This is a genomic window from Nocardia sp. NPDC006630 (genome assembly GCF_040611495.1).
Lineage (GTDB): Bacteria > Actinomycetota > Actinomycetes > Mycobacteriales > Mycobacteriaceae > Nocardia.
Genome location: NZ_JBEXOK010000015.1, coordinates 114,439 through 158,134, shown reverse-complemented (window position 1 = coordinate 158,134; position 43,696 = coordinate 114,439). Strand labels below are relative to the sequence as shown.

Annotated in this window: 43 protein-coding genes (1 of these 43 cut by a window edge); 17 read left to right on the top strand and 26 right to left on the bottom strand. The window is 66.8% G+C overall.

The annotated features are described in order from the left end of the window. Positions 1 to 297: 297 nt before the first annotated feature. Both ABZX86_RS36115 and ABZX86_RS36110 read right to left on the bottom strand, forming a co-directional pair. On the bottom strand, positions 298 to 1,329 hold the full coding sequence (locus ABZX86_RS36115) for a medium chain dehydrogenase/reductase family protein (RefSeq protein WP_355130258.1): 1,032 nt from the start codon (positions 1,327 to 1,329) through the stop codon (positions 298 to 300). A gap of 80 nt (positions 1,330 to 1,409) precedes the next feature. After that, positions 1,410 to 1,973, bottom strand: a complete 564-nt coding sequence (locus ABZX86_RS36110) for a TetR/AcrR family transcriptional regulator (RefSeq protein WP_355130256.1) — start codon at positions 1,971 to 1,973, stop codon at positions 1,410 to 1,412. A 71-nt stretch (positions 1,974 to 2,044) separates the two neighbouring features. Here ABZX86_RS36110 and ABZX86_RS36105 point away from each other — a divergent pair, with 71 nt between their 5' ends. Next, entirely contained in the window at positions 2,045 to 2,251 is a 207-nt protein-coding gene (locus ABZX86_RS36105; RefSeq protein ID WP_327143385.1) for a hypothetical protein, read from the top strand. 80 nt (positions 2,252 to 2,331) lie between these two features. Here ABZX86_RS36105 and ABZX86_RS36100 read toward each other — a convergent pair whose 3' ends face one another. The 6 genes from ABZX86_RS36100 to ABZX86_RS36075 are packed head-to-tail and all read right to left on the bottom strand — an operon-like array spanning position 2,332 to position 9,288. Continuing rightward, the gene (locus ABZX86_RS36100; protein WP_355130254.1) at positions 2,332 to 3,504 is read right to left on the bottom strand and encodes a lipid-transfer protein; all 1,173 of its coding nucleotides are present in this window, start codon (positions 3,502 to 3,504) and stop codon (positions 2,332 to 2,334) included. Then, positions 3,501 to 3,911 carry a MaoC family dehydratase gene (locus tag ABZX86_RS36095; protein WP_355130252.1) on the bottom strand — a complete coding sequence of 137 codons (411 nt, stop codon included), beginning with the start codon at positions 3,909 to 3,911 and terminating at the stop codon, positions 3,501 to 3,503. The genes ABZX86_RS36100 and ABZX86_RS36095 overlap by 4 nt, the downstream gene beginning before the upstream one ends. Then, positions 3,908 to 4,858, bottom strand: coding sequence for an OB-fold domain-containing protein (locus tag ABZX86_RS36090; RefSeq protein WP_355130250.1), 951 nt, complete (start codon positions 4,856 to 4,858; stop codon positions 3,908 to 3,910). Before ABZX86_RS36090 ends, ABZX86_RS36095 begins: the two co-directional genes overlap by 4 nt. Positions 4,859 to 4,874: 16 nt before the next feature. Further along, positions 4,875 to 6,044 carry an acyl-CoA dehydrogenase family protein gene (locus ABZX86_RS36085; RefSeq protein ID WP_355130248.1) on the bottom strand — a complete coding sequence of 390 codons (1,170 nt, stop codon included), beginning with the start codon at positions 6,042 to 6,044 and terminating at the stop codon, positions 4,875 to 4,877. Next, a complete protein-coding gene (locus ABZX86_RS36080; RefSeq protein ID WP_355130246.1) occupies positions 6,029 to 7,096 on the bottom strand; it encodes an acyl-CoA dehydrogenase family protein in 1,068 nt (355 codons plus the stop codon). The genes ABZX86_RS36085 and ABZX86_RS36080 overlap by 16 nt, the downstream gene beginning before the upstream one ends. A 26-nt stretch (positions 7,097 to 7,122) precedes the next feature. Beyond that, positions 7,123 to 9,288 (bottom strand): acyl-CoA dehydrogenase, encoded by a 2,166-nt coding sequence (locus tag ABZX86_RS36075; protein WP_355130244.1) that lies wholly within the window; start codon positions 9,286 to 9,288, stop codon positions 7,123 to 7,125. Positions 9,289 to 9,448: 160 nt separating this feature from the next. Between ABZX86_RS36075 and kstR the strand changes: the two genes are divergently transcribed. From kstR to ABZX86_RS36050, 5 genes are all read left to right on the top strand, one after another. Further along, the gene (gene kstR / locus ABZX86_RS36070) at positions 9,449 to 10,102 is read left to right on the top strand and encodes a cholesterol catabolism transcriptional regulator KstR (RefSeq protein WP_297607791.1); all 654 of its coding nucleotides are present in this window, start codon (positions 9,449 to 9,451) and stop codon (positions 10,100 to 10,102) included. 269 nt (positions 10,103 to 10,371) lie between these two features. Then, on the top strand, positions 10,372 to 12,963 hold the full coding sequence (gene otsB, locus ABZX86_RS36065; protein ID WP_355130242.1) for a trehalose-phosphatase: 2,592 nt from the start codon (positions 10,372 to 10,374) through the stop codon (positions 12,961 to 12,963). 272 nt (positions 12,964 to 13,235) lie between these two features. Then, the gene (locus ABZX86_RS36060; protein WP_355130240.1) at positions 13,236 to 14,174 is read left to right on the top strand and encodes a zinc ABC transporter substrate-binding protein; all 939 of its coding nucleotides are present in this window, start codon (positions 13,236 to 13,238) and stop codon (positions 14,172 to 14,174) included. 365 nt (positions 14,175 to 14,539) lie between these two features. Then, on the top strand, positions 14,540 to 15,406 hold the full coding sequence (locus tag ABZX86_RS36055) for an ATP-binding cassette domain-containing protein (RefSeq protein ID WP_355130284.1): 867 nt from the start codon (positions 14,540 to 14,542) through the stop codon (positions 15,404 to 15,406). Continuing rightward, positions 15,403 to 16,281 carry a metal ABC transporter permease gene (locus ABZX86_RS36050; RefSeq protein ID WP_355130238.1) on the top strand — a complete coding sequence of 293 codons (879 nt, stop codon included), beginning with the start codon at positions 15,403 to 15,405 and terminating at the stop codon, positions 16,279 to 16,281. Before ABZX86_RS36055 ends, ABZX86_RS36050 begins: the two co-directional genes overlap by 4 nt. Positions 16,282 to 16,381: 100 nt before the next feature. Here the strand turns inward: ABZX86_RS36050 and ABZX86_RS36045 are convergent, their stop codons facing one another. Next, on the bottom strand, positions 16,382 to 17,245 hold the full coding sequence (locus ABZX86_RS36045) for an A/G-specific adenine glycosylase (protein WP_355130236.1): 864 nt from the start codon (positions 17,243 to 17,245) through the stop codon (positions 16,382 to 16,384). 119 nt (positions 17,246 to 17,364) lie between these two features. Here ABZX86_RS36045 and ABZX86_RS36040 point away from each other — a divergent pair, with 119 nt between their 5' ends. Both ABZX86_RS36040 and ABZX86_RS36035 read left to right on the top strand, forming a co-directional pair. Then, entirely contained in the window at positions 17,365 to 17,988 is a 624-nt protein-coding gene (locus ABZX86_RS36040) for a carbonic anhydrase (RefSeq protein WP_327143374.1), read from the top strand. A gap of 195 nt (positions 17,989 to 18,183) precedes the next feature. Further along, entirely contained in the window at positions 18,184 to 18,864 is a 681-nt protein-coding gene (locus ABZX86_RS36035) for a hypothetical protein (protein WP_355130234.1), read from the top strand. 204 nt (positions 18,865 to 19,068) lie between these two features. On the opposite strand, the gene radA is transcribed toward ABZX86_RS36035, so the two are convergent. Together radA and ABZX86_RS36025 are read right to left on the bottom strand one after the other, a co-directional pair. Further along, positions 19,069 to 20,469, bottom strand: a complete 1,401-nt coding sequence (gene radA / locus ABZX86_RS36030; protein WP_355130232.1) for a DNA repair protein RadA — start codon at positions 20,467 to 20,469, stop codon at positions 19,069 to 19,071. A gap of 329 nt (positions 20,470 to 20,798) precedes the next feature. After that, positions 20,799 to 21,422, bottom strand: coding sequence for a hypothetical protein (locus ABZX86_RS36025; protein WP_355130230.1), 624 nt, complete (start codon positions 21,420 to 21,422; stop codon positions 20,799 to 20,801). 304 nt (positions 21,423 to 21,726) lie between these two features. Between ABZX86_RS36025 and ABZX86_RS36020 the strand changes: the two genes are divergently transcribed. From ABZX86_RS36020 to ABZX86_RS35995, 6 genes are all read left to right on the top strand, one after another. Then, on the top strand, positions 21,727 to 22,215 hold the full coding sequence (locus ABZX86_RS36020; protein ID WP_297607767.1) for a CarD family transcriptional regulator: 489 nt from the start codon (positions 21,727 to 21,729) through the stop codon (positions 22,213 to 22,215). 11 nt (positions 22,216 to 22,226) lie between these two features. Further along, positions 22,227 to 22,958, top strand: a complete 732-nt coding sequence (gene ispD / locus ABZX86_RS36015; protein WP_355130282.1) for a 2-C-methyl-D-erythritol 4-phosphate cytidylyltransferase — start codon at positions 22,227 to 22,229, stop codon at positions 22,956 to 22,958. Positions 22,959 to 22,972: 14 nt separating this feature from the next. Then, a complete protein-coding gene (gene ispF / locus ABZX86_RS36010; RefSeq protein WP_355130280.1) occupies positions 22,973 to 23,440 on the top strand; it encodes a 2-C-methyl-D-erythritol 2,4-cyclodiphosphate synthase in 468 nt (155 codons plus the stop codon). 84 nt (positions 23,441 to 23,524) lie between these two features. Continuing rightward, positions 23,525 to 24,925: a cysteine--tRNA ligase gene (gene cysS, locus ABZX86_RS36005; protein WP_355130228.1), complete on the top strand. Its 1,401-nt coding sequence runs from the start codon at positions 23,525 to 23,527 to the stop codon at positions 24,923 to 24,925. Between the two features lie 241 nt (positions 24,926 to 25,166). Further along, the gene (rlmB, locus tag ABZX86_RS36000; protein WP_355130226.1) at positions 25,167 to 26,150 is read left to right on the top strand and encodes a 23S rRNA (guanosine(2251)-2'-O)-methyltransferase RlmB; all 984 of its coding nucleotides are present in this window, start codon (positions 25,167 to 25,169) and stop codon (positions 26,148 to 26,150) included. A 154-nt stretch (positions 26,151 to 26,304) separates the two neighbouring features. Continuing rightward, the gene (locus tag ABZX86_RS35995) at positions 26,305 to 26,583 is read left to right on the top strand and encodes a DUF4190 domain-containing protein (protein WP_355130224.1); all 279 of its coding nucleotides are present in this window, start codon (positions 26,305 to 26,307) and stop codon (positions 26,581 to 26,583) included. Between the two features lie 33 nt (positions 26,584 to 26,616). On the opposite strand, the gene ABZX86_RS35990 is transcribed toward ABZX86_RS35995, so the two are convergent. The 3 genes from ABZX86_RS35990 to ABZX86_RS35980 all read right to left on the bottom strand — a co-directional run bounded on the left by ABZX86_RS35990 (position 26,617) and on the right by ABZX86_RS35980 (position 29,487). Next, a complete protein-coding gene (locus tag ABZX86_RS35990) occupies positions 26,617 to 27,429 on the bottom strand; it encodes an enoyl-CoA hydratase/isomerase family protein (RefSeq protein WP_355130222.1) in 813 nt (270 codons plus the stop codon). 63 nt (positions 27,430 to 27,492) lie between these two features. Then, on the bottom strand, positions 27,493 to 28,665 hold the full coding sequence (locus ABZX86_RS35985; protein ID WP_355130220.1) for an acyl-CoA dehydrogenase family protein: 1,173 nt from the start codon (positions 28,663 to 28,665) through the stop codon (positions 27,493 to 27,495). Between the two features lie 78 nt (positions 28,666 to 28,743). Beyond that, positions 28,744 to 29,487, bottom strand: a complete 744-nt coding sequence (locus ABZX86_RS35980) for an alpha/beta hydrolase (protein WP_355130218.1) — start codon at positions 29,485 to 29,487, stop codon at positions 28,744 to 28,746. A gap of 42 nt (positions 29,488 to 29,529) precedes the next feature. On the opposite strand from ABZX86_RS35980, the gene ABZX86_RS35975 reads away from it, so the two are divergent. Further along, the gene (locus ABZX86_RS35975) at positions 29,530 to 29,841 is read left to right on the top strand and encodes an antibiotic biosynthesis monooxygenase (protein WP_355130217.1); all 312 of its coding nucleotides are present in this window, start codon (positions 29,530 to 29,532) and stop codon (positions 29,839 to 29,841) included. 98 nt (positions 29,842 to 29,939) lie between these two features. Here ABZX86_RS35975 and ABZX86_RS35970 read toward each other — a convergent pair whose 3' ends face one another. The 4 genes from ABZX86_RS35970 to ABZX86_RS35955 all read right to left on the bottom strand — a co-directional run bounded on the left by ABZX86_RS35970 (position 29,940) and on the right by ABZX86_RS35955 (position 32,693). Next, a complete protein-coding gene (locus ABZX86_RS35970; protein WP_327143364.1) occupies positions 29,940 to 30,383 on the bottom strand; it encodes an OsmC family peroxiredoxin in 444 nt (147 codons plus the stop codon). A 96-nt stretch (positions 30,384 to 30,479) separates the two neighbouring features. Then, positions 30,480 to 30,926 (bottom strand): SRPBCC domain-containing protein, encoded by a 447-nt coding sequence (locus ABZX86_RS35965; protein ID WP_355130215.1) that lies wholly within the window; start codon positions 30,924 to 30,926, stop codon positions 30,480 to 30,482. Positions 30,927 to 30,951: 25 nt separating this feature from the next. Beyond that, the gene (locus tag ABZX86_RS35960) at positions 30,952 to 31,800 is read right to left on the bottom strand and encodes an ABC transporter permease subunit (RefSeq protein WP_355130213.1); all 849 of its coding nucleotides are present in this window, start codon (positions 31,798 to 31,800) and stop codon (positions 30,952 to 30,954) included. Continuing rightward, positions 31,797 to 32,693, bottom strand: coding sequence for an ABC transporter ATP-binding protein (locus tag ABZX86_RS35955; protein ID WP_355130211.1), 897 nt, complete (start codon positions 32,691 to 32,693; stop codon positions 31,797 to 31,799). The genes ABZX86_RS35960 and ABZX86_RS35955 overlap by 4 nt, the downstream gene beginning before the upstream one ends. A gap of 125 nt (positions 32,694 to 32,818) precedes the next feature. Here ABZX86_RS35955 and ABZX86_RS35950 point away from each other — a divergent pair, with 125 nt between their 5' ends. Next, positions 32,819 to 34,036: a histidine kinase gene (locus tag ABZX86_RS35950; RefSeq protein ID WP_355130209.1), complete on the top strand. Its 1,218-nt coding sequence runs from the start codon at positions 32,819 to 32,821 to the stop codon at positions 34,034 to 34,036. 33 nt (positions 34,037 to 34,069) lie between these two features. Continuing rightward, positions 34,070 to 34,729, top strand: coding sequence for a response regulator transcription factor (locus ABZX86_RS35945; RefSeq protein ID WP_355130207.1), 660 nt, complete (start codon positions 34,070 to 34,072; stop codon positions 34,727 to 34,729). A gap of 39 nt (positions 34,730 to 34,768) precedes the next feature. On the opposite strand, the gene ABZX86_RS35940 is transcribed toward ABZX86_RS35945, so the two are convergent. The 8 genes from ABZX86_RS35940 to lysS all read right to left on the bottom strand — a co-directional run. Further along, a complete protein-coding gene (locus tag ABZX86_RS35940; protein ID WP_355130205.1) occupies positions 34,769 to 35,395 on the bottom strand; it encodes a vWA domain-containing protein in 627 nt (208 codons plus the stop codon). Between the two features lie 111 nt (positions 35,396 to 35,506). Then, entirely contained in the window at positions 35,507 to 36,301 is a 795-nt protein-coding gene (locus ABZX86_RS35935; protein WP_355130203.1) for a phytanoyl-CoA dioxygenase family protein, read from the bottom strand. 171 nt (positions 36,302 to 36,472) lie between these two features. After that, positions 36,473 to 39,025, bottom strand: coding sequence for an ATP-dependent Clp protease ATP-binding subunit (locus ABZX86_RS35930; RefSeq protein WP_355130201.1), 2,553 nt, complete (start codon positions 39,023 to 39,025; stop codon positions 36,473 to 36,475). A 249-nt stretch (positions 39,026 to 39,274) separates the two neighbouring features. Beyond that, complete coding sequence (locus tag ABZX86_RS35925; RefSeq protein WP_355130199.1) at positions 39,275 to 40,231, bottom strand: lipase; 957 nt, start codon at positions 40,229 to 40,231, stop codon at positions 39,275 to 39,277. Between the two features lie 170 nt (positions 40,232 to 40,401). Further along, a complete protein-coding gene (locus ABZX86_RS35920; protein ID WP_355130198.1) occupies positions 40,402 to 41,112 on the bottom strand; it encodes an anthrone oxygenase family protein in 711 nt (236 codons plus the stop codon). A 191-nt stretch (positions 41,113 to 41,303) separates the two neighbouring features. Further along, positions 41,304 to 41,927 (bottom strand): FHA domain-containing protein, encoded by a 624-nt coding sequence (locus ABZX86_RS35915; RefSeq protein WP_297607717.1) that lies wholly within the window; start codon positions 41,925 to 41,927, stop codon positions 41,304 to 41,306. Between the two features lie 196 nt (positions 41,928 to 42,123). After that, positions 42,124 to 42,489, bottom strand: coding sequence for an Lsr2 family protein (locus tag ABZX86_RS35910; RefSeq protein WP_327143353.1), 366 nt, complete (start codon positions 42,487 to 42,489; stop codon positions 42,124 to 42,126). A gap of 118 nt (positions 42,490 to 42,607) precedes the next feature. Next, positions 42,608 to 43,696: the 3' portion of a lysine--tRNA ligase gene (lysS, locus tag ABZX86_RS35905; protein ID WP_355130278.1), read on the bottom strand. The gene runs 378 nt beyond the window's last position; only the last 1,089 of its 1,467 coding nucleotides appear in the window; its start codon lies beyond the right edge, outside the window — the gene reads right to left on this strand; the stop codon is at positions 42,608 to 42,610.

The following is a 43,696-nucleotide window of genomic DNA, read 5'->3' as shown; positions in this document are numbered from 1 at the left end:
TCGAGTGTCTCCGACATCAGTCGGTCCTTCCTGCCGAACCCTCAAGTTCAGCCGATCGAACCGAGATCAAGATCCGCCGTTATCCCGACACTCCCGACCTGCCCGGGGCGCGAATTCAGTCTGCGATCCAGGAGCCGTGGATGCCGCCGGGGACTCGGCGAGGCAGTTCGACGGCAGCGAGGGGTGGGGCGGTGATGTCGTGGGCATCGGGGACGGGCTCTAGTGCGCGGACCGGTAAGGCTTGGCGAGCATGGTTCTTCCCCGCGGCTGAAATCGATTGAACGAGAGCGGGAATGACTACTGCTCGTCGGGGACGAGGACGACTTTGCCGGTGACGGTGCGGGATTCGGCGAGGGTCAGGGCTTGGGCGGCTTGGGAGAGGGGGAAGCGGGCGGCGATTTGGGGGTGCAGGATGCCCTGGGTGGCGAGGGCGAAGACGGCGGTGAGGTCTTCGGTCAGGCGGGTGCGGAAGGTGGTGCGGCGGCGGAGGCCGGACCAGATGTTGTAGAAGTGGGCGTGGCGGTTGTTGGGGAGGGCATTCCACAGCAGCAGGCGGGCGAAGAGCTGGAGCACCGGTAGGCGGGAGTTGCCGGATTCGTCCTTGGTGGAGGCGCTGCCGTAGGCGACCAGGGTGCCGCCGGGGGCCAGCAGGCGGAAGGAATCGACAATGCCGGGGCCGCCGACGTGATCGAATACCGCATCCACTCCGGCCGGGGCGAGCGCCCGGACCTGTGCGGGAACATCGCCGCGGTAGTCGACCGGCTCGGCGCCCAGCGCTGTCACGGCCTCTGCATTGCGCGCCGAGGCCGTGCCGATCACCCGGACCCCGGCCGCTCGCGCCAGCTGCACCAGCGTCGATCCGACGCCGCCGTTCGCGCCGTGCACCAGAATGGTCTGCCCCGCACGGACTTTCGCGTAGCGGTGCAGCATCTGCCAGGCGGTGATGCCATTGACCACGAAGGTCTCCGCCTCGTCGGCGGCCAGGCCGGCGGGCACCTCGACCAGGTCCGCGGTCTCGAGCACCACATGGCTGGCCCAGCCGCCGACCTTGGTCAGCGCGGCGACCCGGCGGCCCACGAGCGCGGCATCGGCGTCCGAACCGACCTCGAGGACCGTGCCCACCAGGTCGTAGCCCGGCACGAACGGGTACGCGGGCTGGTCGTAGTACTTCCCCCGCCGCATCTGCTGCTCCGCGAACGAGACCCCGCTGGCCTCGACGCGAACGAGCGCCTGCCCGGCCCGCAGCGGCGGCAGCTCACGGCGAGTGGTGAGCAGCTCCTCCGGCTCGACGATCCCTGGAAGCACGATTTCTACTGCGGTGATCGACATTGTTCTTCCTCTTCCTTCGGTGAGTGACTGGTCAGTCACCCGCTGGTCAAATAAAAAGCCCCGGTCAGGGGCTCAGAAAATCAGCCCGGATGCCGAATACCGATATTGAGAATTTCAGCCCACGCACCCTCGCGCCCATCGAGCCCGAGCGTGGTGATCAGATGGCACAGCTGCCCGTAGGCGATGAACCGCTGCACCGCTACATCCGGCGCACCCGAACGCGACTTGGCATAGTCCGTCACCCGGGCCAGCCCGCGCCGCAGCGCCTCGGCAATCTCCGCGATATCGGTCGCGGACTGCGCGTGCACCTGCAGCATGAGCAGGCTCTTGTCCGAGATGAGTTCGGCGTAGGCGCCGCCCATTTCGTAAAGAATGGCTTCCGGATCACCGCCTGCCGCCCGGGCCGCCCCGGTGGCCATCGACTGCTCCACCAATTCGAAGCACCGATCGAGCGCGGCGACGAACAACTCCACCTTGCTCGGAAACAGCTTGAACACATAGGCCGTCGAAATCCCGGCGGCCGTGGCCACGGTATTGATCGGCGTGCCGTGATAGCCGGTCCGCGCGAACTCCACGATGGCCGCATCGAGAACTGCTTCCCGCCGTACATCTGAGGTGGAGAGGGTGACTCCGCGCTTTGCCATGTGAGTGACCGTACACTCACCCTTTCGCGCGGCGCAACCCCTCCGCGCGAGAATCGCCGTAGCCTGGGGATATGACCGGACCGGAGCACACAGAAGAGAAATCCACGCCGCCGGAACCGCAGGGCAGGTTCCTCGGCGTTCCCTACGATTGGCGGCGGCCGACGGTGGAGAAGGTCAAGGCGCGGTGGTGGAATCCCGATGAGCCGAAGTTCCTGACACCCAAGTCCTACGGCTGGGGCTACGACTTCAATCTATATCGGCTGTTCCACCGCAAATAGATACGGCAATGCCTGAGCTGGATACGACAATGCCTGAGCGAAGCGGGTTCGCTCAGGCATTGTCGTCATAGCGCGATGAGTCAGCTGCCGGTGAGGACCAGTCCCGAAGTGGGAACGCCGGTTCCGGCGGTGACGACGATATTGCGCAGGCCATCAACCTGATTCACCGACGTGCCGCGAATCTGCCGCACACCCTCGGCAATGCCGTTCATACCGTGGATGTAGGCCTCGCCGAGCTGCCCGCCGTGCGTATTCAGCGGCAGGCGGCCACCCAGCTCGAGCGCGCCGTCCTTGATGAAGTCCTTGGCCTCACCACGACCGCAGAAACCCAGTTCCTCCAGCTGCATGAGCACGAACGGGGTGAAGTGGTCGTAGAGGATCGCGGCCTGCATATCCTCCGGCCGCAAACCGCTCTGCGCCCAGAGCTGATCGCCGACCAGCCCCATCTCCGGCAGACCCGTCATGGCATCGCGGTAGTAGCTGGTCATGACGTACTGGTCCGCACCGGAACCCTGTGCCGCACCGGCGATTACGGCCGGCTTGTTCGGCAGATCCCGGGCCCGCTCGGCGCTGGTGACCACAATGGCCACGCCGCCGTCGGTCTCCTGGCAGCAGTCCAGCAGGTGCAGCGGTTCGGCGATCCAGCGGGAGGCCTGGTGCTCCTCCAGCGTGATCGGCTTACCGTAGAAGTGCGCGTTCGGATTAACGGCGGCATGCTTGCGATCGGTGACCGCCACGGTGCCGAAATCCGCACTGGTAGCGCCGTATACGTGCATATAGCGCCGCGCGACCATGGCCACCTGAGCCGCGGGGGTGCCGAGGCCGTGGGTGTAGGAGAAGGCATTGTCCACACCGGAGGACGTGGCATTGCCCGCCAGCTGCGTGGAGAACTGACCGAAGCGATGCCCGGACCGCTCGTTGAAAGCCCGGTATGCGACAACAACATCCGCCACACCAGTGGCGACCGCCATGGCGGCCTGCTGCACGGTGGCAGCCGCCGCGCCGCCGCCGAACGGGATATTGCTGAAGAACTTCAGGCTCGGAATACCGGCGGCCCGGGCCACGGCGGCCTGGGTGTTGGTGTCCATGGTGAAGGTCGTCAGCCCGTCCACATCGGCGGGGGTGAGTCCGGCGTCGGCGAGCGCGGCGGTGACCGCCTCGGCGGCCAGGCGCAGCTCACTGCGACCGGAATCCTTGGAGAAGTCGGTGGCGCCGATGCCCACAATGGCGGCGCGGCCACTCAAACCGGTCACGCGCGTGCCTCCTGAAGCGAGAGAACGGCTTTCGCCGTGATGTGGTTGCCGAGGCTGTCGGCGCCGACCACATCGATGGAGATGTCGGGACCCGCGATGGCGGACACCGTGCCGGAGAGGGTGAGGGTGTCACCGGCATACAGCGGCACCCCGAGACGCAGCGAAATCGACTTCACCCGCGCGCCCGGTCCCGCCCAATCGGTGACGAAGCGCTGCACCAGACCGGTGTCGGTGAGGATATTGACGAAGATGGTCTTCGAGCCGCGCTCCACCGCCTTGGCCGGATCGTGGTGCACGTCCTGGAAGTCGCGGGTGGCCAGCGCCGAACTCACCACGAAGGTGGTGTCGGCGTGAATCACCAACTCCGGCAGGACAGTTCCGACCTGCACGTCCAAGGTGTCGGTCATAGCACTGCCTTCCAGTAGGGCACGGTGTTGTCGTCGTCGACGGCCTCGAAGCCGACCTCGACCGGTGTGCCGATGACAACGTCGGCCGGATCGATGCCGCGCAGCTCACCGAGCATGCGCACACCCTCCTCCAGCTCGACCAGCGCCACCACGAACGGCAGCGCCCGGCCGGGCACCTTCGGGGCATGGTGCACAACAAAACTGAAGACCGTGCCGCGCCCGGAGGCCACCACGTAATCGGTCTGCTTCGCCTTGTCCTGCCACAGCGCCGGAACCGGCGGATGCTGCAGCGTGCCGTCGGGCCGCTGCTGGATGCGCAGCTCGCCGAGCTTCGTTCCGTCCCAGAAGAATTCGGTGTCATGCGAGACCACCGGCCGCACCCGCTTGGCGAGTTCGGCGGCCGGATCCGGCTTGGGAGCCGCGCCGGTGCCCGGCACGAACTTCAGCAGGCGGAACAGCATTTCGGTGACGAGTTCGTCGCCGACGTACCAATTCGTGCGGTAGGTGATGAACCAGCCGTCGCCCAGGCCCGTACGCTTCGGCCCCGCAATGGATTCCAGCGCACTGCGCACATTGACGTGCTCGCCTACCTCCAGGTACCGGTGGTAGGTCTGATCGCAGTTGGTGGCCACCACCGAGGTGTACCCGGCGGCGTCCAGCAGCTCATTGGTGACGGTCATCGGGTCGTCGTCGGGGCGAGCCCCGGTGAGCCCCAGCATGGTCCACACCTGCGCCATGGCGGGCGGTGCGACAATGCCGGGATGCCCGGCGGCCAGCGCCGCGGCCTCGTCGACGTAGATGGGGTTGGTGTCCCCGATCCCCTCGACCCAGTTGTTGATCATGGCCTGGTTGACCGGATCGCGGGCCAGGCGCGGGGACGACTCCCCCGCTTCCTTGATCTTCTCGGCGGCCGCGCGGATCTCGTCGGCCGTGAAGCTTTGCGTCACTGTCGAATTCCTTCTTCTAGCGCGGGACGCGGGGTAGCCGCAGACCCATTTGGGCGATGAGCTCGCGCATGACCTCGTTGACGCCGCCGCCGAAGGTGACCACCAGGTTCTGCTTGGTGCGCCGGTCCAGCCAGACCAGCAGTTCGGCGGTGGCCGGATCCGCGGGATCGCCGTAGCGGCCCACGATCTCCTCGGCCAGGCGGCCGGCCTCCTGCAGCGCCTCGGTGGAGTACACCTTGGTGGCCGAGGCATCGGCGATCACATCGGCCGGATCGGCGTCCGGGCGCTCCATATTGGAGGCCACCTGCCAGTTCAGCAGCTCGTTGAGCCGCACCATGGCATGCAGGCGGCCCAGCGAACGCCGCACCTCGGACTCGCCCAGCGCACCCTGCTTCTGCGCCCATTCGCGCGTCCGCTCGTAGAGCTGCTCGATCTTGCCGGACGGGCCCAGGCCGACCCGCTCGTGATTGAGCTGGGTCGTAATGAGCTTCCAGCCACCGTTTTCCACGCCGACGATCATGTTCGCGGGAACGCGCACATTGTCGAAGTAGGTGGCATTGGTGTGGTGCGCGCCGTCGGCGGTGATGATCGGCGTCCAGGAGTAACCCGGATCGGTGGTGTCCATGATCAGGATGGTGATGCCGCGGTGCCGCGACTCCACCGTCCCGGTGCGGACGGCCAGCCAGATGAAGTCGGCCTCGTGCGCGCCGGTGGTGAAGATCTTCTGCCCGTTGACGATCCAGTCGCCATTGGCATCCTTCACCGCACTGGTGCGCAGGGCCGCCAGATCGGTGCCCGCATCCGGCTCGGAGTAGCCGATGGCGAAATGCACGTCGCCGGTGAGGATTCCGGGCAGGAACTTCTGCTTCTGCTCCTCGGAGCCGAACGTCTGCAGCGCCGGGCCGACGGTCAGCAGCGTCACCAGCGGCACGGGCACATCGGCACGCACCGCCTCGTTGTAGAAGATCTGCTGTTCCAGCGGCCCGAAACCCTGCCCGCCGTACTCCTTCGGCCAGCCGACGCCCAGCTTGCCGTCGGCGCCCATCCGCTTCACCACGGTGCGGTAGGCGTCGCCGTGCCGGTTCACCAGCATCTCGGCCTCCTCCGCGGGAGTGACGAGAGTGGAGAAGTACGAACGCAATTCGTCCCGCAGTTGCCGCTGCTCGGCGGTCAGTTCGATGAACATCTGGCTCCCAAACGGTCCAGCCGGAACGATTCGCCGCCCAGCCAGCGCGCGATGTCCTTGGCCTGTGAGTAGTAGCGGTGCAGCGGATGGGTGATATCGACACCCAGGCCGCCGTGCAGGTGATGACACGTCTGCATGGCCGCGGGTAGTTCCGAGGCCACCGTGTAAGCCAGCACGTCCAGATCGTCGTCGGTGCGCTCGCGGTGCTCAGCGCTGTCGGTCTCTTGCGCCAGCGCCCAATTGGCGGAGGCGGCGGCCGCGTGCAGGGTGCGCGAGACCACGTAGACATCGGCGATCTGCTGGGCGACGGCCTGGAATTCGGCCAGTGCCCGGCCGAACTGCTGACGCGTGCGCAGATGCTCTGCGGTCAGGGTGATGACACCCTTCAGCAGACCATCGGCGACCGCGCCGATACCGGCCAGCGCGTACCGGTGCAGTTCGGCGATCCCGCCGGGCAGCAGCTGCTCGGCCGGGATCTGCACCTCGTCGAGACGGAGCGAAAACTCCGGCACGCCATCGGAACTCGGGCTGGCGGTGCGGGTGATGCCCGGAGCATCACTGTCGACCAGCGCGATGCCGGCATTGGTGGGCACCAGAATCCAGCGCGCGGTGTCGGCATACGGCACCGCCACCTTCTGGCCGGTGATACGCACCGTCGCGCCGTCGGGTACGGCCACGGTCTCCGGCTTCACCACGAACGGCGAACCGGTCTCGTGCAGTGCCGCGGTGAGCACGGCGCCATTGGCCACGGCGGGAAACACCTTCTCCGCCACGGCTTCCGGAACACCGATCGCCAGCAGCGGCAGTACGCCGAAGGCGAGCGTACTCAGCGCCGGCAGCTGCACCGCATCGGTGGCGAGCTCGGTCAGCATGGCCGAAACCTCGAGCAGACCCATATCGTCACCACCGAAGCGTTCCGGTAGCGGCACAGCGAGCAGTCCACTGCCGGCGAAGATCGGCCACAGCGCGATATCACGAGCGCTTTCACGCTCTAGCAAACTTACAACAACCTCGGCGACAGCATCCTGGCTCTCGTCCCGTGTGAAGTCCAATTCAATACTCCCGGTAGAGGTGTGGGCTAGCCGTGCGACTCGCGCGGTAGTCCGAGAATTCGTTCACCGGCGACGGTCAACAGAATCTGCTCAGTACCGCCTGCAATGGATAAACAGCGTGTGAGCAGGAATTCTTTCACCACATCGGTTTCCACCGCGCCCGCCGCGCCTGCCACTTCCACGGCAAATTCGGCGACCGCCTGCCGGTGTCTGACACCGACCAGTTTGCGAACGCTACTTTGCGGACCGGGGTCTCCACCGGACAGCAGTTTCTGTGCAGCGCGGGCATCCAGCAACGTCCCAGCGACGGATTCGGAGACAAGTCCTCCGAGTCGGTCCGCCACCAATTCGGCGCCCGGACCCGAGGTCGGCGCGGCGGCGATCAAGGCCTCCAGCTCGTCCCCGATGCCCTTGCCGCCCATGGCGACCCGCTCCGCCGAGAGCGTGGAGCGGGCGATCTTCCACCCGTTCTCCAGCGCACCCACCAGGCAGTCGTCCGGGACGAAGACATCGTCCAGGAAGACCTCGTTGAAGCGCGCCTCACCGGTGATCTCCACCAGCGGCCGGATATCGATACCGGCGCTCTTCATATCGACCAGGAAGTAGCTGATGCCCTTGTGCTTCGGCGCGGCCGGATCGGTCCGCGCCAGGCAGATGCCCCAGGTGGCCTTGTCCGCCAGCGAGGTCCAGACCTTCTGACCGCGCAGCTTCCAGCCGCCCTCGACCCGCTCGGCCACCGTGCGCAGCGACGCCAGATCGGAACCGGCCTCCGGCTCCGAGAAGAGCTGGCACCAGAGCACCTCACCGGTCAGCGTCGGCAGCGCGTAGCGCTCGATCTGCTCGGGCGAACCCCATTGCAGCAGAGTCGGAATCGCCCAGTTGGCAATCGCGAGCTCGGGCAGCGTAATGCCGGCCTTGCGGACCTGGTCATCGAGGAAGGTGCGCTGGATCGGACCGGCGCCCCGCCCGTACGGCGCGGGCCAGTGCGAGGCCAGCAATCCGGACTCGGCCAGCGCATTACGCTGCTCCGCCTCCGGAAGCGCCGCGATCGTGGTGAGATCGGCGGCCAGCACGGCGGCTTCGGCGGCGTCCAAACCGACAGCGTCCCAATTGGGTTCGCCGCCCTCGCCACCGGAGGCGGCTGCCAGATCCAGGCCCACGGTGCGGCGCACACCCGCATGCGTCAGCTCGGTGACCCGGGCCCGCCAGCGTGCCGAACCGCCCAGCAGCTGCCGCAGCGCGGTAGCCCGGCGCAGATACAGATGCGCATCGTGTTCCCAGGTGAAACCGATGCCACCGAGCACCTGAATGCAATCCTTGGCGTTCTCCACCGCGGCATCCAGCGAGATGGCCAGTGCCACTGCGGCGGAGAGCGGAAGTTCGGCCGTCTCGGCATCCACCGCGGCGGCCGCATCGGCGGCCACGGCGCGAATTTGTTCGGCCCGGCACAGCATCCACGCGCAAATATGTTTCACCGCTTGGAATTCGCCGATCTTGCGCCCGAATTGTTCACGCACCTTGGCGTATTCGGTGGCGGTCTCCAAACACCAGCCGGCAATGCCGGCGGCCTCGGCGGCAATCAGCGTCGCCGCGATATCGAGCACCGGCAGCGCCGGTTCGAAGACATGCTCCGGCGCGACAGCAACCTCCGAGCACGACACCCGGGCCAGCGGCAGCGTCTTGTCGATGGCGTCCAGCGGCTCCACCCGCAGGCCCGCCGCATCGGCGTCGACGAGGCACCACAGCAGGCGCTCTCCGGCGCGAACCGGTACCAGAACAGCGGTGCCCGGTGCGGCGCCGAGAACCGAGTCCCACTCACCGGTCAGAATTGCCCCGGATTCGCCGATCGATATCTCGATTTCGCCCTCAAGCGCAATCCCGCACGGCGTATTCTCGTCGAGCATCTCACCGGCAACGAGGCCGGCAAGCGCCGTCGAGAGCACGGGTCCGCCCACGAGATCATGCGCCGCCTGCTCCACCAGAACGGCCAGATCTCCGACGGAACAACCCGCTCCGCCGGCTTCTTCCGGGACCGCGACCCGGAATATTCCGAGATCAGCGAGGCGCGACCAGTATTCGCGCCAGAAATCCGGCCCTCCGGTACGCATTGTTGCAATTGGGCGTACTGCCGCTGCCCATCCGCGCATCGACTCCTGGACGGCTTTATGCTCGTCAGTGGTGGCTATGGTCACACTCCATACCGCCTTTCTGGGGTGACTTCCACTCCTAGAACATGTTCTAATGTTCGAGCCGGGCGTAAGTCAAGCGCCGCCCGAACGCGGTACGAACTCGTAGCCGGTCGACGCCGGTGAGATGAACCGAACGATTCGTGCAGGAAAGGACTCTCAACCGATGGCCAGTCCCTCCCGATCGCAGTCCGACGATGGGGTTGCCGGCGCGCGCACCACCGCGCCCGTCACCACCCTCAGCGAGGAGGACCTGAGTTCGGCAGCGCAGCGCGACCGGCGCAAACGCATCCTCGACGCCACCCTCGCGCTCGCCTCCAAGGGCGGGTACGACGCGGTGCAGATGCGTGCGGTCGCCGAGCGTGCCGACGTCGCCGTCGGCACCCTGTACCGGTATTTCCCGTCCAAGGTGCACCTGCTCGTCTCGGCCCTCGCGCGCGAATTCGAGCAGCTCGAAGGCCGTCGCAAACCGTTGCCCGGCAATGATCCCCGCGAGCGCATGCACCTGATGCTGACCCAGATCACCCGGGCCATGCAGCGCGACCCGCTGCTCACCGAGGCCATGACGCGAGCGTTCATGTTCGCCGACGCCTCCGCGGCCGCCGAGGTCGATCGCGTCGGCAAGGTGATGGACCGCTTCTTCGCCCGCGCCCTCTCCGATGAGGTGCCCGATGAGCGCCAGCTCGCCATCGCCCGCGTCATCAGCGATGTGTGGCTGTCCAATCTGGTGGCCTGGCTCACCCGCCGCGCGTCCGCGACCGATGTGACCGAGCGCCTGGAGCTCACCGTCGATCTGCTCATCGGCGGCGAGAAGTCCTGAGCGCCGAGGCGAACGCAATCTAGGCATTCGCACGAATGACACCGGGGCCGCCCCGTCCGAAAGGACTGGGCGGCCCTTTTTCGTGATTGTGGAACGTCACTGGTCAAGCCCCCGAAACGTGCACTGCGCGAGCGGAAATCGGACATTATGTGAACCGCAGGGAAGTGTCTTGTAAACGCTATGTATCACCGTCAGAACGAGCAGGCAATGAACACCCAGTAGAGTCACGCACGCCCTGAAAAATCTCCTCCGATCACTAGGTTGGATGCGTGAGCGCACAGGATTTGCCACTGGAACTTCGCCGTGCGTTGGCGGCTGTCGCCCGAGTGCCACGGCTGCTGGTCGCTTCGGACTACGACGGGACGATCGCGCCCATCGTCGACGACCCCGCGAAGGCCTATCCCCATAGGGAGTCGGTGAATGCGCTGCGCGCACTCGCCGGACTCACCGGTACCACCGCCGCAGTGATCTCCGGGCGTGCCCTGCGTGATCTCGCGGCACTGTCCCGTTTACCCGTCGAGGTGCAGCTGATCGGCAGCCACGGTTCCGAATTCGACGTCGGCTTCGTGCATGCCATCGACAATGACGCCAAACAGCTACTGCAGGAAGTGCAGTCGACGCTGACCCAGATCGCGCAGGACAATCCCGGCGCGACCGTCGAGATCAAACCGGCCAGCGTTGCCCTGCACGTCCGCAATGCCAGCCCCGAAATCGGCCGTCGCGCAGTGGTTCAGGTGCGTCAGGGTCCGGCCAGCTGGGTCGGCGTGCAGACCACCGAGGGCAAGGAAGTCATCGAGCTCGCGGTCGTCGAAACCGACAAGGGTGCTGCGCTGGACATCGTCCGGCATCAGCAGGGCGCCTCGGCCGCCGTCTTCATCGGCGACGACGTCACCGATGAGAAGGCGTTCACCCGTCTCTCCGGACCCGATGTCGGCATCAAGGTCGGCCCCGGCGAGAGTCTCGCCAAATTCCGGGTGGACAGCACCGAGGACGTGTCCAAGGCGCTGGCCTTCATCCTGGAGGAACGCCGCACCTGGCTGGCGGGCGCCTCGGCACCCCGCATCGAGCGGCTGACGATGCTGGCCAGCCCGCGATCCAAGGCTCTGGTCACCCCCGACGGCACCATCACCTGGCTGTGCCACCCGGAACCGGATTCGGCGGCGGTGTTCGCGCACCTGCTCGGCGGGCCGGGCGCCGGACACTTCGCCATTCATCCGGAGCGCGCCGGACTGCCGCTGTCCCAGCGCTACAAAGACGGCACCATGACCGTCGAAACCCGGTGGGCCAGTTTGCAGGTCGTCGATTATCTGCCGCATGACGTGGTGCCCGAGCGCACCGATCTCACCCGCGTCATCACCGGCGACACCAAGGCCGTCATCACCTTCGCACCGCGACCGGAATTCGGGCAGGTGCCGGTGCGCATCGTGCGCGATCCCGCCGGACTGCGGGTGCAGGGCACCAATGATCCACTCGTGCTGCGCTCCCCGGGCGTGGACTGGGAGATCATCGACGAGGGCAATCACCACACCGCCCGCGCCACCGTGGACCCGCGCCAGGGGCCGGTCGTGCTGGAAATGCGCTGCGGCACCTCCGATCTCGCACCGTGCATGACCTCCGAGATCGACCGGCGCCGGGAAGCCGAACGGTATTGGTCGGATTGGGCTGCCACACTGGAGCTTCCGCCGCTCAAGCCCGATCTCATGAAGCGGTCCGCGCTCACCCTGCGCGGGTTGGTGCACGCGCCTTCCGGTTCCATCCTGGCCGCCGCCACCACCTCGCTGCCGGAAGACATTGGTGGCGTGCGCAACTGGGACTACCGCTACTGCTGGCTGCGCGACGCCTCGCTCACCGCCGCCGCACTGGTCTCGCTGGGCTCCGTCGGCGAGGCCGAGGAGCTGCTGGACTGGGTGCACCGGGTGCTCGAGACGCTGCCCGGACCCGAGCGTTTGCACCCGCTGTACACGCTCTACGGCGAGACGCTGCCGCCCGAGGCCGTCATCGACCAGCTGCCCGGCTATGCCGGGTCACGGCCGGTGCGCGTCGGCAACGCGGCGAACATGCAGGTCCAGCTCGACGTGTTCGGGCCGATCGTGGACCTCATCTCGCAGCTCGCCCACGCGCGTGAGCACAAGGGCATCAGCGACCCGAAAAAGGCGCTGCCGGACGCGGATTGGGATCTGGTGCACGCCATGGTCTCGGCCGTACAGCGGCGCTGGCGCGAACCCGACCACGGCATCTGGGAGATCCGCGGCAACCCGCGGCACCACGTGTACTCGAAGGTCATGGGCTGGCTCACCGCCGACCGGGCGATCACCCTCGCCCGCCAGTTCGGCCGGACCGCCGACCCCGAATGGGAGAAGCTGCGCGACACCATCGCCGATGAGGTGAAGGCCGAGGGCTGGAACGAAGAGGTCCAGTCCTACACCGCCGCCTACGAGGGCACCGACCTCGACGCGGCCACCCTGCACATCGGGCTGAGCGGTCTGATCGACCCCTCCGACCCGCGCTTCGCCGCCACCGTCGTGGCCACCGAGGCGGAACTGCGCAGCGGCTCCACGGTGTACCGCTACCACCACGACGACGGTCTGCCCGGCGGGGAAGGCGGCTTCCACCTCTGCGCCGCCTGGCTCGTGGAGGCCTACCTGCTCATCGGAAAGCGCGAGGACGCCGAGGCGCTCTTCGCCCAACTCGTCGATGTGGCGGGCCCGACCGGCCTGCTCTCCGAGGAGTACGACCCGGTCGCCGAACGCTCCCTCGGCAACCATCCCCAGGCCTACAGCCACCTCGGCCTGCTGCGCTGCGCCCAACTCCTCTCGCAGCCGGTGCTCCCCCGCCTCTCCGGAACTTCAGCGCACGGCTAGGAGCCCCGAAAGTCCCATTCGCGCGCCGGCGGTCGGGTGCGTCCTCAGGTTCTGGACGTACCCGACGAGTTACCCGGCCCTCACGAAATCTGTCGTCACCATCGACCCCGCGAAAGCATTCGCGGGGTCTTTGCTGTTCCAGGGGATTTCCGTCGCACACCCGCGTGTTCAGCGCCACATTTGCTGCTCGTAATGCGGATGGGGCTGGACAGGTGCGCTACATTTTAATGGCAATCGTTTTCGTTTCGGATAAGCGTTCCAGGAGTTCCCGCGTGACCAGAAGCTTTGCAAAAGGATTCGCCGTGATCGCCGCGGGGCTCGCCACAGTGGCCACCCTGACCGCCTGCGGATCTTCGAAGAACGATTCCGGCCAGCTCTCCGTCGTGGCCTCCACCAATGTGTGGGGCGATATCGCCAAGACCGTCGCCGGGCCGGAGGTGAAGGTGGAATCCCTGATCAACGATCCGGCCGCCGACCCGCACTCGTACGAGGTCACCGCTGTCCAGGGCGCACAGCTCAGCGATGCGGATCTGATCGTCTACAACGGCGGCGGTTACGACAGTTTCATCGACAAGGCCATCGCCGGTAAGAGCAAGCGCACCGTGAACGCGGTGGATATCGCCGGCGAGGGCGCACACGGGAGCGAATCGGCCACACCTGCCAAAGAGGCTGCCGCACACGATCACTCGGGGACAAACGAGCACGTCTTCTACGATGTGCACGCCGCCGGTCACATCGCGGAGCACATTGCCACGTCGCTGGGCGACCTCGATCCCGCGCACAAGCAGGACTACACCGATCGCGCCGCCGCCTTCACCGCGAAGCTGAGCGGCATCGAGGCCATCACCGCCGAGATCGCCGCCGATCACCCCGGTCAGCCGGTGGTGCAGACCGAGCCGCTGGCCTACTACATGCTGCTCGACGCCAAGGCCGACGACCGCACCCCGCACTCCTTCCAGGAGGCCATCGAGCAGGGCACCGACCCCTCCCCCGCCGATGTCGCCGCCGTACGAGACATGTTGAGCTCCAAGCAGGTTCGTGCCCTCGTCTACAACATCCAGACCGAGGACAAGACCACCAAGGATATGCGCGCCACCGCGCAGAAGGCCGGCCTTCCGGTCGTCGAGGTCACCGAAACCCTGCCCCAGGGCCTGGATTACATCCAGTGGATGACCCGCAACGCCCAATCCCTCGCCACGGCACTCGCCTAGGCCCGACAACAATGCCTCCCACCACCGCCACAACAGCGGGAGCCGCACTGACCGAGCCGGCCGAACAGACCGGCCCCCGCACCCCGGGCGCACACAACGCGCCCGGGGTCACCGGCGCGTCAGCCCCCTCCCCCCGGACCACGACCATCCCCGGGAGCCACACCATGAACAACATCACCGAAACCTGCACCCCTGCAACAGAACAGGAGCGTCCCGGCCTGGACGCTCCGTCGAACGGCGCAGCTCGAAGCGACCTGTCCACCGCCGGCATGAGCACCTTGCCCAACAGGGCGGACACTTCACCTGCTGATTCGAACAGCGCAAGCATCTCGGTGGGCGACGCGAAAGACTCGGTCGAGCAAGCGCTGGACGCGAGTTCGGGCGCACGGGTGCGGAGCGCGATTCCCGCTGTGCGGCTGACGGATGCGCGTTTGTCCTATGGGGATCGGACATTGTGGGCGGGGCTGGATCTCGAGGTGGGGGCGGGGGAATTCATTGCGGTGCTCGGACCCAATGGGTCGGGGAAGACTTCGCTGTTGAAGATGCTGCTGGGACAGGTCGCGCTGTCCAAGGGGACGGCGGAGATCGCGGGAGGGCCTGCGCGGGTGGGGAATCCGGATATCGGGTACGTGCCGCAGCAGAAGACGCTGGATGCCGGGACACAGCTGCGCGGTGTCGATCTGGTGGGGCTCGGAGTGGACGGGCATCGGTGGGGGCTCGGGTGGCGCGGGCGCGCGGAGCGGAAACGGAAAGTGGCACAAGCCATTTCGGATGTGGGGGCGGAGAAGTACGCCTATGCGCCGCTGGATGCGCTCTCCGGCGGGGAGCAGCAGCGGCTGCGGGTCGCGCAGGCGCTGGCAGGGGATCCGCGGGTGCTGCTGTGTGATGAACCGCTGCTGTCACTGGACCTCGCCAATCAGCGGCTGGTATCGCAGCTCATCGACAAGCGGCGGCGCACGCACGACACCGCGGTGCTGTTCGTGACCCATGAGATCAATCCGATTCTGCCACTGGTGGATCGGGTGCTGTACCTGGTCGACGGCAAATTCCGAATCGGGACGCCGGACGAGGTGATGACCTCCGAGGTGCTCTCCGAGCTGTACCGCACCGAGGTCGACGTGCTGCGGGTGCGCGGGCGACTGGTGGTCGTCGGCACCGGCGACACCATGGACGCGCTCGGTGAGGCCGGAGCACAGCACTGCCACGCCGAGAACGACGAGGTGCGCGCATGATCGACAAACTCTCCGGCGTCTTCTCCGGAATGTTCGACTTCTCCACCACCGCACATCTGATGTCCTACGACTTCGTCCAGCAGGCGGTGCTGGCGGCGGCGCTGCTCGGCCTGCTCGCCGGAGCCATCGGGCCGCTCATCATCAGCCGCCAGATGTCCTTCGCCGTGCACGGCACCAGCGAACTGTCGCTCACCGGTGCGGCGGCGGCGCTGCTCGCCGGGGTCGGCGTCGGGGTCGGCGCGATCGCCGGATCGGTGGTCGCGGCCGTCCTGTTCGGCATTCTGGGTTCCCGTGCCCGCGAACGTGATTCGGTCATCGCCGTGGTGCTGTCCTTCGGCCTCGGCCTGTCCGTGCTGTTCCTGTGGCTCGGCCCGGAACGCGCGGGCTCCAAATTCTCACTGCTCACCGGACAGGTGGTGAGCGTCGGCGACAACGGCCTCACGCTGCTGTCCATCTGCACCGTCGGGGTACTGCTGGTGCTGGCCGCCGTCTACCGCCCGCTGCTGTTCGCCAGCTCCGACCCGGAAGTGGCTGTCGCGCGCGGAGTTCCGGTGCGGGCGCTGTCCATCGTGTTCGCGGTGCTGCTGGGCATCACCGCCGCATTCGGCGTGCAGATCGTCGGCGCCCTGCTGGTGCTGTCGCTGCTCATCACCCCGGCCGCCGCGGCGGCGCAACTCACCGCCAGCCCGGTCCGCGCCACCGTGCTCGCGATCGTCTTCGCCGAAACCTCCGCGGTGGGCGGCATTCTGCTGTCCCTCGCACCCGGCGTCCCGATCTCGACCTTCGTCACCGCCATCTCGTTCACGATCTACCTGATCTGCCGCGCCGTCGGTTCCCGCACCCGCAACCGCCGGCGCGAACTCGTCCCCGCCTGACCGCTTTTTCTCGATGCGATCTGCCGCGTGAGGGGCGGTAGATCCTGCCGTCGCACCCTCCCGGGGTGATACCCCTCGTGCCTCGGGAGGTGCGTGGCGATCAGCCTTCGCCGGCGAGGGCGAAGAGGCCGTCGGCGGTCTGCTCGATCAGCCCGTCGACCAGCAGTGAGTCCAGGGCGCGGGCGCGCTGGCCCGGATCGCGGGTCCAGGCCAGGTCCAGGCGGATCTGCTCGACCGGGCCGGTGGCGGCGCGCAGCACGTCGAGCAGGCGGCCGCGGGCCTGACGATCGGTGCCCTCGTACTTCTGGGTGCGGCGCACCACCTCGGAGGCCGGGCGGCCCGCGGCGACCCACGCGCAGGTGGGCAGCGGGCAGCGGGCGCAGTCGGGGGTGCGGGCGGTGCAGACGGTCGCGCCGAGTTCCATGAGCGCGGCGGAGAAGACGGCCGCGCGGCCCACGTGCGCAGGCAGCAGCGCCTCGGTTTCCCCCAGGTCACGAGAGGCGGGATTGCCCGCCTCGGCCCGGCCGTGCACCGCGCGGGCCACCACGCGGCGAACATTGGTGTCCACCACCGGAACTCGCTGACCGTAGGCGAAGCAGGCCACCGCGCGGGCGGTGTAATCGCCGATTCCGGGCAGGCTCAGCAGCGTCTCGACATCGGCCGGCACCTCGTCACCGTGCTGCTCCGCGAGCACCCGGGAGCATTCGTGCAGCCGCAGCGCGCGGCGCGGATAGCCGAGCTTGCCCCACGCGCGCAGCACCTCGCCCTGCGGTGCGGCGGCCATGGCCGAGGGCACCGGCCAGCGCGCCACCCATTCCCGCCAGATGGGCTCGACCCGCACCACGGGGGTCTGCTGCAGCATGATCTCGCTCATGAGGATCTGCCAGGCGGTCACGCCCGAGCGCCGCCACGGGAGGTCGCGTGCGGTCTCCCGGTACCAGTCGATCAGAATGTCGCTATCCATCGTCCTTCGATTCTTCGCCGCCGGCTCACTCGTACAGCGGTGTCATGGCCGGCGGGTAGTTGCCGGACCGTAACGTCTCGGACTCGCCAGTAACCGCTCCCCCATGGAAAATGAGACACATGCCCCACAACAATCCGATCAGTGCCTGGAAATCCCTGCGTGAAGGCAATGACCGCTTCGTCAACGGCACGTTGCAGCATCCTAGCCAAGGTGCCGTCGACCGGGCGAAGCTCGTCGGCGGGCAGCAGCCCGGGGCAGTTCTGTTCGGCTGCGGCGACTCCCGCGTGGCCGCCGAGATCATCTTCGACCAGGGCCTCGGCGATATGTTCGTGGTCCGCACCGCCGGACATGTCATCGACTCCTCGGTGCTCGGTTCCATCGAATACGGCGTGCAGGTGCTGAATGTGCCGCTCATCGTGGTCCTCGGACACGACTCCTGCGGCGCCGTGCGCGCCACCATCGACGCCCTCGACCACGGCAATGTGCCCGGCGGCTTCATTCGCAGCGTTGTCGAGCGAGTCATGCCGTCGATCCTCATCGGCCGCCGCGAGGGTCTGGAATCGGTCGATGAGCTGGAGGCCCGGCACGTCGAGGAGACCGCCCGCCTGCTCATGCAGCGCTCCATGACCATTTCCCAGCGGGTCGCCACCGGCGAATGCGCCATTGCCTGCGTCACCTACAACCTCGCAGAGGGACAGATCAAACTGCACCGGGTGATCGGCAATATCGGCGAAGTTGTCTGATTCTTCCGATTCTTCCGGAATCTGCCAGAGATAGCGGGATTCGGTCCCCGATGCCGAGACAATAACCGGCAGATGGGGATTGAGCCGACCGGTGTCCGGAAGCGACGAAATGTACCTGGCACGTAGGTCGTTTCACCTCCGACACGCCGAGACCCTGAGCGGGATGCACCCGACGGTGCCCTTACCGTTGTCAGCGTGCTGGAACCGAATGGACCACTGCCGCCGGAAATCTACTGGCGCCGTCGCGCGATAGCGATCGGCGCGATAGCGGTCGCCCTCCTGCTGGTGCTCTGGGTGGCCGTCGCGCTGATACGCGGCGGCGGTGACGACCACAAATCGGACGCCAAAGCCACCACCTCCGCCGCCGGGTCGACGAACAAGGCCGCCGGAGCCTCCTCCAGCGCGCCCGATCCGGGTGCGCCCAAGCCGTCTGCCGGCGGCAGCGCACCTGTCAGCGGCAGCGCTGCGCCCGTAGCCGCGGCCGGACAGTGCCCCGACCAGTCTCTCGCAGTGAAGGTGAATGTCGGACAGCCGACCTACAAGACCACCGAACAACCGGTCTTCGGCATCGTCATCACCAATATCTCCAGTGCCGCCTGCGAACGCGATATGGGTTCGGGGCTGCAGCTGGTATCGGTGCAATCACTGGACGGCCAGCGCCGCCTGTGGTCCAGCACCGACTGCTATCCGGACGGCACCCCCGATATGCGCACCCTGAACCCCGGCCAGCAGGCGGCGTTCACCGTCACCTGGTCCGGATCCACCTCGCAGCCCGGCTGCGCGGGCGAGCGCGTACCGGTGCCCACGGGCCCCTACACCGTTGTCGCTCAGCTCGGTTCGGTGCGCAGTGCGCCCGAGCCTTTCAATATCGCCTGATTCCAGCGCTTTTCAGCATGAAGGCCGGGTCCCCGCGGGGCCCGGCCTTCGCCGTCGAAATCCCGGCGGCGCGAAAGCCGCGTGCACGTTGGATATTCATTCCGGTCATCCGCCCGGATCGGCCCGATCAGGCCCCTGGAAGCCCGTGTGACGGCCGAACACGCGCACAACGGGTTCCAGAACCCCCGCGCGCGCAAATCGCGTCTAATCCTCGATATCGGCCTTCGCCTTGGCACGGCGCGGGCCGCGCAGCCCGCAGACGGCAAGGGCCGCACTGAGATCGGCGACCTCGTGCAGCTTCATGGTGCGGCCCACCCGATCGACCCCGGCCGGGACCAGCGCCTCGGTGAAACCCAGCCGCTCGGCCTCCGCCAGCCGCCGTGTCAGGCCCGTCACCTGGCGCACCTCACCGGCGAGACCGACCTCACCGAGCACGATCATGCCGCTGCGCAGCGCACGATCCTGACTGGCGCTCGCAATGGCAAGGGCGACAGCCAGATCCGCGGCGGGTTCGGTGAGCCGCATACCGCCGACGGTGGCGGCGTACACATCCTGCTTGCCGACGTAGACGCCGCAGCGGCTCTGCAGCACCGCCAGCACCATGGAGACGCGGTTGTAGTCGAGCCCGCTCACCGCGCGGCGGGGCGCGGGCACCGAGGTGTCCACGGTGAGGCCCTGTACCTCGCCCAGCATGGGCCGCTTACCGTCCATGGCCACGGTGACGGCGGTACCGGACACCGCCTCCCCGCGATGGTGCAGGAACAGCCCGGAAGGATCGTCCACACAGGCGATTCCGGCCTCGCGCATCTCGAAGCAGCCCACCTCGTCGGTGCTGCCGAAACGATTCTTGATGCCGCGCACCATGCGCAGCGTGGAGTGTTTGTCGCCCTCGAACTGCAGCACCACGTCCACCAGATGCTCCAGCGTGCGCGGGCCGGCGACCGAGCCGTCCTTGGTCACATGGCCGACCAGCAGCACCGCGATACCCGTGGACTTGGCCAGCGAGGTGAGCGCCGCCGTCACCGACCGCACCTGGGTGACACCGCCGATCACACCGTCGACATCACCGGCCAGCATGGTCTGCACCGAGTCGACCACCAGCAGCGTCGGCCGCACCTGCTCGACATGCCCGAGAATCGTCGCCAGATCGGATTCGGCCGCGAGGTACACCTTTTCGTGCACCGCGCCGGTCCGGTCCGCGCGCAGGCGCACCTGACCCGCCGACTCCTCGGCCGTCACGTACAGCGCGATCTCATCGCGGGCTCGCGCCCACCGGTGCGAGACCTCGAGCAGCAGCGTCGACTTGCCGACCCCGGGCTCACCCGAGATCAGCACCACCGAACCGGGCACGATCCCGCCGCCCAGCACCCGGTCCAATTCGGAAACCCCGGTGGACCGCGCCTGCGTGGTCTTGGAATCGATACTCGAAATGGGCGCGGCCGCCGTACTCGGCAGCATGGCCCGGCGCCCGACCGCCACCGCGGCGGAGGAGGCGGCAACCTCCTCGAGGGTGCCCCACGCCTCGCACGCCGGGCACCGACCCACCCATTTGGCGACCTCGTTCGCGCAATCAGCACAGCGGTACAGCGATTTCACCTTGGCCACGCGGGCAGCCTAATGACGGACTCCGACAGACAACTCGCACCGCACCGGGCGATCACCGCCGATTCGCCGCCCATTCCCCGACGACACGCCCGGCTTGCATACGGGCTGGCAGCACCGTGCGATACCGGCCCGGCAACAGCGTGGCAGCAGGCCGGGCAATCCATGGCGGCTCTGCCCGCGACGACATCGGCTCTTGCGCGCAAACGACCGCACCCGCCTCGGAAGTCCGAAGCGGGTGCGGTGGAAGCGAATTCGATTCGGGCGCAAGGCCCGAATGCAATCGGCTCAGTGCCGAATTCGAGGGCGCTGGTGCCGAATTCGAGCCGAGTTCAGTGGCCGGACTTGGTCTCGGCCGAAACGGGCTCGGAGCGCGGGTTGTTCGCGCCGGCGTCGACCGGGACGTTCAGCGCGACGGTGCCGCCCTCTTTGAAGATGAAGGTGACCGGGTAGGTGAGGCCCGGGGTGATGTCCTTGGTCAGACCGTCGACCTCGATGAGCAGCGGGTGCGCATCCGGATCGGCGGGCTTGTCACCGGCAGGCGCCGCGGCGGGCGTCGTGGTGGCGGCCGGCTTGCTGAAGTCCGCGACCAGGGTGCCCTGGGCCTTGATATCGGCCTTGCCGTTGATCTTCGCCGTACCGAAGTCGGTGGTGACGCTGACCAGCTCGTCCGGCGCGGCCTGGGCGAGGTTGGCGGCACTGAAGGCCAGTACGGCCTTGCCGCCCTTGGCGTTGTTGTACTCCTCCGACTGCGGCAGCAGGAATCGCACGTCACGCAGGGCGATCTTGCCGACATCGGCGCTGTTGCCATTGACCGCCGCGACCTCGCGCGAGGTCTGCGCGAGCTGACCGGCACTGCAACCCGTCAGCGCGAGCACCGCGCCCGCAGCGAGTGCAGCAACTGTCAAGGCACGCCGGCGCGCCTTCGACGCTGTGGTGGCTTTCTGGGCAGTCACGGGTTGTCCTCCATGTCGACCGGGCTCACTCCACTATGCAGAGTAGTAGTCAACGAGAGTAATGCGTGCGTTCCCACGCCTCTCGAGGGGGCGGCGTATACGGAAAGTCGCGTATGCGGAGAGCGGCAACGCATATGTCTTCCGATACCGCCGAGCGGTATCCCCTTATGCCACAACAGGATGCACACGATTCTGCGGTTGTCAACCCCCACCGCTGGCTCGTTGTGGCCCTGACCTGCGCCGTTGATCGCGCCGTTACCGAGTCGCATGTTAAACTGTGAACATCGAAAGGGGCACGGGACAGATGATTTTTAAGGTCGGAGACACCGTCGTTTACCCCCACCACGGAGCGGCGTTGATCGAAGCTATCGAAACTCGCACCATCAAGGGTGTACAAAAGGAGTATCTGGTCCTGAAGGTCGCTCAAGGCGACCTGACCGTTCGGGTTCCCGCTGAGAACGCAGAGTATGTCGGCGTCCGCGACGTCGTCGGCCAGGAAGGCCTCGACAAGGTTTTCCAGGTGCTGCGTGCACCGCACACCGAAGAGCCCACCAACTGGTCTCGCCGCTACAAGGCCAACCTCGAGAAGCTCGCCTCCGGCGATGTGAACAAGGTGGCCGAGGTCGTTCGTGACCTCTGGCGTCGTGAGCAGGATCGTGGTCTCTCCGCTGGTGAGAAGCGAATGCTGGCCAAGGCCCGGCAGATTCTCGTCGGTGAGCTCGCGCTCGCCGAGGGTACTGACGCCGAGCGGGCCGACACTTTGCTCGACGAGGTTCTCGCCGCGGCCTCCTGAACGTGAACGCATTGCACGGCGATAGTCGTGTTGTTGCGCTGGTTCCTGCCGCTGGCATGGGCGTGCGCCTCGGTGAATCCACACCGAAGGCATTCGTTCCGGTCGGCGGCAGTCCCATGCTCGCACTCGCGCTACAGGGGCTGATCGCCTCCGGGTCCGTCGACGAGGTGGTGGTGATGGTGCCCGCCGAACTCGTCGACGAGACCCGTGCACTACTGCCGGTCAGCGAAATTCCGATTCATGTGGTGCCCGGCGGCGCCGAGCGCACCGATTCGGTCCGGGCCGGTCTCGATGCCGCGCCGGACGCCACCCTGGTGCTCGTTCATGATGCGGCTCGCGCGCTCACGCCGCCCGCGCTCATCGCGCGGGTGGTCGCCGAACTGCGTACGGGCGCGCCGGCCGTGGTGCCCGCGCTACCGGTCACCGACACCATCAAATCCGTGGATGCCACGGGTGCGGTCACCGGAACGCCCGATCGATCCACCTTGCGCGCCATACAAACTCCGCAGGGCTTCGATGCGCAGCTTTTGCGCGCGGCCTATGCGACCACCACCCAGGCGACCGATGATGCGGGCCTGGTGGAACTTCTGGGCGCCGTCGTGCGCACGGTGCCGGGTGATGCGCTGGCTTTCAAGATCACCACGCCCTTGGACCTGGTACTCGCTAATACACTGGTGGCACAGGGCGGGACTGCTGTCCCCGTAAAGCGTGACCAGGACCGGGAGGCGGTGGCGAACTCATGATCGACCCCACCGCCATGCGCGTCGGAATCGGCAGTGATGTGCACCCGATCGCGCCCGGCCGGGCCTGCTGGATGGCCGGTCTGCTGTTCGACGACGACAGTGGTTGCGAGGGCCATTCCGATGGCGATGTCGCTGCTCACGCCCTATGCGATGCGCTGTTGTCGGCCGCCGGTCTCGGCGATGTCGGCGCGGTGTTCGGCACCGGTCGTCCCGAATGGGAGGGCGTGTCCGGCGCGGCCATGCTGAAGGAAGTGCGGCGGCTGCTGGATGAGTCCGGCTTCACAATTGTCAATGCGGCTGTACAAGTAATTGGCAATCGGCCCAAGATCGGTCCGCGGCGCGCCGAGGCGCAACAGGTGCTGGGCGAGATTCTGGGTGCACCGGTGTCGGTCTCCGGCACCACCACCGACGGTCTGGGACTCACCGGCCGTGGTGAAGGCGTGGCGTCGGTCGCCACCGCTCTGCTGTGTTGTCGGTCCTGAACCGCCTCCGCAATTCCCTTCGCGGCTGACCTATGCCGTATCCGCCCGTCTTCCGCCATATCTCAACAGCTAGGATGCCTGGTCGTGACTCTGCGCCTGTTCGACACCGAGACGCGGACCCTGCGTGATTTCATTCCGCTGGTCCCCGGCCACGCTTCGGTGTACCTGTGCGGCGCCACCGTGCAGGGCGAACCCCATATCGGACATGTGCGCAGCGGCGTCGCCTTCGACGTGCTGCGACGCTGGTTGAGCGCCAATGGTTCCGATGTGGCATTCGTCCGGAACGTCACCGATATCGACGACAAGATTCTGAACAAGGCCGCCGAGCACGGCCGCCCGTGGTGGGAGTGGGCCGCCACGCACGAGCGGGCCTTCGATCGCGCGTACGACACGCTCGGGGTGCTGCCGCCGTCCGCGGAACCGCGGGCAACCGGCCACATCACCCAGATGGTGTGCATGATGGAGCGGCTCATCGAGCGCGGGCACGCGTACCCGTCCGAGGGCAATGTCTATTTCGACGTGGTGAGCTTCCCGGACTACGGCAAGCTTTCCGGGCATCGGCTCGACGATGTGCACCAGGGCGAGAGCCTCGGGCAGGGCAAGAAGGATCCGCGCGATTTCACGCTGTGGAAGGCCGCCAAGCCCGGTGAGCCGAGCTGGCCGTCGCCGTGGGGTCCGGGTCGCCCGGGCTGGCATCTGGAATGCTCCGCCATGGCCGAGTACTACCTCGGGGCCGAATTCGATATCCATTGCGGCGGAATGGATTTGATCTTCCCGCACCATGAGAACGAGATCGCGCAGTCGCGGGCGGCCGGGGACGGGTTCGCCCGCTACTGGCTGCACAACGGCTGGGTGACCATGGGCGGCGAGAAGATGTCCAAATCGCTGGGCAATGTGCTGTCCATTCCGAATGTGCTGCAGCGGGTGGGTGTTCGGCCCGTCGAACTGCGCTACTACCTGGGCAGCGTGAGCTATCGCTCCATGCTCGAGTACTCCGACCACGCGCTCACCGAGGCCGCGTCCGCCTATCAGCGGATCGAGGCGTTCATCCAGCGGGTGGCCGAGCGCACCGGGGATATTCTCCCGGGGACCTGGACCGAGGCCTTCGCCGACGCGTTGAACGACGATCTCGGAGTTCCCAAGGCGCTCGCCGAAATTCACCGGCTGGTGCACGAGGGCAACAAGGCCGTCGAGGCCGGCGATCTGGACACCGCGCGCGTGCTGGCCGGGCAGATCCGGACCATGCTGGGAATTCTCGGAGTGGACCCGCTGGATCCGCACTGGGCCGCGCCCGCCGATTCGTCCACCGCCGTGGCGGCGCTGGATGTGCTGATCGGCGCGGAACTGGAGCGGCGGCAGCAGGCTCGGGCCGATAAGGACTGGGCGGCGGCCGATGCGGTCCGCGATCGCCTGAAGGCGGCGGGGGTAGAGGTCACCGACACCCCCCGCGGCCCGGAGTGGTCACTGACCAAGGAAGAGCGCTGAGTTCGGCCGGGTCCTCCGGCGGAACAGGGTCTCGAGATACTCGAGGCGAGACATGACACGGCTGACGCCGGGTCGCACACTGCCCTCGGGCAGCCAAGCGCCGCCTTCGGGCGGCACAGATATTTGGGCGCAGCCGTTCGCTGCGCCGACCGGATGCAGGTTTCCCGCATGATCGACGGAGCGCGGGTTCTCCCGTGACCGGCCGACTGCGGGTTTCCCGCGTAATACGGAAGGCGAAGTAATGGCAGGCAATTCGCAGCGACGCGGTGCGACCCGCAAGGACGGCACCAAGAAGGGCGCCGTCGTCGGCTCCGGCGGCAAGCGCAGCCGCGGGCTCGCGGGCCGGGGCGCGACGCCGCCCGCGGTCGAGCGCACCAAACATCCCGCGGCCAAGCGGGCCAAGGCGGCGGCGAAGGCGAAGACCTCCGCCGCGGACGCGCGCAGCCGCAATGCGAGCCGTCCGATCGCCGGGCGCAAGGACAATGAGGGCCCGGAGCTCGTGCTCGGCCGCAACCCGGTGGTGGAGTGCCTGCGCGCGGAGGTCCCGGCCACCGCGCTGTACGTCGCGGTGGGCACCGAGAACGACGACCGGCTCACCGAATCGGTGAAGATCGCCGCCGATACCGGCATCACCATTCTCGAGGTGCCGCGCAGCGATCTGGACAAGATGAGCCGCAACGGCATGCACCAGGGCGTCGCCCTGCAGGTGCCGCCGTACCGCTACGCGCATCCGGACGACATGGTGGCGCGCGTGCGCGCCTCCGGCGAACCGGCCCTGCTGGTGGCGCTCGACAATATTTCCGACCCGCGCAATCTGGGTGCGGTCATTCGCTCGGTGTCCGCGTTCGGCGGTCACGGCGTGGTCATCCCGCAGCGGCGCAGTGCCAGCGTCACCGCTGTCGCATGGCGCACCAGCGCCGGTGCGGCAGCTCGCCTGCCCGTCGCGCGCGCCACGAATCTCACTCGCACCCTGAAGGATTGGGCGAACGAGGGCTACCAGATCGTCGGCCTGGACGCCGGCGGCGATACCCATCTGGACGAATTCGACGGCAGCGCACCGACTGTCATCGTGGTCGGCTCGGAAGGTAAAGGCCTGTCCCGCCTGGTTCGCGAAACCTGCGACGCCATCATCTCCATTCCGATGGCCGGTCCGGTGGAATCGCTCAATGCCTCCGTGGCGGCGGGCGTGGTCCTCGCCGATATCGCGCGCCAGCGCCGCGTCTGAGCCTCGCCGCCCCCGAATCGCCTCCGGCACAATCCGATCGGCGATCGGGGGCGGGCCTCGCGATATCGGCCGCGACACGCGGAACGGGGTGTCGCACAACCGAACACTGCGAGTCCGCAGGGCAATTCCGCCGCCGCGAACGTAAAATCAGGCGGTGGTCATCCCTCAGCAGCCCATCGGCGCACCCACCGAGCACGAGTATGCGACGGCGGTGTTGATCATGGGAGCGCTCAGCGTGTTCTGCTGTGGCGCACTGGGGCCCGTGGCCTGGGTCATGGGGCGGCGCGCACTGAACGAGATCGAGGCGTCGGGCGGCGCCTACGGTGGCCGGGTGCAGGTGGTGGTCGGCTACGTGCTGGGCATCGTCGGGACCGTGTTCATGGTCCTGTTCGGAATCCTGTTCCTGATGATGGTCGTCAGCGGAAGGGCTTGAGGCTCAGTCCACCAGCGCTCAGTCCACCAGGGCTCAGTCCAGTCCGGGCCGGGGCGCACTGCCGGTGACGGCATCCCAGGCGGGCCATTCGGAGCTGACGCTCCCGGTCCACTTCGGCGGCCTGCGGTCCTTGAGCGCGGCCACACCTTCGCCGCCGTCGGAACTCTTGGCGACATAGTCGTTGAGTTCGGTTTCCAGGCGGCCCACCGTTTCCGGCGTCATGGCGGGCGCCTCCCACAGCAGCCGCTTGGACAGCGCCACCGGGAGCGGCGCGGAACCGTGCGCGATATCGTGCGCCACCGCGAGCGCGGTCGGCAGCACCTCGCTGGCGGGCAGGCAGGAATTGGCCACACCGAGGACCTGTGCCTCCTCACCGTCGAAGGTGCGGCCGGTGAGCAGCAGATCGGCGGCATTGGCATTGCCGACCAGCCGGGGCAGCGTCCAATGCGCGTAGCCGCCGGCCAGGGCGCCGCGGCGAACCTGATTGAGGCCGTACACCGCATCGCGCGCCACGTACCGCAGATCGCACTGCAGCGCGATTTCCAGGCCGATGCCCACCGCATGCCCGTTCACCGCCGCGATGACCGGTTTACGAATGCGGAAGGGCGGCGGATCGATGAGCCCGTTCACCTCGCCGGACTTCAGGGACAGATCCGCACCCGCGCAGAATGCGGGCGGCGTGCCGGTGATGACGACCGCGCCGATCGCATCCTCGGTATCGCAGCGCCGCAGCGCCGCACCCAGTGCCGCCGCCATCTTCGGCGTGAGCGCGTTCTGCTGAGAGGGGCGATTGAGCGTGAGCACAGCGACCCCGTCGGACACGTCCACATGCAGTTCCGAACTCATGGGGAGAGTCTAAAGGTGCAGCCCCCGGCAGCGGGCGCTGCTGCCGAAGGCCGTCACAGAATTTCAGCCACGCAAGATTTGGCGGCCGATCGCGTACTTGTGCACCTCGGTCGGGCCGTCGTAGAGACGGAAGGCGCGCATATCGCGGAAGATCATCTCCACCACGGTTTCATCGCTGATGCCGATGCCGCCGAGCACCTGTACGCAGCGGTCGGTGACCTTGAACAGTTCCTCGGAGACGAACGATTTGGCGATGGAGCTCTCGTGCCGGGCCTTCTCGCCCTGATCCATCAGCCAGCAGGCGTGCCAGATGGTGAGGCGGCACTGGTGCAGCGCGATCTCATTGTCCGCCAGCATGAACGACACGCCCTGGTGCTCGCCGATCGGCTTGCCGAAGGCGGTGCGGGTCTTGGCGTAGTCGATGGCGATGGACTGCGCCCGCTCGGCCGCGCCCAGCCAGCGCATGCAGTGTGTGAGACGGGCCGGGGCGAGCCGCAATTGGGCGTACCGCAGCGCCTGGCCGGTCTCGCCGAGCACGGATTCCCTGGGCAGCACCAGGTTTTCGAAGCGCACCACCGCATGGCCGCCGACGTAATTGCGGTCCATGGTGTTCATGATGCGCTCGATGACGATGCCGGGTGCGTCGCCGTCGCACAGGAACAGGGTCGGGCCCGCGGGCAGGTGCGGGTTATCGGCCAAGCGCGCCATGATGATCCACGTCTTCGCGCCGTCGGCGCCGGTGATCAGCCATTTGCGGCCGTTGATCGTGAAGTTCTCGCCGTCGAAGGTGGCGGCGGTGGTGAGCTGGTTCGGGTCGCTGCCCGCGCCGTCCGGTTCGGTCATGGCGAAGACCGAACGCTGATGGCCGTCGATGACCGGTTGCAGAAAGCGCTCGGTCTGCTCCTGATTCGCGACCTTGGAGAGCAGGAACATATTGCCCTCGTCGGGTGCGGCGCAGTTCATGGCGACCGGGCCGAGGGTGGACCAGCCGGCCGCCTCGTAGAGCACGGCCTGCTCGATATGGCTCAGGCCGCGGCCGCCGAGGGCGACGGGTGCCTGCACGGTCAGCAGCTTTTCGGCGCGTGCCAATTCGACCAGCTCCTGGCGGAGTTCGTCGGTGGGGCCGTGCGCGGTCAGCCGCGGATCACGCTCGTAGGGGACGATCTTGTCGATGACGAATTGGCGTACCCGATCGCGTTCGGCGGCGAGTTCGGCGGGAATCGAGAAGTCGATCATCGTTGGTCACCATTCATTCCGGGTTGCGTGCGAGCCGAGCATACGATGCGCCGGTTCCGAGACTGAAGGCACCCGCCATCAAACAAGTGTCCGGCGCAGGAAGTCTTCGACTTCGGCCCGGTAGGCGGCTGGTTGATCGTCGTGCACGAGGTGGCCCGCCTGAGCGATCACGACATGCCGGGCATCGGGATGCAGCTCGGCCATCTGCCGCATCTGACCGGGCGGGGTGATGGTGAATTCACCCTCGATCAGCAGGGCCGGGGCGGTGATCGACTTCCACTGGGCCCAGAAATCCCGGGTGCCCCACTCCTCCGAGATAGCGCGGAAGGTGGACACCTCCCCGTGCAACCGATAGCCGTCCTGGCCGTGCGTGAACGAGTCGAGGAAGTAGCGGCCCGCCACCGGGCCGAAGAACTCCAGTACCGCAGCATCATTCGGGAACGGCTGCGGCCAGGCCCCGATCACCGCGGCCCAGTGTTCGGCGGTGCGGCCCTGGAAGTCCGGGGCCATATCCTCGACCACGAGCGCGCGCACCCGATCCGGATGCGCGGCGGTGAACATCCACGCGTGCAGTCCGCCCATCGAATGCCCGATCACCACCATGGGTTCGGTGATCCGCGCGGTGGCCGCCGCGAGGTCCGCGACGAACGCCTCCGTGGTCGGCTCGTCCGGTGCGGGGCGGCCGTGCCCGGCCGCGTCGAACGTGTAGACATGCCCGAACTCGCGCAGCCACTCCAGCTGACCTCGCCAGGTGCGAGCGCTGCCCATCAGCCCGTGCAGCAGCAGGATCGGTACGCCTGTGCCACCTTCGTCAGTAAACATCGGTTCGACGATACGTCCGATTCGCGTAGTACATTCGGGCGCATGGCAGTCGTGAAGATCAACGCAATCGAGGTTCCCGAGGGCTCCGGCCCCGAGCTGGAGAAGCGTTTCGCGCAACGCGCGCACGCGGTCGAGAACTCCCCCGGGTTCCTCGGCTTCCAGCTGCTTCGCCCGGTCTCCGGCGACAACCGCTACTTCGTTGTCACCCATTGGGATTCCAACGACTCCTTCGAGGCGTGGCGCGACGGCCCGGCCCGCAGCGCGCACGCGGGCGGCGAGAACCGGCAGCCGGTCTCGACCGGCGCCTCGCTGCTCGAGTTCGAGGTTGTCCTCGATGTGCAGAGCAAGGCCTGATCAACCGGGTCGCACTACTTCACGAACGCATGGAACAGGCAGTGCCGGTGCGTCACCGGCACTGCCTGTCGCAGTGAATCGAAAAACTCTGCCCGAGATCAGGACTCGAAGGTCGCGTCCAGTTCGATATCGTCGACGCCCGCGAGCGCCTTGGAGATCGGGCAGCCCGCCTTCGCGCCCGCGGCGGCCTCGAGGAAGCCGGCCTCGTCGATGCCCGAAGCGCGGCCGACCACGGTCAGCTTGATCTTGGAGATGCGAAAACCACCGGCCGGGTCCGGGCTCAGGGTGACGTCGGCGGTGACGTCCAGGCTCTCCACCGTGCCGCCGGCCGCGCCGACCTGGCCCGAGAGCGCCATGGCATAGCACGAGGAGTGCGCGGCGGCGATCAGCTCTTCGGGGCTGGTGGTGCCGTCGGCATTGTCGGCGGCACGCTTCGGGAAGGAGACGTCGTACTTGCCGACGCCGGAGCTCACCAGCTCGACCTGACCGGAGCCGTCCTGCAGCCCGCCGGTCCAAGCGGTGCGCGCGGTACGTGTAGGCATCACTGTCCTTTCGATGAATGGGTTGACCAACTCTCGGGGCTCTCAGGGGCTTCGCCCCCGAACCCCCGAAAGCCCGACGCGTCGAACGTACTCCGGTCAGACGGCGGCGGCGGCGCGCTGGTCGAGTTGTGCGAGTACTGCGGGCCAGGACTGTTCGTGGCGGTCTCGGGATTCGGCATTGGGAAAGCCGGCGTGGGTGAGCAGCACGGCGGTGCCCGCGCCATGGGGTGAAAGTTCCACGGTGAGAACTGTTTCCGCGCCTTCGGTGCCGCCCGCCCCGGTCACCCACGTCAGTTCCACCAGGCGCTCGGGCTCCAATCGCAGGAAGCGGCCGTAGTGCGGATGGCCGCCGCCCGCGGTGAAGAAGAACGGCTCGTTCACCGCGGGCCGGGACAGCACCGACCCCGGATCGGCGAACCAGAGGCTCAACTGGCTGGTGCACATGCGGTACAGCTCGTCGGGCGAGGCCGCCATGATGCGCTCGGCGACCAGGAAGAACGGCCGCGTGGAGAGATCGGGAGGCCGGATCGGCGCAACGTCCATGGCCGAGCACGATACCGCGCGACGCTCAGACCATGTCCCGGCGGTGGATCAGCCAGACCGTGCCCGCCACGAAGAGCACGATGTAGGCGGCGAGGATCAGCAGGGACTGGTCGCGGGTGAGGATGTCCAGCACACCCGGGGTGGCCGGGCCGGTGGTCGTGCGCAGCGAACCGGCCAGAGATCCGGCGGCCGTACCGGGCAGGTGATCGGTGAGAGCCCTGATGGGAGTGAAGATTCCGGCTACGCCGCGCAGCAGGTTCTCCACCACCAGCACCCACACCAGGCCGAGGCCGACAGCCAGGGCCGGGCCCCGGGCGATCGCGCCGATCAGTGCGCCGGCCAGTGTCCACATGCCCAGAATGGCTGTGCCCGAGACGATTCCGAGCAGCATCCGTCCCACCGACGGCAGTGCCAGGGACTGCCCCTGTGTCGAGGCAATGAGCGCCGCGACTCCGGTATCCACGACGAAGGCGACCAGCACCAGCGTGACCACCGTCGCCGCCAGGCTCAGCACGACGCCGCCGACGGCCGCCGACCGCGAAGGTCCTTGGCTGAGAACGGTTTTCCAGGTGCCCCAGCCGTAACCGCTGCCGACAGCCAGTGCGCCGAGCACCAGCATGAGCGCGCCGCCGAACATGGCCATGCCCTGGGTGAAGACCTCCGGCACCGCGGCCGGGAGCATCTGCTGCAGCAGCACATCGCGGGGCTGACCGTTGGACATCCGGGTGCTGGTGCCGGAGGTGTAGGCCAGATAATTGAACAGATAGGCGAAGGTCAGGTTCAGCAGGATCCAGGTGCCGAGCACGATCCAGAAGGCGGGCCACTTGCGCAGTCGCAGTACTTCGGCCCGGGTGCTTGCCAGCAGGTCGGTCATTTCGCCGTCTCCGTCATCTCGAAAAACACTTCTTCCAAAGACTTTTCGTCGCTGCGCAGTTCCAGTAGATCCGCGCCCGCGCCGATCACCGCACGTGCCACCGCGGGCGCCATTGCCACACCGGCAGCAACTCTGATGCCGGTGGCGGTCAGCAGTGCGGACTGATCCCCGACCACCGCGCGGACCGCGGGGAAGGCCAGTTCGAGGGGTTCGGCACGCAGGAAAAGCGATGCCGCGCCGCGTAATTCGCGCACCGTGGACTCGGCGAGCAGGCGTCCGCCGGAGATCACGCCGACACGGTCACAGATCTCCTGCACTTCACTGAGCAGGTGACTGGACAGCACGACGGTGTGCCCGTCGGCGGCGAGTCCGATAATGAGTTCCCGCATCTCCGCCATGCCCGCCGGATCCAGGCCATTGGTGGGTTCATCGAGAATCAGCAGGTCAGGGTGGCCGAGCAGGGCCGCACCCACACCTAGACGCTGCTTCATGCCAAGGGAATAGGTGCGGAATCTGTCATTGCCGCGGTCGGCCAGGCCGACCCGGGCCAGCACCTGCTCCACCTCGTCGCGACCGGCGCCGCGATACTCGGCCAGCACGCGCAGATTGTCGCGACCGGACAGGTAGGGATAGAAGCCCGGGCCTTCGATGAGAACGCCTATGCGGCGCAGGGTTTCGGGAGCACCGGGCCGCTCGCCGAGTACTTTCGCGGTGCCACCGGAGGGCCGGATGAGGCCCACCAGCATGCGCAGCGTGGTGGTCTTGCCGGCGCCGTTCGGGCCGAGGAAGCCGTAGATCTCACCACGGCGGACAGTCATGCTCACGGCATCCACGGCGGTGTGGGAGCCATAGCGTTTGGTCAACCGGCCGGTCTCGACGATCGCTTCGTTCATACTTCAAGAATCCGCCGCGACCTGCGGGGAAACATCCGCCGCACAGCGCGATCCGGCGTACGTATCTCGACGTATTTACCGCCGAGACAGTGCCGCGAAGGCCGCTACGGCGCTACCGTTCAGCTATGGAGACTCGTGCGGCACGGTGGTGGGATGTGCTGCTCGCACTGGTGGTGGCCGCGATACAACTCGGCGCGGGCACGCTCGCCAACGCGCACCAACCTCAGATGCGACAGCTCGACCTGCTCGGATATGCACTGCTGGCCGGTGGACCGCTGCTGCTGACGCTGCGGCGACGGTATCCGTATCCGGTGTTCTACGGAACGCTGGCGATCACCGCCGTATACCTGCTCATCGGTTACGGATACGGACCGGTCTTCTTCTCGCTGGTGATTTCCTTCCTCACCGCGGGCATTATCGGATCACGCTGGTACACATATTCTTTCGTGCCACTCGGATATCTGCTGATGGTGTGGCCGGCGCCCGGATGGCGCGGATACAGCACCAATGCCTGGCAGGAATTCGGGCTGCTCGCCTGGCTGATCGTGCTCGTCGCCATTGCCGAGGGCATTCGGCAGGCACGCGCGGCCGTGCTGGCGCGAAAGCAACGCGAGGCGGAGGTCGAGCGCAGCGAACACGCACAGCACGAGCGCGAAGCCGCGGAACGCGCCCGGGAACAGGCCGAGCGCGAACAACGCGCCAGCGAGGAGCGGCTCACCATCGCCCGCGAACTGCACGATGTGCTCGCGCACAGCCTCTCGCTCATCAATGTGCAGTCCTCGGTGGCCCTGGAACTCATCGACCGACGGCCCGAGCAGGCCGCGACCGCACTGGCCGCCATCAAGACCGCCAGCAAGGAGGCGCTCGGCGAGGTGCACGCCCTGCTGCGCTCCATCCGGTCCGGGACCAGCAGTGTGGCCGCACCCACCACGCCGACCATCGGCATCAGCGATCTGGACGGGCTCACCCAGCCCGCCCGCGCCGCCGGGCTGCAGGTGCGCACGATTGTGACCGGGCCGGTGAAACGCCTGCCCTCGGTGGTGGATGTCGCGGCCGCGCGCATCGTGCAGGAATCGCTCACCAATGTGGTGCGCCACGCGCCCGGTGCGAGTGTGCTTGTCTCGGTGCGGTATTCGGTCGACCGGCTGCAACTGTGCGTCGAGAACACCCGGCCGGAGCGCGCGGCGACCGGGGTGTCCGGCGGCGGGCACGGCATTATCGGAATGACCGAACGGGCGAGCGCACTCGGCGGGCGACTGCTGGCCGAGCCCAAGGTCGGCGGCGGTTTCCGGGTCGAGGCCCGGCTGCCCATCCACCTGGCCCGCCCCGAGCCCGCCGCCTAGGCTGCGGAAAACTACCGTGCGAGAGGAGGTTTCGTGAGTATTCGGGTCGTGATCGCCGATGATCAGGCGCTGGTGCGCGCCGGATTCGCGGCACTGCTGGACGCGCAGGACGATATCGAGGTGGTCGGCGAGGCCGCCAATGGCGCAGAGGCGGTGCGGCTGGCCCGGGAACTCAGCCCGGATGTGGTGCTCATGGATATTCGCATGCCGGTGCTGGACGGGCTGGCCGCCACCCGCGAAATCGCCGCGGCCCCTGAACTTTCCGAGGTGCGGGTGGTGGTGCTGACCACCTTCGAACTCGACGAGTACGTCTTCGAGGCCATGCGCGCCGGGGCCACCGGATTCCTGGTGAAGCACACCGAACCCGCCGATCTGGTGAAGGCCGTGCGCGTGGTGGCCGACGGTGACGCCCTGCTCTCCCCCAGCGTCACGCGGCGGCTCGTCGCCGAATTCGCCTCGCACGCCAAACCGGCGCCCGCCGCCCTCACCGAACTCACCGAACGCGAACGCGAGGTCATGGCCCTCGTCGCCGAGGGCCTCACCAATGCCGAAATCGCCCAGCGCCTCTTCATGAGCCCCGCCACCGCGCGCACCCACGTCAGCCGCATCCTGCTCAAACTGGGAGCGCGCGACCGGACGCAACTGGTGGTGCTGGCGTACGAATCAGGGCTCGTGCGGCCGGGCTGGCAATAGCGTCAACCTGCCAAGGGCGGTAAACGGTATCGGGCTTTTTCAGCGACCCGGATTCGACTGGGAACGCTCGTCATCGGTGAAACCGGCATCCTGCGGGGCAGCTGCGCCCGGGGCGCGCGGCGCCTGCAGCCGGGCCGAGTAGGCCGAGGCCGCGCGGAACACACCGGAGACACCCTGCGGAGCAGCGGCGTAGGTGATCGACTGGCGCGCCGAGAAGCCCATATCCGTACCGATGGCCACGGCGTCGATATTGGCCCCGAGAAACAGGAAATTCCAGTCGTAGGTGTCCTGCTGCTGGGTGATCAGCGCCTTCACCGCGGCATGCGACCACTCCTTGCTGGAGTTCTCGTGCCCGTCGGTGAGCACCACCAGAATGACCGTCCCCGGCCGCTCCGCCTCGTCCCGTGCCGCCAGCTCACTCCCCACATCGGTGATCAACCGCCCCACGGCGTCGTACAGCGCCGTCATCCCCCGGGGCTGCAACTGCAGCGGCGGCACCTGCGCCAGCGGCCGATTCGCGTACACCAGCTCGTATTCGGTATCGAATTGAGCCAGGGTCACCTCGATCCGCTTCGGAACCTCCCGCTGCTGCTCGATATAGGCGTCGAACCCGCCCTCGGTATCGGTCTTGATCGACTGCATCGACCCCGAACGATCAAGCAGCACAGCAATAAGCGTCAGATCAGAATTTGTCATACGAACCCCCGGAACGACTCTCGCGAACCTCACCCACCGTACGCCCGAACCCCCTGCCCCGCCTCCGATTTTCGTGCGGGCCTAGCGGACGGACTGAACGTCCAGTCCGCGCCGAATGGCCTGTTCCACAGGCGAATACGCATCATCCGAGCGATCGAGGACGCATGGCTCGCGGAGCAGGAGTGGAGGTTGCGCGAGAAAGCGGGGATTGCGGCCGCGGTGCGGCTGGGCGGCGTGGACGAGGAATGGATGGCAGAGGTAAACGTCGCCGGCCCGGCCGGTGGCCAGGGCCTGGGGCAGATCGGCTGTGGCGTTGTAGGTCTCGATGAGATCGGGTGCGGACATGCTGACGCCCGGTTCGCCGTACGGAGCCAGGACATTCGGCAGGCGTAGGTGGGAGCCCACACGAATCCGGGTGGGGGCATCATCGGCGTCGATATCGGAGAAGAGGAAGAGCATCAGCAGGGCTCGGCCCTTCGACCGCAGATTGATTCGCCACTGGATGTAGTCGCCGGCCGGGCCGTCGCCGGGGAAGCTCGCGTCGATATGCCAGCCGTCGTCACCCGGCGATTCGGAACTCGGGAAGCGGATGGGGAAGCCGCCGAGGCTGTTTCGCGGAAGCCAGCGGCCGGGACCGACCAGTTGGTCGAAGGCTTCCAGGAGGGCGGGGGCATTGACTGCCTGGGCGAAAGGTTCCTCCGCATGGTCGGCCAGGCGGATCACCGGTTGCGTCCAGGTGGCCGGGTCGTCCGGATCGCATCCGGTGGCGCGCCAGAGGATTTCGCGGGCGCGTTCGGCCGTCTCGCGCGGAAAAGCGCCCTCGACTTTCACGAAGCCGTCGGTGATGAAGGCTTCCACCTGATGGTCGGTAAGCATGCGATCCCTTCGTTCGACTCCACCGAGGATCGACTATTCGGGCATCAGATCGCCACCCAATATTCGAGGATCGAATCACCACCCAATTTGGGTGCCCCGCGCGGCAATCGGGCTCCGGACACGCGAAAGCCCCTCTCACAGTCTGTGAGAGGGGCTTTCGGGCTGATGCTTTTACTCGCCGGAGGCGGCAGCTGCCTCACCGGCGGCGACAACAACCGGCTCATCTTCCACAGCGTCGCTCTTCTTGGTGAGCTTCGCCTTCGCGTGGAAGGTGAACTTGGCGTTCTCGCCCTGGCCTTCGCCGTCCCAGCCTTCGACATCCACCAGAACGCTCTGACCGGCGCTCAGCTCGCCGAAGAGAATCTTCTCCGACAGCTGATCCTCGATCTCGCGCTGGATGGTGCGACGCAGCGGACGGGCGCCGAGCACGGGGTCGAATCCGCGCTTCGCGAGCAGGCTCTTGGCCTGATCGGTCATCTCGATCGCCATATCCTTGTTGCGCAGCTGGTTGGCGACGCGGCCGATCATCAGATCCACCATCTGCACGATCTGCGGTGCGGTGAGCTGGTGGAACACGATCACGTCGTCGATGCGGTTCAGGAACTCCGGGCGGAAGTGCTTCTTCAGCTCGTCGTTGACCTTGAGCTTCATCCGCTCGTAGTTCGAACCCTCGGCATTGGACTGGGCGAAGCCCAGGCCGACAGCCTTCGAGATATCCGAGGTTCCCAGGTTCGAGGTGAAGATCAGCACGGTGTTCTTGAAGTCGACCGTACGACCCTGACCATCGGTCAGGCGACCATCCTCGAGGACCTGCAACAGGGTGTTGTAGATCTCCTGGTGGGCCTTCTCGATCTCGTCGAACAGCACCACCGAGAACGGCTTCCGGCGCACCTTCTCGGTGAGCTGGCCGCCCTCTTCGTATCCGACGTAGCCCGGAGGGGCACCGAACAGACGCGAAGCGGTGAAGCGGTCGTGGAACTCGCCCATATCGATCTGGATGAGCGCATCGTCGTCGCCGAACAGGAAGTTCGCCAGTGCCTTCGACAGCTCGGTCTTACCCACACCGGACGGACCGGCGAAGATGAACGAGCCCGACGGGCGCTTGGGATCCTTCAGGCCGGCACGAGTACGGCGAATCGCCTTGGAGACGGCCTTGACCGCGTCCTCCTGGCCGATGATCCGCTTGTGCAGCTCATCTTCCATACGGAGCAGACGGGTGGTCTCCTCCTCGGTGAGCTTGAAGACGGGGATACCGGTCCAGTTGGCCAGCACCTCCGCGATCTGCTCGTCGTCGACCTCGGCCACGACGTCCAGATCACCGGAGCGCCACTGCTTTTCGCGCTCGGCACGCTTGGCGACGAGCTGCTTCTCCTTATCGCGCAGGCGGGCTGCCTTCTCGAAGTCCTGCGCGTCGATAGCGCTTTCCTTCTCGCGACGGGCATCGGCGATCTTGTCGTCGAATTCGCGCAGGTCCGGCGGTGCGGTCATCCGGCGGATGCGCATGCGCGCGCCCGCCTCATCGATGAGGTCGATCGCCTTGTCCGGCAGGAACCGATCGTTGATGTACCGATCGGCCAGCGTGGCCGCGGCAACGAGAGCGCCATCGGTGATGGAAACCCGGTGGTGCGCCTCGTAGCGGTCGCGCAGACCCTTGAGGATATTGATGGTGTGCTCGACCGTCGGCTCGCCCACCTGCACCGGCTGGAAACGACGCTCCAGCGCGGCATCCTTCTCGATGTACTTGCGGTACTCATCGAGAGTGGTGGCGCCGATGGTCTGCAGCTCACCGCGAGCCAGCTTGGGCTTGAGGATCGAGGCCGCGTCGATAGCGCCCTCGGCCGCGCCCGCACCCACCAGGGTGTGCAGCTCGTCGATGAACAGGATGATGTCGCCGCGGGTATTGATCTCCTTGAGCACCTTCTTCAGGCGCTCCTCGAAATCACCGCGGTAGCGGCTGCCCGCGACCAGGGAACCCAGGTCGAGGGTGTACAGCTGCTTGTCCTTCAGCGTTTCCGGCACCTCGCCGTTGACGATGGCCTGAGCCAGGCCCTCGACCACGGCGGTCTTACCGACACCGGGCTCGCCGATCAGCACCGGGTTGTTCTTGGTGCGGCGAGACAGCACCTGCATGACGCGCTCGATTTCCTTCGAGCGGCCGATGACCGGGTCGAGCTTGCCTTCGAGCGCAGCCTGGGTGAGGTTGCGGCCGAACTGGTCGAGCACCAGCGAGGTGGACGGAGTGCCCGACTCACTGCGCGAACCCGAACCTTCGACCGGCTCCTTGCCCTGGTACCCCGAGAGCAGCTGAATAACCTGCTGGCGCACGCGATTCAGATCCGCACCCAGCTTGACCAGCACCTGAGCCGCGACGCCTTCGCCTTCACGAATCAGGCCGAGCAGAATGTGCTCGGTGCCGATGTAGTTGTGGCCGAGCTGCAGCGCTTCGCGCAGTGACAGCTCGAGAACCTTCTTGGCACGCGGGGTGAAGGGGATGTGACCGGACGGCGCCTGCTGGCCCTGCCCGATGATCTCCTCGACCTGCGATCGCACACCCTCCAGCGAGATACCAAGGGATTCCAGCGACTTCGCCGCGACGCCCTCACCCTCGTGGATCAGGCCCAGCAGGATGTGCTCGGTGCCGATGTAGTTGTGGTTGAGCATCCGGGCCTCTTCTTGGGCCAGGACAACGACCCGCCGCGCGCGGTCGGTGAACCTCTCGAACATCGCTCCCTCACTTCCTGCTCCGCTTGCTACGGCATCCGGCGCTTCAGACCCTGTGCTGCCCTTCTGGTCGCCAGCCTGCCATGAAGCCCTGGGGTTGCATCCCCCGCCTCCACTCTAGTTGGCGGGGGTCACGCACGTCGTCCGTCCACCCTATTGCGAACCGGCGACAGTACGACTCATTCCCTCATAACGGGCCTGTAGCCGGGAACGTTTCCATCTCGGCTACGCCCACAGCGAACAAACGAAGGATCACCCGGTGAAGGGCGGGATGAACTCGCACGGCACCGCCCGCGGATGCGCCGGGTCGAGCGCATTGAGGGCGTCAGCGGCGACGCGAGGGCTGCCGGCGATCGCCAGATGATCGGAGAAGTCGACCGGGCAATCGCTCTGAACCAGGATATTGACGGCATTCGGGGCAGGAACCAGCGCGACCGACGGGAACACGCCCTCGTCGTAGTTCGAGGCCACATTGGTGTAGCTGACGCTCGGGTCGTACACGCCGTCCGCGTTCAGGTCCTTGATGAACTGGGAATCGCCCAGCATCTCCGGGCAGGCCTGGCAGACGCCGGCGCTGATCATGCCGTCCACGGTGTTCGCATCCGCGCCGAGCTGCTTGCCGAAAGCCCGCAGCACGTTCATCTGGTCACCGAAGATTCCCAGCCACGGGGGTGCGATGGCGACGAACTTGTCGACCTTGCCCTCGCCGCCGCCCCGCTTGATGTAGTAGTTCCCGACGGTATTGCCCTGCGAATGAGCGATGAAGTCGACCTTGGCGGCGCCGGTCGAGGCCAGCACGCGGTCCACGAGGGCGCCGAGTTGCGCGGCACTGGACGGGATGGGCTTCATACCGCCGAGCGCCGACAGCGGCCACGGGACGTCGAGACTGCCGTAGGTGAGCGCGTAGACGCAGTAGCCCTCGTTGGCCAGCAGCGGGGCGTAGGCGCCCCAGTTGGTCTGTGCGCCGCCGGCGGTGCCGTGGATGAGCACCACCGGATCCGGGTGCGCGGCAGTGGGTTTACAGGACCAGTCATTGGCCCCGGGCAGTGCGCCGCCGGGATTGGTCAGCTCGTACGGGATGCCCGCGAAGAAGTTGTAGTTCACCGGATAGTCGGCGCGTGCGGTACCACTCGATACCACCCCCAACACGGCCAGGACCGCCAAGATCAGTAGCGATCCCGGCGACCGGCGCAGCAGCGCACGACGCATGAGCCCTCCCAAATTAGAACGTGTTCCGACAAACTATTCGGAATTCACTTCTGGCGAGGGGCTTACTGGCCGGTAAGTTCTGAAACCTGTTGCACAGGTGCTGTGGCACAGCGCCCGGGGCACGGAAAAACGGCGGGGACCGAATCGGTCCCCGCCGGAAGCCCGGTCGGCTATCGCTGCCCCGGAGCCGGCTGCCAAGCCGGAGCGAACTGCGGTCGAGCCGAAGCGAATTGCGGTTGCGCGGCACCGGACCGAGGCTGCGCCGGGGCGAAACCCGGTGCCGGAACCTGGGCGATGGGGGCCGCGAAGCCGCCGCGCACCGGCTGGCCGCCGAACCCGCTCGCCACCGTGCCGCCGGCCGGAAGCGCCGCCGCATTCGCCCTGCCGTGCTGCATGCCCGCCACGAACAATCCGCCGATCAGCACCAGGAAAGCCAGGGTGTGCAGGACGGCGCGGGCGATATTCCAAGCCACCCAGGAGGATTCGAACTGCGACCGGACGGCGGCCGGATCACCGATCTGCGCCGGGTCACCCGCGGCGGCCAGCTGATTGTTGAGCGGCACGTTCAGGCCGGAGGTGATCAGGAAGGCAATCACATTGAGCGCCAAGGCGACTGCGATCCAGATCAGCGTGGTGCGGGAATCCTTGCCCAGGTGCAGCGCCGCGGCCAGCACGGTGAATGCCACGGCTCCCATGAAGCTGAACATGAACCACGGGTTGACGATGACCACATTGATCTTCTGCATCACGTCGATCATGGAGCGGTCGTCGGTGCGGTGCAGGGCCGGCATGACCGAAATCGCATAGGCGTAGAACACTCCCGCGACCAGGCCGGTCGCCAGCGTCGCCGCCACCAGGGCAATCGTGCGAAATGCAAACATCGGAGTCTCCTGACTGGATCTTCCTCACCCCGGATTCCCCGGGGGAGCAACGACTTCCAGTCAACCGCCGCGCGGCGGGACACAACATCGTTCAAAAGCTCGCGGACATGAGCGGTCGTCTCACACGTGTGAATCCCGGCCGAGAGCATGCCGGGATGACCGGGACGGGTCAGAGATACGACGGGGACGGGTCAGAGGTCTCGTTCGGAGATGACGCCGCTCTGCATGGCCAGATTCGCGAGGCGGACCCGTTTCTGGTTCTGCGGGAGATCCTCGACGCCGAATTTGGCGAAGAGCGTGCGCAGATGGGTCTTGATGGCATCCACGCTGAGGAACAGCTCGGCGGCGATCTGCTGATTGGAGGCGGGCGAGGCGAAGCCGTCATTGCCGCGCAGCGGGCGGCACAGCGCGATGAGCACGGTCCGCTGGGTTTCGGTGAGCGAGCGCAGTGTGGGCAGGCCACCGGTGGAGGTCTGCGTGACATCGCCTGCGGCGCCGCTGAAATCGTGGAAGGTGACCCGCGAGGTGCCCATGCGGATGACATCGCCGGGCTGCAGCCGATGCCGCCCCACCAGGCGATCACCGTTGATGAAAGTGCCGTTGCGCGAGAGACCGTCGTCGACGATGGTCCAGTGTGCGCCCAGATATTCAGCGGTCGCGTGCAGTCGCGACACCTCGACGTCCCAGGCCAGGGACAGATCGGCCTGCGGTGAGCGGCCGATGGTGATGCGCGGCTGATCGGGGGTCAGCATCAGCTCGTGCTGACTGCCCTCATGATCCTTGACCCGCAGGAAGGAACCGTGAAATGCGGTCACTGCGCCGATACCTCGTCTCTACGCCCAGCCAGTGACATCGTTCGCACAGGTTCAATGGTGCCGTGCCGTGTCGGCGCGAGCAAGATCGTGTCACGGATATGGGCAACCAGCACCCGCACCAGTTATACGCAAAGCGTATAAATACACCACTGCCGCCCGGGCTCGCACGAAACACCCGAGCGGCAGTCGCAAAAAACTAGTTCTTCGACGCGGCCTTGTTGTAAGCCTCCGTGATGTCCGCGGAGATACGACCACGCGCCGACACCTTGTGCCCATTCCGGCGCGCCCATTCGCGAATCGCCGCACTTTGTTCGCGGTCGATCGAGACCCGGCTCTTCGGGCTCGTGGTCGCGCCGGCAAGCGCGGTCTTGGTGCGGCGCCGGCCGCTCACGCGACGCGCGTTCGAGACCCAAACCTCCAGACCGTCCCGCAGCTTGGACGCATTAGTCGTCGACAGGTCGATCTCGTACGAGACGCCATCGATTGCGAACTCGATGGTCTCGTCCGCGATGGACTCACCGTCGACATCGTCGATCAGGCTAACGGTGACCTTCTTTGCCATGAGATGAACGTCCTCTCGAAATCGTGCGACCCGCATAGTTAGGCCGATTACCCAAAACTAGAATACCGCTAAATTCGATAGTCCCAGAACGGGTACCGACAATGCAATCCAGCGAACTCTAACGAGCTGCCGGACGCACAATTGGAAAGAGTATCGTTTCTCGGATTCCCAAGCCAGTCAGGGCCATCAGCAACCGGTCGATTCCCATACCCGTTCCGGTCGTCGGAGGCATACCGTGCTCCATCGCGGCAAGGAAGTCCTCGTCCAGCCGCATGGCCTCGTCGTCACCCGCGGCAGCCAAACGCGCTTGATCCTCGAAACGCTCGCGCTGGATGACCGGATCGACCAGTTCCGAATATCCGGTAGCGAGTTCGAAGCCGCGCACGTACAGGTCCCACTTCTCGGTAACCCCGGGCTTGCTCCGATGCTGACGTGTCAACGGAGAGGTCTCCACGGGGAAGTCGCGCACGAAAGTCGGGGCGTACAGCTTGTCGCCGTAGACATGCTCCCAGAGTTCCTCGACCAGTTTGCCGTGACCGTAGCCCTTGTCCTGCGGAATTTCCAGACCGACGCGATCAGCGAGTGCCAGCAATTCCTGTACGGAAGTTTCCGGCGTGACCTCCACACCGATCGACTCCGACAGCGACGGGTACATCTCGACGGTGGTCCACTCGCCCGACAGATCGTATTCGGTTCCGTCCGCCAGTGTCACCAGCAGCGTGCCGTAGACCTCCTGCGCGACTTCCTGGATCAATTCCCGCATCATCTTCGCGGAATCGTCGTAGGTGCCGTACGCCTCGTAGGTTTCCAGCATTGCGAACTCGGGCGAATGAGTGGAGTCCGCGCCCTCGTTCCGGAAGTTCCGGTTGATCTCGAAGACCTTCTCGATGCCGCCCACCACACAGCGCTTCAGGAACAACTCCGGCGCGATACGCAGGAACAGCTCCAGATCGAGCGCATTGGAGTGCGTGACGAACGGGCGCGCGGCGGCGCCGCCGTGGATCGTCTGCAGCATCGGGGTCTCCACCTCCAGGAAACCCCTGCGCTCCAACGCATTCCGCAGCGCACGGACCGCCTGGACCCGCGTACGGGCCATCTCCCGGGCCTCCGGGCGGATGATGAGATCGACGTAGCGCTGCCGGACGCGCGATTCCTCGTTCATCTCCTTGTGCGCCACCGGCAGCGGGCGCAGCGCCTTGGACGCCAT

Coding starts and splice junctions, on each gene's coding strand:
- ABZX86_RS36115 (WP_355130258.1), bottom strand. CDS start 1,329: ATGTCGATCACCGCAGTAGAAATCGTGCTTCCAGGGATCGTCGAGCCG.
- ABZX86_RS36110 (WP_355130256.1), bottom strand. CDS start 1,973: ATGGCAAAGCGCGGAGTCACCCTCTCCACCTCAGATGTACGGCGGGAA.
- ABZX86_RS36105 (WP_327143385.1), top strand. CDS start 2,045: ATGACCGGACCGGAGCACACAGAAGAGAAATCCACGCCGCCGGAACCG.
- ABZX86_RS36095 (WP_355130252.1), bottom strand. CDS start 3,911: ATGACCGACACCTTGGACGTGCAGGTCGGAACTGTCCTGCCGGAGTTG.
- ABZX86_RS36085 (WP_355130248.1), bottom strand. CDS start 6,044: ATGTTCATCGAACTGACCGCCGAGCAGCGGCAACTGCGGGACGAATTG.
- kstR (WP_297607791.1), top strand. CDS start 9,449: ATGGCCAGTCCCTCCCGATCGCAGTCCGACGATGGGGTTGCCGGCGCG.
- ABZX86_RS36050 (WP_355130238.1), top strand. CDS start 15,403: ATGATCGACAAACTCTCCGGCGTCTTCTCCGGAATGTTCGACTTCTCC.
- ABZX86_RS36045 (WP_355130236.1), bottom strand. CDS start 17,245: ATGGATAGCGACATTCTGATCGACTGGTACCGGGAGACCGCACGCGAC.
- ABZX86_RS36040 (WP_327143374.1), top strand. CDS start 17,365: ATGCCCCACAACAATCCGATCAGTGCCTGGAAATCCCTGCGTGAAGGC.
- ABZX86_RS36020 (WP_297607767.1), top strand. CDS start 21,727: ATGATTTTTAAGGTCGGAGACACCGTCGTTTACCCCCACCACGGAGCG.
- ispF (WP_355130280.1), top strand. CDS start 22,973: ATGCGCGTCGGAATCGGCAGTGATGTGCACCCGATCGCGCCCGGCCGG.
- rlmB (WP_355130226.1), top strand. CDS start 25,167: ATGGCAGGCAATTCGCAGCGACGCGGTGCGACCCGCAAGGACGGCACC.
- ABZX86_RS35990 (WP_355130222.1), bottom strand. CDS start 27,429: ATGAGTTCGGAACTGCATGTGGACGTGTCCGACGGGGTCGCTGTGCTC.
- ABZX86_RS35985 (WP_355130220.1), bottom strand. CDS start 28,665: ATGATCGACTTCTCGATTCCCGCCGAACTCGCCGCCGAACGCGATCGG.
- ABZX86_RS35980 (WP_355130218.1), bottom strand. CDS start 29,487: ATGTTTACTGACGAAGGTGGCACAGGCGTACCGATCCTGCTGCTGCAC.
- ABZX86_RS35975 (WP_355130217.1), top strand. CDS start 29,530: ATGGCAGTCGTGAAGATCAACGCAATCGAGGTTCCCGAGGGCTCCGGC.
- ABZX86_RS35970 (WP_327143364.1), bottom strand. CDS start 30,383: ATGCCTACACGTACCGCGCGCACCGCTTGGACCGGCGGGCTGCAGGAC.
- ABZX86_RS35965 (WP_355130215.1), bottom strand. CDS start 30,926: ATGGACGTTGCGCCGATCCGGCCTCCCGATCTCTCCACGCGGCCGTTC.
- ABZX86_RS35960 (WP_355130213.1), bottom strand. CDS start 31,800: ATGACCGACCTGCTGGCAAGCACCCGGGCCGAAGTACTGCGACTGCGC.
- ABZX86_RS35955 (WP_355130211.1), bottom strand. CDS start 32,693: ATGAACGAAGCGATCGTCGAGACCGGCCGGTTGACCAAACGCTATGGC.
- ABZX86_RS35950 (WP_355130209.1), top strand. CDS start 32,819: ATGGAGACTCGTGCGGCACGGTGGTGGGATGTGCTGCTCGCACTGGTG.
- ABZX86_RS35935 (WP_355130203.1), bottom strand. CDS start 36,301: ATGCTTACCGACCATCAGGTGGAAGCCTTCATCACCGACGGCTTCGTG.
- ABZX86_RS35930 (WP_355130201.1), bottom strand. CDS start 39,025: ATGTTCGAGAGGTTCACCGACCGCGCGCGGCGGGTCGTTGTCCTGGCC.
- ABZX86_RS35925 (WP_355130199.1), bottom strand. CDS start 40,231: ATGCGTCGTGCGCTGCTGCGCCGGTCGCCGGGATCGCTACTGATCTTG.
- ABZX86_RS35920 (WP_355130198.1), bottom strand. CDS start 41,112: ATGTTTGCATTTCGCACGATTGCCCTGGTGGCGGCGACGCTGGCGACC.
- ABZX86_RS35910 (WP_327143353.1), bottom strand. CDS start 42,489: ATGGCAAAGAAGGTCACCGTTAGCCTGATCGACGATGTCGACGGTGAG.